Source organism: Pseudanabaena sp. lw0831, from assembly GCF_016584665.1.
Classification (GTDB): domain Bacteria; phylum Cyanobacteriota; class Cyanobacteriia; order Pseudanabaenales; family Pseudanabaenaceae; genus Pseudanabaena.
Genome location: NZ_BBJB01000012.1, coordinates 1 through 57,671, shown reverse-complemented (window position 1 = coordinate 57,671; position 57,671 = coordinate 1). Strand labels below are relative to the sequence as shown.

Here is a 57,671-nt window from a genome sequence, read left to right as displayed (position 1 = left end):
AAGCTGTTGTTTTTGCGAATCAGTTTTTTTATTACATCGAAAAAAAGCCCATGGCGAGAGTCGCGCCTGATGTGATGGTGGTCTTCGACATTCCAGTAAAGCTCTATGGCAACTACAAACTATGGGAAGGTCAACAAACTCCTGCCATCATTTTTGAGATGACCTCCGCAGGTACTAAAGAAACTGATTGGAACTTTAAAAAGATGTTGTATGAGCAGCTAGGAGTCAAGGAATATTGGATGTTTGACCCCTATGGCGATTGGATTGCTGAACAGTTGCGTGGCTATCGACTCAGTGACGAAGGCTTATATAGACCGATTACAGATAATTGTAGCGAAGTTCTACAGTTGCGATTTCAAGCAGAAGGCTATTTGATCGGCATTTATCGATTAGATAACAATCAAAAATTGCTCACTCCTGATGAGTTACTACTAGCTTCGCAGGAAGCAACTAAACAAGCTAAAGAAGCCAATAAACAAGCTCAAGAAGCCGAGCAAAGGGCGCAAGTGGAAAAAGCCAGAGCCGATCGCCTCGCCGAAAAGTTGCGTCAATTAGGAGTTGAGTCTACAGATAATGACGTTGAAACGATTTTGTAGGGGCGTGGTTAAACGAACCACAAGAGATTTTGGTCTGGGTTTGAGCGCAAAGCGCTGTAAGGGCTGGGAGGATCGTAGCAAATCGCTGTAAATGTTTCTTAAGGATTTAATGTTGAAAGGACATTTGCTCCTGTGACCGTGACAGTCTGCAATTCGAGATTTGCTACAGCGCGATCGCCTCTCACATTGAGATTTTTATCGGGCTGTTGATAGACGATATTGCCATTAGCCGTAATCATTTTCGTCGGAATCAACCATTCCACCTTATCGGCATTAACCACACCTTGAGTAGAACTAAAACTTGCAGATACTTCCCCGATGAGATTAATCTGCTCTTTTTCTACTTGGGCTTCTCCTTTCTGAGCCTTGACGACAATCCCACGACTCTTACTCGTTCCTGTAAAAGGAACTGGTAGAGTTACCAACTTTTTCTCAAGATTCCAAACTGCCTGAGCAGCCTCAAGGTCAACATCTAGTTTTGGATCTTTGGCTTTGATATCACCAGTGAAAGTAACTTCCTTTTTCTGAATATCCCAATCACCTTTTTTTGCAGTTAGTTGCAATTTATCTTTGACTTGGATCACAGAAATAGGAACATCAGTAAACACGCGATCGCGCTTCGCATCCCAAGTAACTTTCTCACTCTTCATTTCTAAAGGTGGCTCTACCGCAACCACAACTACTTGCTTCTCCATGCTATACAGATTGACACTGGGTTTAGCTGTTAATTCCTTGCCCGTCATGGTCAGCTTGTCTTCAGGTTTATCAATTTGGATATTGCCAGTAGCCTTGAGCAGATCTTCCTCTGATTGCCAGACCATGCGATCGGCTTTCATATTGATCTTTTCTTGAACTGCGATCGCCCTAATATTTCCCTCAAGCGAAATTGCTTTACTGGCTTGGTCAATAGTGCCTTTATTGCCAGTTGCTTCCATAAGTGGTTCACCATCACGATAAAATTTCCCTTTTACATCTTCGACATCAGCAATTTTGCGATCTTCTCGATAGGTAGCACGTTTAGCTTGAATTTCCCAGAGCAGCTTCCCATTAGCATCAAATTCAGTGAGGGTAATATTCTGAAGGCTAGAACCAGCCGTTTGAGCAGTTTTATTGAGGCTTGTGACGGAGGGTCGCAAAAATATAAACCATCCCAACGCAAACAACAGCACTGTTGCTACAAAGATGGTGATAAACAGGCGCAAATTACGACGGCTAAATATTTGTTGCATGATGCTTCTTGATAAAGTTAGGTGATTTGCGCCGTGCTTCGCACAGTGAAAGAATCCATTTTTTGTAAGGGCGGCAAAGCCGCCCTCACAAAAAATGATTCTTGATTTTTATTATTGCTGCATGGCGATCATTTCTGCCATATCTTCAGGTGAGATCGCCTGAAACTCACCTTGAAAATTAGCAATTTGCTCGATCGCAGCATCAAGACAATCAAAGCCATCCTGCACCGACTCAATCCGACAAAGGCGATCGCGCAAAGCCGCCGCACCGACAAAACCCTTCGCATACCAAGTCATATGCTTACGGGATTGACGAATACCGCGTATACCTTTGTAGTCCCAAAGCCCCTGTAAATGTTCTTTAGCCACTTGTAAACATTTGATCGCAGTTGGCTTCGGCAAATATTCACCCGTTTTCAAAAAATGATCGACCTCGCCGACCAAAAACGGATAGCCCAAAGTCCCCCGCGAACACATCACCCCATCCGCGCCCGTCTGCACTAAACAAGCGATCGCAGCCTCCACTGAAAAAATATCACCATTGGCAATTACAGGAATCGTCAGTACCTCTTTAACCTTACGAATCCATTCCCACTTGGCGTTACCTGTATAGCCCTGCGATCGCGTCCTCGCGTGGACAGTGATCATCTTTGCACCTGCATCCTCCATCCGCTTAGCAAAATCCAAAATCGTAATTTCGGCATCGTCCCAACCGATACGAGTTTTTACAGTGACAGGAATATCGACAGCCCCAACTACCGATCGCACAATTTGGGCGGCAAGTTCAGGCTGACGCAATAAAGACGAGCCACCGCCCTTTTTGGTAATTTTATTGACGGGGCAACCCATATTAATGTCTACGGTGTCTGCACCCTCGGCAACTGCCTTTTGCGCCGCCTCTGCTAAGAAATCAGGGCGACAATCAAAAAGCTGAATGCTAATTGGTGTTTCATGGCGATCGATTTCCATCAATTTTGGCAAAGCCGACCTGTGATGCAAATCCGTAGCGCTGATCATCTCGGTATATAGCATTGAATCGGGAGCATAGCGTCTTACTAACCGCCGAAATACCAAATCCGTCACCCCTGACAATGGCGATTGCAGCACCCGACTTTTGAGGATGACATTGCCAACAGTTAAAGGTTCAGCATATTTTTGCGGTAATTTTGATAGACCAGAAATCATGTCTGCAAATTTTGCCCTAAAAGTTGATCATTTTTTGCTTTCTTGGGCGCTATATACAAAGGTATAGTAGTTTTAAGATTTTTTGTGACTCTTCGTCTACGAGCGATCGCACTCACGCTAATAAAAAAGCACATAAATCAAATAAAATTAAGGAGAAAAAATTTGTCTAAAAAACATCCAGTTATTTCTGTAACAGGCTCGTCAGGGGCTGGTACTAGTACCGTTAAACGTGCTTTTGAACATATCTTCTTGCTGGAAAATATTAAGGCAGCGATCGTGGAAGGCGATAGCTATCACAAATATAACCGTCTAGAGATGCGTGAAGTCATGAAAAAAGCTGCGGCTGAAGGGCGCAACATGAGTCACTTCGGCTTAGAAGCAAATGTGTTAGATAAACTAGAAGCACTCTTCAAAGAATATGGCGAGACAGGTAATGGTCAAAGACGTTACTACCTCCACAGTACCGAGGAAGCCGAGCATCACAATGGTCGTTTAGGTACTGAGGCAAAACCTGGGGAATTCACGCCTTGGGAAAGCATCGAATCTGGCACAGACATGCTTTTCTATGAAGGTTTGCATGGTGGTATCGCTGCCAAAGATATTGACGTATCTAAGTATGTTGATTTATTGGTGGGTGTAGTTCCCATTGTGAATTTGGAATGGATTCAAAAAATTCATCGTGATAATGCTGAACGTGGCTATAGTGCAGAAGCGATCGTTGATACGATTTTGCGCCGGATGCCCGATTATGTAAACTACATCGCGCCTCAGTTCTCCAATACTCATATCAACTTCCAGCGTGTTCCGACCGTTGATACTTCCAATCCTTTCATCTGCCGCGATATTCCTACCCTTGATGAAAGCTTCGTGATCATCCATACCAATCGTTGCTTCCATGAGAAGTTCAAGATTGATTTCCCATACTTACTCGATATGATCCATGATTCATTTATGTCTCGTCATACGACTTTGGTTGTCCCTGGCGGCAAAATGGGCTTTGCGATGGAGTTGATTCTCCAGCCACTCATCGATTCAATGCTGATTGAATCGAAAAAGCTGAAATCATAGATAAAAAGGGGCGCAATGCGCCCTTTTTTATGAGCGATCGCACCAAGCCTGTTCTACAAATTCTAAAAACTCTGTTTGAAATTTCTCCGTTGAGAAGCGCATCGCATTTTCGTGACAAGTCGCAGGTAAAATGAGATCGCTATTTTCTTCAAACTCAAGCACGGCTTCACGGATACTTATCACCGTCTGTTCTGCAAAAAATACACCTGTAGGGCGATCGTAGTCTAAGCCACGTACTGATTCGCTCACGCCACCTCGACCATAGGCAATTACAGGCGTACCGCAAGCTTGAGCTTCTACGGGCGTAATCCCAAAATCCTCCTCGGACGCAAATACAAAGGCTTTAGCATTTTGCATGTATCCACGTAATAAATCTGGCTCTAAATGCCCAAGGAACTTGATATTACTGCTTGATTTGGCGCGAATTTTTGCCATCTGTTCGCCATCACCAATCACAATTAATTGGCGATCGCCCATTTGCGAAAATGCTTCCACAATTAGATCAATCCGTTTATAGGGAACTAACCGTGAAGCGGTGAGATAGAAATCCTGCTTTTGTTCGCAAAGTGTATAATTTTGCAAATCCACGGGTGGATAGATTACTTCTGAAGATCGTCGATAGACTTTCTGAATCCGACGAGCAATAAATTTGGAATTAGCAATAAATAGATCAACACCGTTGGCTGTGCGTGTATCCCACATCCTAATTTGATGCAAAATCCATCTCGCAATCCAGCTTTTAATACCTCGTTCTAAATTTGACTCTTTTAAATATTGATGTTGCAAATCCCAAGCATAGCGAATTGGTGAATGCACATAGGAAATATGTAATTGATGCGGTGCTGTCAGAACTCCTTTAGCTACAGCATGGGAACTAGAAATAATGAGGTCATATGCTGACAAATCTAGCTGCTCGATCGCTAAGGGCATAAGCGGCAAATATTGGCGAAACTTCGTTTTGGCGAAAGGAAGCTTTTGAATAAAAGTAGTTGTAACTTTTTTGTTTTGAATAAAGCCCCGTTGAGAATCATTGAGAAAATCCACGATCGCAAACAGATCGGCATGGGGAAATAAATTTAAAATTTGCTCAACTACGCGCTCCGATCCTGCATAGGTCACAAACCATTCATGGACGATCGCAATTCGTAAATGTTCGAGTTCTGACATGATTAAGTTAAGACCAAATTCACAGTTTTCACGAAGATTGTTTTGATATAAAGATAAAAAGCTCAAAAGAGAGTTGCGGCGCAAAGCGCCGCAACTCTCTTTTGAGCTTTTATCTTGTCCTAACATAAGTGGCTATAGCTATGTTGTTTAATAGTGAAACTTACAAGATATAATGGCGATCTCCTCGTCTGTTACCCTATACACTAGGCGATGTTCATCTGTAATGCGTCTCGACCACAAGCCTGACAGCTCATGCTTTAATGCTTCGGGCTTACCTAATCCAGTGAAAGGATCGCGATGGATATCTTTGATGAGAGTGACGATTTTGCTGTAAATTTTCTTGTCTTGCGTTGCCCATTGGTTAAATTCATCGAATCCACGAGCTAAAAATGCTACTTTTCTCATAATGCAGCAATGTCAACGTAGATATAGTTCTGTGGTTGTTTTAATTCTTCCAAGCCTTCAATTAGATTGCGGCGATTAGCTTCTGTGGAGAGTAAATATGCTGTTTCGTCAATATCTATTTGTGATTCTTGCTCAATTAACAAGATAGCTTCCACAATAGTTCCTTCAGGAAGATTGATGATCGGCATATCTAGTCTGCCATTTTTTACTATGGCTTTGTATTTGATGGCGTTCATCGCGTTTTAGTAAGATGACTATAATTTGTATTGTATGTCAGGGTAAAGAAAAAATACTGATTTTAGAGTATTTGGCGCAGAGAGAATTATGGTTAAAATAGCAACGTTGAACTCACCTGATTTATGAAGTTTCACCGAACTGCTTCTACATTAGCCTCTTTGGGGCTAGCGATCGCTAGTCTTGCCAGCCTCTCAGCATTAACAATTTTTCCGCACATGACTGAGACTGCGATCGCCCAAGACGCTGCACCAGATGTCACGACTACATCAAGCGCTAAAGAGATCACCTTAGCCAAGCATTTGCGTAAAATAGGAGCAAAGCTATACACCGCCTATTGGTGTCCCCATTGTCATAGCCAAAAACAGCGCTTTGGGAAGGAGGCTGTAAAACAGTTAGAAGTGGTTGAATGCGATCAGCGCGGTGTCAATCCTCAAACCCAACTTTGCCGCGACAAGAAAGTGCGAGCTTATCCCACATGGGAGATCAACGGCAAACTCTATCCAGGAAATCACTCCCTAGAGAGCATTGCTAACTTCTCAAAATATCGTGGCAACTTGTAAGTATGCTGGAAAAGAGTTTAAGGCGGCGCGAAGCGCCACCTTAAACTCTTTTGATCTTGCGTGATCTGGCTTTACATGCATTAATTGAGTCCAATGCACTAAATAGCTAAATTTGCAACTAGTAGTTTCGGGAAACTTGTTAGTGTAGTTACCGTCCTACTAAAAAATAGTAATTTTCTGCATAAACATTGTATATAGGTTAAGAAGGTATTTAATAAGCCCTTGATTTTGCGCTTATTAATCTTCCAGTTTCTTTTGATTACCGCGAACCTTGCAGGCTAATATGTCTACTCTTGTCATTGTCGAATCGCCCACTAAGGCACGCACCATTCGGAATTTTTTGCCTGCTGGATATCGAGTAGAGGCATCAATGGGGCATGTGCGCGATTTGCCACAATCAGCTAGTGATATTCCTGCCGAACTAAAGGGTACGGAATGGGCGAAGCTCGGCGTAAATGTTGATGCTGACTTTGAGCCACTGTACATCGTACCAGACGACAAGAAAAAGATCGTCCGGGAACTGAAGTCAGCGCTAAAAGGTGTTAAGGAACTGATACTAGCGACTGACGAAGACCGTGAAGGCGAGAGTATTTCTTGGCATTTGTTGCAAATCTTGCAGCCAAAAGTGCCGATCAAACGCATGGTATTCCATGAGATCACCTCTGAGGCGATCAAAGCGGCGCTAAAAGATTGCCGCCAAATCGACGATCGCCTAGTCCATGCCCAAGAAACCCGCCGCATACTTGATCGCCTTGTGGGTTACACGCTTTCGCCTCTGCTTTGGAAAAAAATTGCATGGGGCTTGTCAGCTGGACGAGTCCAGTCCGTAGCCGTGCGCGTAATCGTCAACCGTGAACGTGAACGCCGTGCTTTTAAATCTGGTAGTTATTGGGACTTGAAAGCAAATTTGTTTGCGCCAAAACAAGAATTTCCTGTGCAGCTAGTCTCAGTTGGCGGCGTGAATGTTGCCACTGGCAAAGATTTTGATGAGGCGACGGGCAAAATTGCCAAAGGACGCAAAGTTTTATTGTTGGATGAAACAGCAGCGATCGCACTGCAACAAAAACTAAATGGCAAAGTCTGGTCTGTGAGCAATCTTGATGAACGCCCCACCATCCGCAAACCATCCCCACCTTTCACCACCTCGACATTGCAACAAGAAGCTAACCGCAAACTGCGCTTGTCGGCACGGGATTCGATGCGTGTGGCGCAAGCTTTGTACGAGCAGGGCTTTATTACCTATATGCGGACTGACTCGGTGCATCTGTCGCAACAGGCGATCACGGCGGCGCGTCAATGCGTGACAAGTATGTATGGCAATAACTTCCTCAGCAAAGAGCCACGCCAATATGTGACCAAATCCAAGGGCGCACAGGAAGCCCACGAGGCAATCCGTCCCGCAGGTGAGACTTTCCGCACTCCTCAAGCCACAGGGCTGTCAGGACGTGAGTTAGCACTCTATGACCTGATTTGGAAGCGTACCGTTGCCTCACAGATGGAGGATGCTCGACTGACGATGCTTAGCGTGCAATTGACCGTTGAGGATGCTTTATTCCGTGCATCGGGCAAGCGTATTGATTTCGCAGGATTTTTCCGCGCCTATGTTGAAGGCTCCGATGATCCCGATGCAGCGCTTGAAGAAAAAGAGGTAATGTTGCCTCCGCTCAAAGTTGGGGATCATCCAGTCTGCCGTGAATTAAATACGGTCGGACATGAAACTCAACCGCCTGCGCGATTTACCGAAGCGGCTCTTGTGAAGATGCTCGAAAGTGAAGGCATTGGTCGCCCCAGTACCTATGCCAGCATTATCGGCACAATCTGCGATCGCGGCTATGTGCAGCTTGTAAATAATGCCCTAATTCCTAGCTTTACTGCTTTTGCGGTCACCAGTTTATTAGAAGAGCATTTCCCCAATCTCGTCGATCCTAGTTTCACTTCCAAAATGGAACAAACCCTTGATGACATTTCGATGGGTACGGTGGAATGGCTTCCCTACCTCAAGAAATTCTACTCAGGAGAGCAGGGATTGAGCGGACAGGTGAAGTCTCGCGATAGTCTGATCGATGGAGAATCAGCAAGAACTGTGCGGCTAGAAGGTTTAGATGATGATGTCAAGGTTAAAATCGGTAAGTTCGGCGCATATATCCAAGTTGGAGAAGGCGATCGCACGGTTAATTCTTCCATTCCTCAAAACCTGACTCCTTCCGATCTAGTTCCCGAAAAGATTGAACTTCTGCTCAAACAGAAGCTCGAAGGGCCAGATCAAGTTGGTATCCATCCAGAACTGAATGAGCCAATCTTCATGATGATGGGTCAATATGGCCCCTATGTGCAGTTAGGTCAAGCCACGGATGCTGTTCCCAAACCTAAACGCGCTTCATTGCCAAAGGGAATGCAGCCAGAAAATGTCACCGTCGATATTGCGGTCAAGTTACTAGCTTTGCCGCGCACTTTGGGCGCTCATCCCGATACTGGTAATCGCGTGTTTGTAAATACGGGTAGATTTGGCCCCTATGTTTGCCATACCAAAGGCAACGGAGACAAGGACGACAATAGATCGCTAAAGTCCACTGATGATCCCTACACGATCACCTTTGAACGTGGTTTAGAATTGCTCGCCCAACCCAAAACTCTACGTGGAGCCTCCGCTGCCAAGGTTTTGAAATCCCTCGGCAAACATCCCGATGATGATGATGCGATCGAGATTCTCGATGGTAAGTATGGCGCATACGTGAAGCATGGCAAGGTAAATGTGTCGCTAACTAAGGAGCAGACCGTCGAAGGGCTGACCTTAGAGGAGGCTCTGTCGATGTTGGCAAGTAAGTCTGGCAAAAGTACTAGTAAGCGCACTAAGTCAACTTCTAGTGACACCAAGAAAACCACCACGAAAAAATCCACAGCAACTAAAGCCGCAACAACCAAAACCGCCGCAAAAACAACTAAAAAGGCGACAACTACCAAAAAAGCTGCTGCAACTAAGTAATCAGCGATCGGTTTACAGTAATAACAAACAAAAGCTTTGCTGAGCAAAGCTTTTGTTTGTTTGGTTTCAGCAGAATACAATAACTAATTCTAGCGATTGCATTTTGTAACCGATAGTGATCAATCAGAATCACATTAGGCGTAATGGACATTAAGGCATTGATCGCAGTCAGGCATTTTGAGTATTGGTTTTATGATTTGTCACGATAACCAATCCACTTGTAAAGATAGGCGATCGCGGAATTCTGTTTATAGAATATAAATAAAATGTTAACTAGCAAAACCTAAAGCCTTCAATACCAATGGTAGTAGCTTACTACACGAATCTACTATCTTTGCAGTGTCAGGAAGGCTTTTTAGAGTTGCACTGAACATTTTCATTGCCTTTCGTGTTAATCCTTCTTTTTTTGTAGGTTCCTCAACATGTTTTGCCTCAGCTAGGGCTTGAACTTGCTCTAGCAAATCAGCTTTGTCTGGGTCAGGCAGTTCCTTATCGTTTTGAATAGCTTGTTGTAGTTGAGTCAAAAGTTCTTTAAGACTAGGTTCATCTGATTTAGTAGTATCTGGCAACTGATTAATCGCATTAGTTACATTTCCATTAATAGAGCCAAGGTTAACAACCCCACTCACATCCCCACCTACTAAGCCACTGATATCACCAATGTTACCACTTGCATTAATATTGATGCCCTTATTCTCTGTCATGATCGCTCCTGCTTGAATAACGTGAATGATGTCCGCTCTAACTGTTGTATTATGTATTCCAGTCTGGATAAATTTTTCTATCATACCCTGCATGGAGCGAATTTCAGCATCCTTCTCAGCTAGCTTCATCTGAAAGGACATTGGTAATTCTCTCCTAATTCGATCGTAATCGGTAAAGTATTCATTACTTAACTCAGATTTGTTTGCACTCTGTGCAGTTATGTACCTTAAATTCAACCCATTATCCCCACGCCGCTCAATTGCTACAAACTTCAGCTCCTCATCTGGATGGTTGGCTGATAGATTCTTGAGGGCAATTGAAATTGCACGAGGGTCAAAATCTTGTCTGTGGTATAAATCCAGTGTATCGATAAAAGGCTTGACAAAATCAGAGAATTCTCCATCAGCAAAAGTTTCTCTCAGATTATCTGGTTTCCTTAAAGGGTTGGGATTTTCTTTTGTCGGTAAGCGCATGAAAACATATTCACATTGAACGTTCTCAAACTCAGTTTTGGCGGTAATTCCCCAATCCTGAATAAATGCCCCTGTCAAGTTCGCTTGAGTCAAATTACAACCATCTAGTTGAGTTTGTATAAGCTTAGATCTTACTAAAATGGCATTTCGGAGATCAGCGTAACTGAGGTCAGCACCAATGAAGCTAGCATCTGACAGGTTAGCTTCTTGCAAGTTGATCCCCCGAAGATCTTGATGATCAAAGTTCAATCCCTGCCCCTGTCTTGTAGTAAGCAATTGTCTAACTTGTGCATTTTTTAGGTATGTCGTTTCCGATCTAACGCGATCTAGCATTAAGGAATCGTATAGGCGGATACGGGTCAAGTTAGCTTGCCTAAAGTCAATACTTTTGAGCATAGCCTTAGTGAAGTCTGCATCAGTCAAGTTAGCCCCACAAAACCTAGTTCCACCTATAGTCGCAAAGTCAACAGCTATTTCAAGAATAAAAGCATATTTCTCATTGCCATCTATGGCTTGCTGACCTATATAAGCACTCATTACTCCCGTAATTAAGGCTATACCAAAACCTCCCGTTCCGACTAAGAAATCAACTGAAAAAGAACCAATTACGGATGCTGTAACAGATATACTTACAGCTAAAGCTAAAATCACCCCCCCAGCAACAGCCCCAGCCCAAGCAACAAAAATTGCATTGCTCGTAATCACGACTAGAGTCAAAACCATTGTGGCAATCCCACCCAAGGTTCCGACGATAACTCCAGACAAGCCTGCCATTACAGATACAGACAGTGAGATGTTACCAGTAATTGCCCCAACTAAAGCAAGAATCCCAACAATTACTCCAGCAGTTCCCAAAGCTTTGGGAACTGCTAAAATCCCATGATCTAAAATAATTGCAATGAAAGTTAAAAAGCTTGTTATTATAATTAATACTGCGACTAGGTTGTTAGAAATGGAAGTAAGTAAGAACCCAGTCCAAGCGCCCGCAACTGCTGAACAGAATCCTGATAATGATGACAAAAATAACGCAACGACTGTTAAGACAACAATCCATTTCTGTTGTAAACCAGCCTTAGAACTTATGAATTTTGTATCAGTTAGATTTGCATTACTAAAATTCGTACCTCGAATATCGGCATTACTAAAATTCGCACCTCGAACATTGGCATTACTAAAATTCGCATGAAAGAGATTTTCGCCTTTGAAGGAACGCCCTTGAATATTTTGATTAGAAAAATCTTTATACTTGAACATATTTGATCACATAGGTTAGGACGATCATTTTGTTAACCTTTCTTCAAATTCATGACCTGCTTCAGCATGACAAGTATTGTCAATGAAATCGGATATCCATGAGACTGAGCCTATTTGCTTATTGGTGAATTTGATGTCATCATCCGCAAAACTATACCAAAAATCTAATGGAGTCGTTCCTTTTATATTCAGAGGATTTTTCACCCTTATCTCTATATATTTTTTGTTGGAGTACCATGAACAAACTAATTGTTGTCCATCTATCACCAGATTTTTCTTTCCATCTTTTCTGATCGTGTACCAAAAAGCAGGAGTATCCTTAACAGCAATCCAGTCATAATTTTTTTGCTTAAGATCATACCAGATTAATATTACATATTCATTTTTGCTAACAGGTAAAGACTTCCAATACCATTTCCTCTGTCCATAATGACTTCGTTTCTCTTCTCTTATATGAGTTTGTGCTATTTCGTCTAACTCTTTTGCATCGGCACAACATTCATATGGTAGACCAGTTGAGGTTGAAGCATAAACATAGATATATCGTATATGTTTGTATATGTTCTGCTCAGATCTGTTTTTTACTTCCTCCCATTTCGGTCCTTCAGTCATATCACTTTTATATGGAATGCTGTAGTATCGTTCAGTATTAATTGTTGAAATTAGTAATACAGCAATTAAGCTAAACAAAAAAATTACAGTTAGAAAATTATTTGATTGCTTCATTTCTCATCAAAGTGTTTGTAGTAGACTGATTGTAGTTATTTTTGTCATTGTCTCCAACAAATTTTAGATATGAATTTAAATGTAGCTAGAAGATTTTTTTATTTCCTCTGTATTAATACTTGCTTTTTTTTGTACCCTGTCTTAAATCAAGGAAATCAAGTAATTCATATACTCAAATTATCTATTGATAGCTGGATTCCTTTCATCCCATTTTTTAGTATCTTCTATATTCTTTATATTCCGTTTCTTTTTGTAACTTTATTGTATTTCATGTTTTTTAGTAGAAACTTTAGTCATGCAGGTTTTTCTTTTGTATTTTGTTTTCTGATATCTTTTTTATTCTATGCTTTTTACCAAACAACTATCATTAGACCCAGTATTACAGAAATAGATTTTTTTTCAAATGTTGTTTTGTTTATCTATGCAAATGATAAGCCCTATAATTGTTTTCCGAGTCTCCACGTTTCTCTGTCTATCCTTTCTTTTCTACTTTGGCAAAAAAGTTTTCCTAAAGTAAAAATCATAATGGGGACTTTCGTTTTCCTGATTATTCTATCCACTGTTCTTATCAAGCAACATCATACCCCTGATGTCATCGGTGGGATTATTCTATCAATTACAAGTTTTTATTTTGGGCAGTTATTCGAGATCAAGATCGCCGCTTCAAATCATTTGATAAAGCGCGATCCTCTAAGATAAAGCATTTTCCAGCTTATTGAGACAGTATTTGCAAAGTTTACGAATTCTTGCAAATTCACCCAAAGTCTCTACAAAATTAAGATGTAGTTTTTTCTTTGGAGGCGTAGGTTTAGAAGCTACTGTTTATGTGTCATAAACGTTTTACTTGTTAGTTTCATTATTTATTCGCCACCAAGAAACTCGATTTTTTAAAGCCTTACAGCAAGAGCCTTCCAAAATGGCATTTTGCAAGTGGCAAAAAATTAAAGACACTAACTTTTACTTGATATGTTTTGTCTATTCACTTTCAATGAAATGACTTGGTAGTAGAAGAATTAAGCTCCCTCTATAGAGTCCGCGCAGCAGATTCTTCCAATAATTTTCTATACTAAACAACGATCTCGATATTCATGTGTGCGATCGCACTTTGTAACACCACCAGATCCAAAAATCGCAGTATGTCCTAGCATACGAAATTAACTACACCGATGACTGTTAAAGAAATTACCGATCTCATCACTAAACTCTCCACAGGTTTGCTATTTCCAAGTGAGTCCGAATATCCTCTAGAGCCTTTCACTTGGAAATCGACAACCCTAAATCGTAAAACCATCCTGCCCCAAGCGGGTAAACCCGCGAAAACACCGATCGAAGAGATCGCCTTAGAAGAATTTTTTGCGCCCATTGTCACCGATGAAGAATGGTTTGAAGATGAAGATCGTGAAATTGCTCAACGCTTTCGTGATCTTCAAACTGCGATCGCTACCTTAGAAAATGCCCAAGTATTTCCCCTTGGCAAAGTCGAGATCGACGTTTTTATTGTTGGCGAGATCGGACAAGACCTTGTTGGATTAAAAATTAAAGTTATTGAAACCTAACAACCTTTCTTTGACTCTATCAGCTCTTGAATATCAGGCGGCACATTGGAAAAAAGTCATCGCCTGTTAATTTTTCAACATCATCAACCGACAAGCAAAAATCTTGCCACTTATTGTTGCGTCCTTACTTGTTCGGCATAAGCACAGCGATCGTGCGAGTGCTAGCGGTTACACCTGCTAAACCTTTTGTGGGGTCGTCAAGAAAGAAGATTACTTTCCACATGGTTTCAGGTACAGTGATTTTGCCCTCAACTGAGAAACAGCAATATTGCTGCCTTCGCCACCAGTGCCAAAGCCACCTGCAACTATAATAGAGTTCTTTGCCTTGGTTAGCCAACTTACGAGCTTTCAGCTTTCTAACTTTTCCCATCCTCCTTGGTTGTTATCGAGTGCTTGCGGCACGATGTTTGTCATTACGTCTTATGTGAGATGAAAATAACGCCATTTTGAGAATTGGTATAATTTTGATGGGGTTGAACAGAATTTTACAATTTTGGTATGATTGGTTTGAGTATTCAGTCAATATGGGAGAACCATGCAACACACTGGAAACGTTTGGGATAAAGACGCTCTAAAAAATCCAGAGACAGAATATCAGCACCTATTGGGTTTATTAAGAACCAAGAAAGATTTTGAAATGCTGTTTGTGCGTTGTTCGCCTTCGGAAGGCGAGCAGATTATTAAAAGGACAAAGGCTGATGCATCGAATCGAATAATTCGTGTATTAAGGCTAGACCGCCCGATTGTCGATTTTTATGAAATGTTAGTAAACGAGGCAGATTTACACGAAGCAAACCTACTGTTTATAACAGGCATAGAAGAATTTTTAGAAAATAAGATCATCGATCTCGCTGATCGTGATTTAGGCGAAAAGTTGACCCATATTCCACGTCCACTCGCCCACCTGATCCTGCTGCAATCTAAACTCAAAGAGAGTTTTCCGATCTGTTTTGTATTTTTACTGCCATTATTTGCACTCAAATTTTTTATTGACAGCTATCCCGAATTTTTTAACGACAACGTTGAGGTATTTGAGTTTCCCACTGACATGGAGTTGATGCGACAAGAGACTTTTCGCTGGGTCAGTGGCGATCGCTATGAAGCCTATGCTCAAATCAGTGAAGAAGAACGCGATCGCAAATATGAGGATCTGCAAAAACTCATCGCCGCTCAGCCCTTAATTTCTGAGCGCCGCGTTGAGCTATTGCTAGAGCAAGGGGGATTATTAGTAGCTGGCAATCGTTGCCAAGAGGCGATCGCCAATTGCGATCTTGCTTTGCAAATTCGTGCCGACAATCATTTGGCTTTGTATAACCGCGCCGTGGCTTTAGACCTATCCAGTCATCATGAAGAGGCTGTGCAAAATTATCGTCAAGCGATCGCCTATAAAGAAGATTTTTATGCGGCTTGGCACAATCTTGGCACTTCATTGAGCATGTTAGGACGCTACGAAGAAGCGATCAATAGCTACAATCTCGCCCTCAAACACAAACCTGATTATTATTATTCCTACGGTGGCAAAGGCTTAGTTTGTGGTGTGCTCGGCAAATATGAAGAAGCGATCGATCATTGTGAAAAAGCACTAGCCATTAGACCTGACTATGTACAGGGTTGGTTTAGTCGCGCCTATGCCCTCGAAAGCCTCGGAAAATATGCAGAAGCCGTAGCAAGTTACGATCGCGCCTTAGAGTACAAGCCTCTCGATCATCAAATTTGGTATAGCCGCGCCAAAGCTCTTGAGCAATGGGGAAATTATACCGAAGCGATCGCCAGTTACGATCAAGCTATAGAACTACGCCCCGATGACTATTACGCATGGAACAATCGTGGTCTTGCCCTGAGCAAACTAGAACTTTATGAAGATGCGATCGCTAGTCACGATCGAGCCTTAGAAATCAATCCTGACGATCATTTTGCTTGGTATAGTCGTGGCAATGCCCTCAGCGGACTAGGAATGCTCGAAGAAGCGATCGCCGCCTACGATCAAGCAATCCAGATATCACCACAAGAAACACAGGTTTGGCAAAATCGTAAAATTGCGTTGAGAAGACTTGGTTTTGATTAAAGCTTATGAATGCAACAGAACAAAAAGCCCATGACCACACCACCGATCAATCATCCTGCCACTAACGTAGACACTGTATCAACAGGATTCATTCCTACGCCAACAAATCGTTGTAAAAGCAAAGGCTTTAGAATACCTCTAAGCTTATTGATTACTGTACCGTTTTTGTTAAACACCTTTGGCATCGTTGGCTTGATCGGGTGGTTATCCTTTCGGAATGGACATCATGCAATTCTTTTGCTCGCTAATCAGTTCCATCGCAAAGTTACCGAACAAGTTCAAGATCGTCTACATTCCTATTTAGAGCTTCCCTATACTCTTAATCAACTTAATGCCAATAGCATTGAATTAGGGCAAATAGAGCCAAATGATGAAATAAGGGTTCAAGCTCACTTTTGGAAACAACTGCAAAACTTCCCCCGTATCAGTAATATTTATGTTGCTACTACTTCTGGCAAATACTGTGGAGTAAGACGAATCAAAGATCGATTTGCGATCGAAAATTCCAACTCGACTTTTATGACCGATAATTTTGGGCGACCTCAAACATTATTGATGGCAAAAAATAGCTTTAATTTAAGCGATCGCCCTTGGTATAAAACTGTAGTTGAGACCAGACAAAGTATTTGGACTGAAGTATATACAGATTCAATGACCGAAGAGCCAGCCATCACTGCGATTAGACCTATTTATAAAGAGAATGGTGATCTCCAAGGGGTTCTAGGCATATCAATGCTTTTGGGTGACATCAATCAGTTTTTGCAGAACACAAAAGTTAGCGAACATGGAAAAACATTCATTGTTGAACCTTCTGGTAAATTAGTAGCCACTTCTAACTCAGATGTAGAAATCTCTGCTCAGGGGAATAAATCAGAGCGAATTTTCGCAACCCAAAGTCAGGACAAATTAACTCGCACCGTGGCTGAATGGCTGAAATCTCAGCCTGTAGAGAATAACAATGAAATTCAGCAGTCAAGAATCAATTTTGAGGGGGAGCAATACTTTCTCCAAGTTGGAGAATTGAAAAATGACTCTGGGTTAAGTGGCTTAAATTGGCGCGTTGTTGTTGCTGTACCTGCATCTGACTTTATGTTGCAGATTAAAGAAAATACAATGTCAACGGGGATGCTATGTCTGATCGCCCTTGGATTGAATGCCATCTTGGGAATCATCGCCGCCCGCCGCATCAGTCGCCCCATCGCCCAACTGAGTCAAGCAAGTCAATCGATCGCAAATGGTAATCTCGATCAAAAAGTGGAATATTCTTGTGCGATTGAAGAATTAGCGATTTTGGCGAATTCGTTTAATCAGATGAGCCGACAGATGAAAAGATCCCATACGCGGCTAGAGGAATATTCACAGCTTTTGGTGGAGAAAGTAGATGAACGTACCTATGCATTACAACAGGAAATTCTTGAACATGAATTCACTGAAGCGGCTCTGCGAGAATCGGAAGAAAAATTCGCTAAAGCCTTTCGTTCAAGTCCTGACGGGATGGCTTTGCTGTCCAATGACACATATAAACATATTGATGTCAATAATAAATGGACAGAAATTACGGGCTATAGCCGTGAAGAAGCGATCGGGGCAGCTCCTTCAGATTTAAATCTGTGGGTTGATTTAGAAGAACGAGATCGCATGTTAGCGATTTTAGCGGTTGAAGGGCGAGTATTTAACTACGAAGCGAACTTTGTGACTAAGGAAGGGAAAAAATTCACGGGGTTAATCTCTTCCGAAACGATTGAGTTTGGCGGTAATGTTTTTGCGATCTACGCTGTCAAAGATATTAGCGATCGCAAAATCATCGAAGAAAATATTAAAAAGAGTGAAAAGAAATATCGAGATCTAGTGGAATCAGCCAACTGCATCATTCTCCGTTGGGATACACAAGGTCGAATTTGTTTCTTGAATGATTATGGATTGAGGTTTTTTGGCTATCAAGTAGAAGATATCATTGGCTCCTATGTATTAGATACAGTTGTCTCAACCAAAGATGTATCAGGAGAAGACCTCCGCAACATGATTGCCGAAATATGTTGTGCTCCCGAAAAATATCAACTCAATGAGAATGAGAATATCTGCAAAGATGGTCGGCGTGTATGGGTGACTTGGTCAAACAAGCCGATTTATGACGATCAAGGAAAGTTAATCGAAATTCTGTCGGTAGGGACAGATATCACCGATCGCAAACAAGCCGAAAAGGAACTACAATCAGCTAAAGAAGTTGCCGATACGGCTAACCGCGCTAAAAGTGAATTTCTTGCAAACATGAGTCATGAGTTACGCACTCCCTTAAATGGCATCCTTGGCTATGCTCAAATCCTCAAGCGCAGTTACGACCCCGACAAGCATAAAGCAGGCTTAGAAATCATTCAGCGTAGTGGCGAACATTTGCTGACCTTACTCAATGACATTCTCGATCTTTCTAAAATTGAAGCTAAAAAGCTAGAACTCAATCCTAGTGAATTTGATCTTCCCAAGCTGTTGCAGAGCATTACAGATATTTTCCAATTGCAAGTACGTGCTAAGGATGTTGAGTTAATCTATCAACCTCTGACCACATTACCTACGACTATGTATGGTGATGAAAAACGTCTGCGCCAAGTGCTGATTAATTTGTTTGGGAATGCTGTGAAGTTTACAGATCGCGGCAGTGTATCTCTGACCGTCAATGTTAAACCATGTGAACCTAACCACAACTACAAAGTTCGGTTTGCGATCACTGATACGGGCGTAGGCATCGATCCCGACAAATTAGAAGATATCTTTTTACCATTTCAGCAGGCTGGTGATCGCGCTCGTCGCTATTCTGGTACAGGTTTGGGCTTGCCGATCTGTCAAAAGATTGTGGAGATGATGGGAGGACAACTGCATGTGGAGAGTAGATTAACTGAAGGCAGTACTTTCTGGTTTGAAATTGAGTTAACTGAAGTTCCTAATCATATTCAACCGATATTGATCGATAGTCGTACGATTACAGGTTACTTAGGGGATCGACGCAAAATTTTGATTGTCGATGACAAGACCGAAAATCGCATGGTATTGAATGATTTACTCACACCGCTCGGCTTTATTGTTGCGGAAGCGATCGATGGATATGATTGTCTCACTCAAGCCCAAAGCTTTGAGCCAGATTTAATTTTACTGGATATGGTCATGCCACAACTAGATGGGCATGAAACCACAAAGCAGTTACGTCAGTTACCGATGTTTCAGAAAACGGCGATCGTCATGGTTTCCGCCAGTGCGTTCAATCAAGATCGCAGTCTGAGCATCGCTGTTGGATGTAATGATTTTATCGCTAAGCCAATTGCTCCTGACACCTTGTTTTATACAATGCGATCGCTACTCAATTTGGAATGGGAATACGATGATAGTAATATCTACGATGATACTGACATAAGTATTAGCAATGTCAAGATAGATGCGATCGCACAACCTATGATTGCGCCACCAAGCTTTACGGTCGAGAGATTGCTACAACTTGCAAAGATGGGGGATATTATCGCGATTCAAGATGAAGTCGTACTTCTACAAGAAACTGATTCCACGTTTAGCCCCTTTGCAAATCAAGTACTAGACTATGCCCGTGAGTTTCAAATCAAACGGATTCGCGAATTTCTAGAATCCCATAGACAGGGAATTTTAGCATAATTTTTAGTCTAATACTATAATTAACACTTAAATTATCGTAGAGGAAGAAACCTTACTTGCCCTTCCCACTCCCCCTCAAGACTACACTCAGCAATCAGTATAATTTCCTCGATCGCTAAACCTACTGCAACTCGACGACTCACTTCAAACAATCCAGTCATAGTCAACTCTGCTTCAATTCGTTTGTAAGCAAAGGTGATCATCGTTGCAACATCATGAGTTAATACCACTCGCCCATGCTGTGCAGCCCATTCTAAAACAGTCGGGTCATCTTTTCCTGACAAGCCAACATCTTGAACGCGCAAAATATCGACATCACGACTTTGCTGTAAAATACCACGCACAATGTGATTATTAAAATTCTCATCAGCAAGAAATCGGGTCATGCTTAATTACCCACGCCCATCTCGTCTAGCCAATAACCGCTCACGTATCCCCACTGGATTAAAACGTTGCTCCACTTGCTGACGAATCAATGCAGATTTTAGTTGGCGTTCCAAAAGATATGCATCAACCTCAACTTTATGTTTCAAGTAATAGCCAATAGCTGAATAAATATCAGAAAGTTCAAGCGATGTGTACTGCGCCCCTATTTCCTCTACTGTTGCACCTTCAAGAAAAGCTGTAACAACCGTATCTAGGGTTACGCGAGTTTTGCCAACTCGGACAATACCATCAAAATCAGTCTCTAAGGGTGCAGATTCAACTGCAATTGTTAGTGTCATAGATTTCAACTTCAACAACTATCATCAATTATAAGTAGGAAGGCTTAAGTTTTGTAGGATGCGTTAGTGCAACGTAACGCATCAATTAGTCGAAAATTATGGGTTACGAGATCGCTAACCTATCCTGCATTTAATTCCAATCAGACTATGATCGCGAGTTTCAAATCAAACGAATTCGGGAATTTTTAGAGCTACAAATCCAATAAATAGAAGGGGGCGCGATGCGCCCCCTTCTATTTCCTAAGACATTGCTTGAATGATGTAATCAAAGTAAGGCTCAGTGGTCGCCGCATCATCCTTGCTGAGTAATGCTAAAGATGCATTCTTGAGGCAGCGAACTGCATCAGCCATACCTACCAAAGGCACACCAAGGGAGCTGTACATTTCACGGACACCGATGATGCCGATTTTTTCGATTGGGTCTTTATCGCCTGCCAATACTCCGTAGGTCGTGAGGCGAACGTACCATGTGAAATCTCTTAGACATTGGCTGCGTTGCTTTTGACCATAGGCATTACCACCTGGGGAGATGTAATCAGGATGAATTCTAAATAGTTCTTCGGTGGCTTTCTTGACGATTTTATCTTCGCTTTCGGCCAATACTGTGGCAATGCGAACCCTTTGAGCACCAGTGGCGAGAAAGTTTTGCACACTTTGCAACTCAGAAATGCTGGGATAGCGGAGTTCTTCGTCGGCTCTTTCTAAAACTTGACTAACTACACTCATAATTAAAATAAAAAATTTAATATATTCGCCATCTAGTCTACCAAAAGCGGTGAATCCGCCAAGAATTTGTAATAAAATCACAAATCTTTACAATCACAACCGAAAAATAGAGTTGCGGCGCAACTCTATTTTTCGGTTAAGTATCTAAGCCCAATTAAATATAAAGCCCAAAAAACTGTACCGCCCGCTGCGCGGGTGGTACAGTTTTTTGGGCTTTATATTTTGGCTTTTAGCTGCTTGAGCAACATTTTTAACTCTGTGGCAAGGCTATAGCCGATCGCCCGATCGCCATAGCGCCAGTCTTGATAGATCTGCGTAATTTGAGCGATCGCAGATGCTTGTTTCTCGGAGACGCGATCACCCAGACTAGCTACATATTCTTGAGGGGTTTGGCAAGAAGGTTTAGGTTTTCCTTGTTCTGATAGCCATTGCAACATTTGCTGATAGGTGCGCTGCGGGATCGGCATTTTTTGCAAGCGTTGCAATTGCCACCACCAGATCGCAAATTGCCACAACGCCCAGCCACCGAGGCAAAAGCCAAAGGAGATCGCTAAGCCAAAAGCAATACCAATCCAGCCCATTTCAATCAGCCAATTCACCAAATCGCCCACAAACTTACCAATACTGTCAAATAGCGATGCAAAAAAGTTATTGACAGGACTCGGCAAAAATTGCGCGATCCAATTCCAAAAGGTCTGCATCACGCCAAATGTCCGATTTTCCTCAATCGATGGTGGAAACAGAGGACGATTTGGCACAGGATCAAAGGCAACCCAACCATAGGCAGGGAAGAAAACTTCGACCATTGACTGTGTATCAATGTTCTGAACCTCGTACAACCCTGTAAATGGGTTGAATTTGCCAGGGGCAAAACCAACCACGTAGCGAGTAGGAATGCCCAGCGATCGCAGCATCACCGCCATCGTTGAGACAAAATGGCTCTCTTCACCGCCGCCTTGCTCAATAAACTGTGATACGAGATCGCCCTTAGACTCATCAAACTTTAGCGGTTTAATAGCGTAGTTTTGCTTGATGCTCTGGGCGATTTGTATCACGACATCGTAGACATTATCGAGAGCGATCAACTTGCCGTTAATATCTTTGGCACTGGAAACCAGACTTATTGCTGTACTGCGAACTTCAGACGATAAATTAGTCGGAACTTGCAAATAATAATCCCGAACTGATTTCGGGTATTGGTTGGGCATTTGCCGCAGTTGTTGAGGATTGCGGGCAACCACGCTGGAAATCACTGTATAGGTAAGATCTTCGGGTAAAGGGCCAGGTCCACGAATCATCCCTTCTGGATCAATATCCAACTCTTCACTAGGAAAAAAGATCTGTTTCGGTAAAGATGCCGCAGGTACAAGGTTAGGAAAGTTAGGCGATGTAATCGTATAGGTCTGGACTACCTCTCGGCTCTCAATGGGCTGTATTTTTTTAGTGAAGCCAATCGATGCATAGGGCGGCATTGCAACAAAAAATTCATAATTGAGCGGGTTACGTTTAATTGTGCGGATTTGTTTGGGATCATTGCGAGAAATACGCCAGCCCTTTCCTGTAAATTCGTCATATGCCATTACACGCCAAAATAGCTCTGCTTGCGATCGCACCCGCATCACCAATTCAGGTTTGCGCTGATTATTCTGTTTAGTCCCAGAAACCGTGTCAATCTCAGGCGCAAACAATGGCGGCAAGGTTTCTTGCTCTTTATTACCACTATTTGCACCAGTACCATTTGCACCAGTGCCATTTGTGCCAGCCTGTTGCTGCTGACTTTGTTGCTGCCGCGTTAAAATATCGCCTTTGGACATCTCTCGCTTCACTGAGAGATTTACGCTGACAGGAAAGTTGCGTAGCTGAAAACCTGGTAAGCGGGGCAAAAAGGCAAAAATCGTCAGCCCTAATACCAACACGATCGCTAGTAGTCCTGACAGAGGTATCAGCGAGATACCCATTTTTTCTGGTTGAAACCCGCTAGTTTGCACACCCAGACGAGAGCGGTGGTCGAGTAATAAAATCGGAATCCCCACCAATAAAAAGGCGATCAGCCACAGTGCGAAAACCATGGTTTGGCTTAAAGTCGCTGCCAAAGCCATCAAGATCAATCCGATCACAATCGAATAGCCCAAATCTTTGCGGCGCGGTAAGTCAAAACTATGCAAAACCTGTAGCTGAATCAACAATCTCGCTAGTAATAGCCGCGTTTCCTCCGTATTCCCCACCAGATCTCTAAGGAATACGACCAACATGCCAATCATCGCGATCGCGATGAATAATTTCACGATCACATTGCGTTTGCGTCGCGCATACCATGCCCAGACTCCTGCGATCGCGCTTAGCGGAATTGCCCAAGCACTATTCCCCGAACTCGCCACTGAGTCCATCGCCCCAATACTTATAAATACAAAGATTTGCACCAATACTCGCAACGGAATCGAATCTTCAACTCCCGCGATCGTAAATTCTGAAGCTTTTCGCAATTTATCAAATGCACCGATCTTGGGTCGAGGCTGCTGAATCGTATCCATATAGCTCTGAAGTGAGAGAGTATTTGCATTCAACATCTAGTATAAACAGTGCAAAGCCAAGTTGAGAGGGGTAGCCTTTCAAGCGCTTTATATAGCTATAGCCAGATAAAAACAAAACCCAAAAGAGAGTTGCGGCGCAAAGCGCCACAACTCTCTTTTGGGTTTTGTTTTCCGACTTGATTGGCGATTTTATCCCAATTTTGAAAATGGCGTTGCCATTTTCAAAATTGGGATAAAATCGCTTAACTGATTGGAACGTAGGATAATGCTGCAATTCACTCAACAACATTATTTCGCTTTAAAGCTTTTCTCAGCACTGGGCTGCGGACTGATAGCTGGAGTCTTCTTCGCTTTCTCAACTTTTGTAATGAATGCTCTTGCCAGACTCCACCCAAAGCAGGGTATTACCGCTATGCAATCCATAAATATTACGGCTATCAATCCTTTATTTATGGGAATATTTTTAGGAACAGCTGCGGCTTGTGTCTTTCTAGCTGGATCTTCTCTGTTAGATTGGTATCAACCCCGTGCAGTTTACCTTCTCATCGGGAGTCTGTTCTATCTTGTTGGTACATTGGGCGTGACAATTATGTTCAATGTGCCTCTAAATGATGCGCTAGCGATCGCCGCTCCAGATAGTGCTAACGGTGAGAGTCTATGGGCTAGCTATCTTACCAACTGGACAATGTGGAACCATATTCGGACTATATCAGCACTTTTAGCATCAGCAGCAATTACAATCGCGCTCCATGAATGAGAACATTGCCAGCCAGATCCGCGATCTCGTTAACGATATTTACTGTAAAGAATCGCGTAGTATTTTCGCCACCCTGATTCGCTTAATCGGAGACTTTGATCTCGCAGAAGAGGCAATGCATGAAGCCTTTGCCGTGGCTATAAAGCAATGGCTTCGTGATGGCATACCCGCCAATCCTAAAGCGTGGCTTGTTTCAGTTGGACGCTTCAAAGCAATTGATACAATCCGCCGCCGTACTCGCTTCGATGCATCTTTAGCAGAACTGTCTCAACATCTCAACACAAGCGATACCAACATTACAGAAGAGGAAGATGTCGAAGACGATCGCCTCCGCCTGATTTTCACCTGCTGCCATCCATCTCTATCGCGAGAAGCACAAGTAGCATTGACACTAAGGGAGGTCTGCGGACTCACCACCGAAGAAATTGCCAGCGCTTTTCTGATCGCGCCTCCCACATTGGCACAGCGAATTGTCCGCGCCAAAGCCAAGATCCGCGATGCACGGATTCCCTATCAAGTGCCAGAGATCGCCGAACTACCCTATCGCTTAGACACCGTACTGCAAACGATCTACTTAGTGTTTAACGAAGGATACGCCGCTTCATCAGGGACAGTACTGACAAGAACCGAGCTTTCAGAAGAAGCAATTCGCTTAGGGCGACTAGTAGTGGAGCTATTACCCGATGCGGAAGCGATCGGATTGTTAGCAATGATGCTCATGCAAGAATCGCGACGTACTGCTCGTACATCTCTTACAGGCGATCTAATTCTTCTAGAAGATCAGGATCGATCGCTCTGGAACCAAGCATATATTGCGGAAGGCAGGGTACTTGTGCGGCAAGCGCTATCATCTCTACAGTTCGGCTCTTACACAATTCAGGCGGCGATCGCCGCAGTGCATTCTGAAGCCACAAGTGCTGAGGCAACGGACTGGCCACAGATTGTCGCCTTGTATGACCTACTCATGCGCGCAGAGCCATCACCAGTGGTTGATTTAAATAGAGCCGTGGCAGTAGCGATGCGCGATGGATTTCTGGCGGGATTGCAACGGATCGATACCATTTTATCGCAAGGTGATTTAGCTGATTACCACTTAGCCCATGCTGCAAAAGCCGATCTCTGTCGGCGCTTGGGCAGAGTAACCGAGGCAAGAGAATCCTACCAACGCGCCCTTGCACTCGTGAAGCAAGAACCAGAGCGTCGATTTCTCGAAAAGCGCCTCCAAGCACTAAATCAAAAAGATATCTAGAGGCGGCGCTTTGCGCCACCTCTAGATATCTAACTGGTGATACGTGGGTTTCTACAGCCCTCACCCCTAGCCCCACTCCCGCAGGCTACCGTGTACACACAAGTCTAACTGTCTACGTTTCGATTTTTCTAAGCCCCCTAAATCCCCCAATTCTGGGGGACTTTGAAAGAGTTTTATTTTCTTGTTCCCCCAGAATTGGGGGCTAGGGGGCGATTAATTGTTGACTTGACTGGGTTTTATGACTTGTGTGTACACGGTAGCTCCCGCAGGAGAGGGGGATAAGAAAAAATATTGGTTTTGCTCCCCTTCTCCTGCGGGAGAAGGGGTTGGGGGATGAGGGTTCCACGTAACATCAGATCAAACAAAAAAATATTTTACCGCGTTGTCGATTTACCGCTTCACCGAACGACTACTAGATAAAGGCAACTAATTTTATATTAAACTCTGGAGGCAACCATGAAATTTATATGCCTTGGATACATGGATGAGGCGCAATGGGATCAGATGACCGCAAGCGATCGCACAGCGCTGATGGAGGAATGTTTCGCCTATGACGACGAACTACGCCGAGGTGGACATTTTGTTGGTGGCGAAGCCCTTCAAAGCATCCGCAATGCAGCAACACTGCGCTATCAAAACGGTAAGGTCACGATTACAGATGGCCCCTACGCTGAAACGAAGGAACATCTGGGCGGCATCCTATTTCTCGAAGCTAGAGATCTGAACCACGCGATTCAGTTGATGTCCCAACATCCTGGAGTTCGCAACGGACCTTTTGAGATTCGAGGCGCTGATGAGCAGATCAACGCAATGGTTGCCGCGAGAGATCTGTAAGTGAAGACTTGAAAAACTTGATTAACCATTTAGGAGAAAAACATGGACGCTGAACCTCAAAAAGAACATCATTGGCTCGATAAATTTGTTGGCGAATGGATTTCTGAAGTCGAATGTATTATGGGCGCTGACCAACCACCATCGAAGACACAAGGAACTGAAATAGTACGATCGCTTGGCGGGCTTTGGGTGTTGGCAGAAGGTGAGTGTGAGATGCCAGATGGTAATCGTGGCAAGACCATCATGACGTTGGGCTATGACCCAAAAATCAATCGGTATGTGGGAACGTTTATCGGCTCAATGATGACGCATCTCTGGATTTACAATGGCGCTCTTGATGAGTCTGAAAAGATTCTCACATTAGACACTGAAGGACTAAACTTTAGCCAGAGTGCGATCGCCAAGTATCAGGACATCATAGAGTTTGTTAGTGATGACCATCGGATCATGCGATCGCAGATTCTTGGTGATGATGGCAACTGGCAGCAGTTTATGACAGCGCATTATCGTCGCAATCATTAGCTCGTAGCAAATATTTCGCGATCGATCCTGAAATAATATGTAGCTCATTTATAGATTGAGTTATGATTACCGTGCAATAATCATAACTCTAGAGGATCAATCATGAAATATATGTTGCTCATTTACAGCGATGAGAATGCATGGACTGAGGGCGAGATGGAAGATTGTTATGCAAAGTCGGTGCAGCTCACCCAAGATCTAAACTCAAAAGGTCAATACTTGGGCGCTTCACCACTACAATCTGTTGCCAAAGCAACTAGTGTGAGGATTCGTGACGGCAAACGACTAGTAACCGATGGTCCCTTTGCTGAAACAAGGGAACAACTTGGCGGCTACTTTTTAATCGACGCTATAAACCTCGATGAAGCGATCGCGATCGCCGAACGTATTCCCACAGTCCACAAAGGCACAGTTGAAATTCGCCCGATTCTAGAGCTATCAGGTCTGCCAGCTGACAAATAGTTGCGATCGATAGCGCCTATAGCATGAATGATGAGATCGACACTTACAAAAAATTCCAGAAAAAGTTTGTTAAACCTGTCGATCTCATGAACATCAGTTCGACTAAATATGTAGAGCGAGGATTTAAACTCGGTTAACTAAAACCGAAATCCTGCTTAGAACAGAACCCTTTGACAAAAAACTAAAGGAGTATATATGCAAAAAATTACCCCGTGTTTGTGGTTTGATGATCAAGCAGAACAGGCTGCTGAGTTTTATACAGCTATTTTTAAGAATTCAAAGATCTTAAACATTGCCCGCTATGGAGAGGCTGGATATGAAACTCACGGAAAAGCATCGGGAACGGTAATGACCGTAGCATTTGAGCTTGATGGGCAGAAGTTTACGGCACTCAACGGAGGTCCAATCTTCAAATTCAACGAGGCGATTTCATTCCAAGTCACTTGCGAGACACAGGCAGAAGTAGACTATTTCTGGGAGAAACTGTCTGAGAACGGAGATGAAAAGGCTCAGCAGTGCGGTTGGCTCAAGGATAAATTCGGTGCTTCATGGCAAATTATTCCCCGCGTTTTGATGGAGATGATGATCGATTCCGAGCATGAAAAATCTCAAAGGGTTTTCTCAACAATGCTGCAAATGAAGAAGATTGACATCGCTGAACTAGAACGGGCTTATGCTGGATAGTATTTCAGGAATTATTTATAAAAGGAGGTTGAAAGATGAAAGTGATTGTGATGGTCAAAGCGACCGTAGACTCAGAGGCTGGTGTGATGCCTAGCGAGCAACTGATGACTGATATGGGTAACTTCAACGAAGAACTGGTCAAAGCTGGTATTTTACTGGCTGGAGAGGGTCTACATCCTAGTTCAAAAGGAGTGCGGGTGAGATTCTCAGGAACTTCGCGCAGCGTAATTGATGGTCCTTTCACAGAAACAAAAGAACTGGTTGCGGGCTTCTGGATCTGGCAAGTACAGTCGATGGAAGAGGCGATCGCATGGGTCAAACGCTGTCCTAATCCAATGCCATCAGAGTCAGAGATTGAGATTCGTCCACTCTTTGAGGCATCAGACTTTGGCGACGAATTTACACCTGAACTTAGAGAGCAGGAAGAACGCATCCGTGCTGAGGCTGAGAAAATCAAGAATTCCTAAAGTGTGTATTTCAAGAAATCCATGTGCGATCAATACATACAAATTCATAGAAACAGTTTATTCTAGCTGTCGATCGCACAAACTCCAGTTCGACTAGATTGTTGAGCGATGATTAAAACTTGGTTAGCTAAACCGAAATCTTGCTTGGGATCTCAACTCCACAGAAAAATTAACAAATAAAACAAAGGAGTCCATCATGAAATTAAGTCCATATCTCTCTTTCAACGATGAATGCGAAGCTGCGTTTAAGTTCTACGAACAGTGCCTAGATGGCAAAATCGACGCGATGATGACCTACGGAGATTCGCCTATGGCGGAGCAAACGCCACCTGAAAAGCTTGATAAAATCATGCATGCCTCCCTGACCGTGGGTGATACGGTACTAATGGGTTCCGATGCTCCACCTAATTACTTTGAAAAACCACAGGGTTTCTCTGTATCGCTCGTATTAAACGATCCTGATGAAGCAGAGCGGATTTTTAATGCTTTGGCAGAAAATGGAACAGTGCAAATGCCAATCCAAGAAACCTTCTGGGCTGCTCGTTTTGGGATGCTTGTCGATCGCTTTGGTACTCCATGGATGATTAACTGCGATCTGGCTGCCTAGTTATACTAATTCCCGAAGGTCTGACTACAGATTAAACCCAGAAATGAGAAGCGGCGCGATGCGCCGCTTCTCATTTCTAGATTTTATTTGAACTTATCTGTATGATTGTGTCGGTAAAGTCTGCAATTCTAAAAGATATAGCGATCGCACGTAAGTTTTTTGCAGGTTTCTGTAAGTGAAGTTAGATTCCAGCAAAAACAAGTTACAAATCATGCTGAGCAAGATTTGTAACTTGTTTTTGCGTTCACACTACACCGACTTTGCCAGATTCCATAATTGGATAAAACCAATGAGGACGCATCAGCATGACGTTATCAATTACATGAATCACCCCATTATCAGCTTCAATATCGGCAGCAATCACCGTGGCATTATTTGCCTCAAAGCTATCCTCAGAGACATAAATATCAATTTGTGTACCTTCCAGAGAAATTAAAGATTTCACACCAATTAAATCTTCTTTTTTATATTTTCCTGAGACAACATGGAAGATCAAGATCCTTGCTAGTTGAGGAATATTTTGGACTAATGTGGTAATTGTCCCATCAGGTAATTTAGCAAAAGCATCATTAGTGGGTGCAAACACAGTAAAAGGACCTGAACTTTGTAAGGCTTCCACTAAGCTCGCAGCAGAGACAGCGGTGACTAGTGTGGAGAATGATTCGTTACTAACGGCAATATCAACAATTGTGGTCATGGTTGGTTCTTTTATTTGTTATAAGATTTTTCAAAGCGAGTATTTTAAAGAATAATTTTGTAGGGGCAATTCATGAATTGCCCCTACAAATTCACAGTAGGTGATCACCGATAATTCTGATCCTGAATCATGGCTAGTCTCGCAGCTTTATCCATGCCATATTTTGGATTACAGAAGCGATTCAATTGACCTTCAAAATAATGGCGATTTGCCAAAAGATGCTTAGGATTAGGATCATCTAATGGATAGAGTAACGCAGCCCTTCCTGCCTGAATTACTGCCGAGGTAACGTTGTACATCGATCGCTGAAAACTGACAGCTAACTGAATTAGCATGTCATCTTCACCGCGACAATGCTGCTTGTAATAGTCAACGAGATATTGCGGCAAGAAGTGGTACATGTCTTGATGCAGCAATGTGGGCGGAATACCTGCGGAACCAACAGGGAACTTATCCGCATATAAAATTCCATAGTGAAAATCATTCTGATCGTTAGGAATTTCGTGGGCTTGGGCATTGTAGGACTTTGTGCCACGGAAAGGCGAAGTGCGGTAAAACACAGCCTCCACATAGGGGAAAGCGGCTTCATAGAGCCAAGTAAATCCCTTGGATTTAGGAACAATATCAATCCATTCATCGCCAATCTTCACGCGGTGATAAATGGGACGACCTGCGATCGCAAAGATACCATTCACCAAAAAGTCCATCGCATCGGGAACGCCCTTAAAGCCACCCTCATCGTAAATATCGGACATCTCAAAGAATACGGGAGCCATGACTTCCCAAAATAGCCCAAGCACCGAAGTCATAGTTGACTGACGACATTGCTCTAAGAACAGATCGGGAAAAAGCTTATATAGTCCCAACATCACAGGATTATTTTTAAAGAAAGCGCGAATGGCGCGATCGGCATTCTGCTTGTATTCCTCAGAATCCATGTAAGGCTCTAACTCGCCGCCCATGCCACGATGCCAGAGCATCGCCCGCATACATTCTTCCGCGAACTCCATATTGATGCGATCGTGATAGAGATGATGGAAAATCTTAGGGATTTTCGCTTTGAGTTCCCCTTTATCCATGAAGTCTAATAATTCCTGATGCGCCGTTGCATAACCACGCCAGAGCCGCAAATCGGCATCATCTCCAGCATAGTGATTAGGCAAGTCTAAATACTCTTGAGGAAGAAAATATTTAAAGGCAGGAATTGGCTCTAAAAATACTTGTTCAGCTATGTATAGTAAATCCCTCCAATAGAAATCCATTGGTACAGCATATGCTTTATAAAGTCCAATGATCTGCATGAGATTTTCGGGCGTATCAGGCAGCATAGAGCCACCTGCTTCGAGTCGATGGATCACCTCCGCATAAGGATGCGTGGAAGGCGGTAATTTGGTAGATGGTGCGATTAAAGTGGCGGTCATTATTTATTCCTCTGTATCTAATTCTGAATTTGTTTCTGGCAAGGCAACATCTTCGTAATTGCTCAGACTTGCGACGATCGCAGTTTCAGGAACGCGGGCAATAATCTGAATCGCACTTACTTCACTCCAACGCACTAACCACGATGGCTGCACACCTAAAATCACAATTAATGCTGTCAAAATCAACGCTGGCAATTGCTCTAGCCCACTAACTTTAGGATAGTAAGCGGTTTTGTTATCCAACTTACCGAAACAAGTCCGATTGAGTAGAATCACGAAATAAACGGCGGTAAGTCCCGTACCGATAATCGAGAAGATTGTGGGGATTGGGAACTTACTAAAGCTACCTTGGAAAATCAAGAATTCAGAAATGAACCCAACCAACCCAGGAATACCCGCACTCGCCATACCGCCTAAGATTAGTAAGGCACTGGTAGAAGGCAAACCGCGTATGGGATTAAGTAAGCCATTCAGAACATCTAAATCTCTTGTGCCGACTTTCTCTTCGATCACGCCGACCAAATAGAACAGTAGCGCCAGCACTAAGCCATGACTCACCATTTGAATGATACCGCCAACCATGCTCAGAGGTGTAGCGGCAGCAGCGGCAAGGAGAATATAGCTCATATGACCGATGGAGCTATAGGCGACCATGCGTTTGATATCCTTTTGCGCGATCGCAACCATTGCGCCATAGAGAATTCCTAAGCCTGCCCAAACTGCAATCCAAGGTGAGAGTAAAGCCCAAGCATCGGTGAATAAACCTACACAAAAGCGAAATAAACCGTAGGTTCCTAATTTGGCAACAATGCCTCCGAGCATCATTACCGTTGGGGTTGTCGATTCTACATAGGCATCTGGGAGCCATGTGTGGAATGGTACGAAAGGAGCTTTAATCGTAAAGCCTAGGAGCAATACAACTAGAAGCGTGAATTGAACCTCAATCGGCAATGAAAGAGTTCGCAAGGTATCGTAGTCAAAAACTGGCGTAGGGTTTGCCGTGAGCCATCCTAAGGCAAGGAATCCGACTAAAACGAGAATTCCTGAAATGGCAGTGAAAATCAAGAACTTCGTCGCTGCATAACTGCGTTGTGCGCCACCCCAAACTGCTATGACTAGATAGAGGGGAATGAGTTCTATTTCATAAAAAAGTACAAATAGCAGCGTATTAGTGGAGAGAATTGCGCCACTTACACCAGCATGAATCAAGAGCATTAATATATGAAAAAGTGTATTGCGCTCTTTGATTTGCCGATCGCAAAAACAAACGATCAACCAAGTGAGTAAACCATTGAGAACTACGAGGGGCAGAGATAAACCATCCACACCGAGGCTATAGTTTAAGCCCAGATTTTCCAACCAAGGTAGATTCTCAGATAATTGGAAAGTGGAAATCTTGATATCGAATTGACGCAAGAGGATGAAATCAAGAATTAAGATCGCCGTCGCAATAATCGCCGATCCTTTTTTGACTTGAGTTTGCGGCAGAAATGCGATCGCTAAAGCCCCGATCACTGGCAACCAAATTAAAGCACTGAGCATAGTTTTTTTCTAAATTAAAGGTTATGCCCTCATCCCTAGCCCCTCTCCCTATGGGAGAGGGGAACAAGATTTTCTTACTCCCCCTCTCCCTATGGGAGAGGGGGCTGGGGGGTTAGGGTTTTTATAATGTCTGATTGAACAGTAATAAAAGTAGAACTCCAATGCCGACCATGATCGTCAGGGTATAGAGTTGTAACTGACCAAAGGTGCTGTAGCGGAGATTTTGACCGCTAAATAGAGTCGCTAATCCAAAGAAATTGCCAACGCCATCAACAAAAAAGCGATCAAACCAACACATCCCTCTCGATACACCATCCACTAGTCCCACAATCGTGACTTTGTAGAGTTTTGGTGTGTAGAAATCATTGGCGAAGAATTTTTGTAAGCCCTGCCAAGGAAGAGTTACAGGTTTAGGAACTTGCTGATTGAGGTATAGATATCCACCTGTAGCAAGCCCTGCAAAACTTGAACCGCCTAGAATCAGCGCATCAGGACTAAATATCAGCGCCCAATCAGAGATAACTCCCCAAGCGATCAGCATTTGAGGAACATGCAAGACTACACCTGCCATTACGGTCATTGGTAAGACAATCAGCCATAGAGGTTCTACGGATCTTTCCGTCATTTGCTTGGGTTTACCACCCCAAATCAATCCGAACACACGCATCAGACTGAACGCCATCAAGCCATTAATCAATAGCAGCAATTCGGCTAAAGCGGGATTGTCTTGCCAGAGATAGGAAATCAAATCGACCATAGCCCAGAATCCACCCAAGGGTGGAAATCCAATCAATCCAATTGCACCTACTAAAAAGCAGATTCCCGAAATCGGACGACGGCTCCATAAACCGCCCATTAGGGTCAAGTCTTGGCTGACGCTATTGGAAATTATGCTACCCACAGACATGAGCAATAAGGCGATCGCTAAAGCATGAGACAAAATCAAAATATAGGCACTATGAGTATCGCCAGTACCAACGGCGATAAAGATTAGCCCCATAAATGCGCTGGTTAGATAAGACAGCGATCGCTTCACGTCAATCTGCGCGATCGCAATTAGGGTTGCACCTAATGCTGTTGCCGCACCGACTGCAATGATTACCTGCTGTGTGAAGGGTGAAAGCGCAAAAAGAGGCTGTAACTTTATCAGCACCCAAGCACCTGTGGCGACAACTACCGAATTACGCAAGACAGTACTTGGCAGGGGGCCTTCCATCGCCTCATCTAACCAAAGATGTAAGGGGAATTGGGCGCATTTCCCCATCGGACCAACCATCAGAGCTAGGGTGACTAGGGTTATGGTCGTTGGGTTAACATCTGTAGTCTCAGCCCATTCGGCTAGCTCAGTAAAATTCCAAGACCCAGCTAAGGGCAGTAAACCAACTACGCCTACTAATAAGAATAAATCTCCAACTCGCTTAGTCAAAAAAGCATCTCGCGCCCCTGTCACTACTAACGATTGGTTGTACCAAATTCCTACAAGCAGGTAAGTTCCAAGAGTCAAAATTTCAAGAATGACATAGCTAAAAAATAGGGAATCACATAGAACCAAGGAACACATCCCTGCTTCAAACATTGCTAGTAGTGCATAAAAGCGCCCCCAGCCCCAATCCATTTCCATGTAACCGACAGCATAAATCTCGGCGAGCAGGTTAATCCCAGAGATCAAAACGATCGCACCAATAGTGATCGCTGAAACCTGTAGGTCGATTGTAAAGTCTAGACCTCCGACCGTTAGCCAAGGAAAAGATAATAAATGTGCTGGCTGTCCCCAAGCTACAGTCAAAGCGGCGATCGCATGAACTAATGAGCAGAGAGTCATGAAAATATTGATGTAGCCTGCTGGTCTGGGTCCCGTTTTGCGCGTGATGCTGGGAAACCAGATGATCGATAGCATTGCTCCTATCAGGGAATAGCAGGGAATCAGCCAGATCGTATCCAGCCAGTTATTTATCATATTAAGTCTATCTATTTACAAAAGATCATAATTAAATTTCTATGATTATTGCAAAGATATCTCTAAATGAAAATAGGCAAAGCTATCATTTTTTCTCTATGGTTATCATAAACAGAGCAAAAAGGGGGCGCTTCGCGCCCCCTTTTTGCTCTTTATCGAATATCTAATAATCGTCTCTAACAGCAAACGTAATCGTTTGCTTCGTCACTACATTAATTACAGTATTGGGTTCAATCACGGTCACCTGTGGAGCTGTCACGTTACCAACTAACACTGAGGCAGCCGCACCACCAAGAATATCGATAATCTGGACATTGCCACGCAGTACACCACCGAGGACAGCTCCTGCGGCTCCACCGATACCAGCATCAGTCAAAATTGCACCTACACCAGTTTCGCGAGGATCTTTGATGTCATTAATCAAATCAGATTCAGCTTGAAGCCTAACGGTCGCACCACGACTGGTAAACTTTTGGGCGACAAACCTAGAACCACCTTCCGCAGGTACAAATTGTCCCTCGATCACTGCCCCCGCAGGAATCAACACTGTGCCATTGTTTGCGGCGATATCTTGAGCAACTAAGAGACTTGCCGCGACAGTTTCGCCCTTGGCAATGTAAAGGGTATCTTGGCGATTAATTTTGGTAGCGATCGCTTGACCAGCAGGTAAACTCAAAGTCGAGCGAAACAATTGAGCAACTTGGTTTTGAGGAGCTTGAGTTTGTTCAGCTTGAGGATTAGAAAATCTGGTTTGGGTTATCTTTGCTTGAGACTTATCCTGCGATCGCCTTGAAGATGCGACACTTGGACTCGCAATTAGCAAAGAAGTGGCAGCTATGCTAATTGCCATACTTACCGACGAAATAGCTGCTAATTTTGAAATATGTTTAGCATTCATAAATGCCTCAGGGGATGCCCATAAGTTCTATCTAGATAGACTAACCAAGGTTTGTTTTTGTTCCGATTGCGATCGCGAAAAGTTTCAAGTTAATCAAAACTGCGATCGCCTTACTAATTTATATTGACGACTACGTTAGAATTAATTAAAAACAAGTAGTAGAGACGTAATGTTATGCAAATAAAAGAACTCACTACCGAACAGTTTCGCTTGCTGGTTCGTGAAGCTGTGATTGAAGTACTAGAAGAATATATTGATCTAGATGAAGGGAAGAAGTTAAAAAAAGCAGTTGTGGAACGTTTATTGCGACAACAACAGCAATCAATTGTTATCCCTGCTGGTCAAGCTATGCAAGCATTAGGGCTTAATTGGGATGAGCTATAGCATTGATTTTACTTCTGAGGCGATCGCCGATCTTGCGAAAATTGATCGCACCAATCAAATACGGATAGCCCGTAAAATCAAGTGGTTAGGTGAAAATTTTGAACAAATTACGCCTCTATCGCTTACTGGCAATTTATCAAGCTTTTTTAAGCTGCGTGTTGGAGATTATCGAGTTATTTACGCGATCGCACAATCACAAAAAAGCGTCACGATCCATCAGATTGGACATCGCAGGGAAATTTATGATTAGACAAATGATCGCAAAAATCCTCAAGTCACTCAAAACTGCGATCGCATTTCCCATCCAATAACCAATTGCGATCGCACACATTGATACACATTGATTATGCTAGGCTCAAATAAAGTGATAGACGCTGAAGCATATGAAAATCCCGAATAGCGATCGTGCAGTTATTGAGCCGTCAAAGATCACTGAATATCTACTCAATAGTGAGCATAAGCGAGGTGGTTCAAAAGCTAAATTGTTGATTCAGTATGGATATTCAATAGAAAATTGGCAACAGTTAGAATCAGATATTCGTAGATTTCATCTTGTTGTAGATGCTAATGTAGTTAAAGAAACTATATATGGTGTGAGATATGAAATCAGCGCAAATCTGCTGACTCCGATAAACAGGCAGTTATTTGTTAAGACAGTCTGGCAAATCGATAAAGGTACAGATTTTGCTCGCTTAATTACTTTGGTTCCCGATTAGCAATATTTGGAGGCTGCTATGAATTTTTCACTTTACTCGGATGTCATTCTATTAACTAATCTACCTGAAGAATGTATTTATGCTGGGGATATTGGAACGGTGGTAGAACGGCATGATGTAATTGGTTTGGAAACTGGTTATAGTGTTGAGTTTTTCGATATGCTTGGTAATACAGTTTCAGTTGTCACTTTGCCGATGAGTTATTTCCGTTTGCCAACTCGTGCGGATAGACCTGCAATAAGGCTAATGGCTAGCGCTGCATAAGATCGAATTTCCCCATCCAATAACCAATTGCGATCGCAAAATTCAAAACAGCGATTTACAGCAAGTCTCTAAGTTCATCTCTTGTGATCTGACAATCTCTTATAATTTGTGAAAGTAGTCCAGTTCCAATATCTTCACCAGAATGAACTGGAACTACTGTGCGTCTACCATCAGCATGAATAAGAATATGATGACTACCTTTTACTCACGCCACATCAAAGCCAATTTTCTGTAGAGCTTTGATTAGTTGGTTTCCTGTCAAACTTGGTAGCTTGCTCATACTTCTACTACAATTTTCTGTATGCCTACAAATTCTGTGGATGGACTGTCTTGATTCTCAAATTCTAGGCATATTTCTGCTGCCTCTTGAATGCGTACCATGAGAATATCAAGAGATTTTGCTTGGGTATGGCAGCCTTTTAAGTTAGGAATCGAGGCGACAAAATACCCGTCAGAGTCCTTTTCGATGACTACGTTAAATTCTCTAATCATTTTTGACTAACTCGCTTATCTTGATTTGCCTAAATTGCTTTCAGCTTATTGCCTTAGTCTACTATAGGTTAACGAAGTAAAAGCGATCGCCAAGATACTCAAGTCAATCAAAATGCCAATTGTGTTTGGAATTGAGGATTTAAAGCAATCCTCGTTTTTTCAGTTTAGCCAGTGCATCAGCAGCAGCTTCTTTTTCGGCATCTTTCTTGTTACGACCTTTGCCTTCACCACAAATTTTGCCATTAACGTAGACTTTTGCTAGAAATTCTGGAGTATGAGACATTCCGCCAACCTGTTCAGTGTCATACGTTGGAGGAGTCGTTGCTCCATTTGCTTGCACAAATTCCTGAAGTTTATTTTTGGAATCTATACTTGAGCGAACAACCATGACATCTTTTGGTACAGACTCAAACAGTTGCTCTATCAAAGGACGAAGTGTTTCGATATTACGATTATTATCTAAGTAATAAGCACCAACAACTGCTTCAAATGTACTGCTCAGAATATTTGGATTGGTAAAACCGCCTTCTCTTTTTGCCCCTTCTCCCAAGCGGATTCTAAAATCTAGTCCAACTTCAGTAGCAAAACGAGCGAGTTGCTTTTCATCCACAAGTGCAGAACGTCTTCGAGTCATTTCATCTTCAGCCATTTCAGGATTTTGTCCATAAAGGTACTCCCCACTAATGAAATTGAGAATGGCATCGCCAAGAAATTCTAGTCTTTCATTATGTCCAGATTCATCAAAGTTTTCATTAACAAAAGAGCGATGAGTAAGCGCACGACGAAGTAATTTTTCGTCATTAAAAATCAAAAGTTTATGCATTTTTATTGGGTTTATTTGTTAGAAATATAGTTGTTTAAATCAACTAAAACCTAAATATAAAATCTAGATTTTAGTTGAGCAAAAGCTATTTGCCAGAGTTATTTAAAGAGGAATTTCTATACTTTTGTGGGGCAGGGAATGAACTATTGCCTTGAGGGAAACTAGATGGCTTCTTTAGTGGTGGTGGTACGGGGTTATTACCACGATCGTGATTACATGGCTTACAAGCAATTTTCAAATTGTCGATATGGTCAGTTCCACCTAAACTTTTAGGCACAAAGTAATGCTCAATGGTTCCATGAGTAGGTAGAAACCAACCACAATAACAACAACAAGAACCGTCACGGTGGGCAATTTCACGACGCATTTTTTTCTTATTCATAATTTGTTTATTTTGTTAGCTAGTGTTTAATTAGCAGCAAAATATCAGTTTAGTTATGCAAAATATTCCTTCCAACAAATGTAGAAAGAGCAATTATGCATGTTGGTAAACGTCTTAAGAACACTACGCGAACCTCTGGATTTAACGCATATTCTATGCATTGAATCAATATCGCTTTAAGAATAGTAGACTACCGATTCCTCAGAAATGCTAGTTCAAAACATAAACCATGCGTTAAACCGAGAAATGCGCGTAGTGTACTTAAGACGTACACCCAAGCTACTGATATTCGCTTGCATAATTTGACTATAACATGAGCAAGCTTATTGTCAATAGTTTTCTAATGAAAAACTTACTGAGTTATTATTTTATTTACAATGAATAAATTTATTGGATTTTTAGTGTGTTGAGTGATCAGATTTAGAAACTGAGTGATCGGATCTAATAAATCTCAAGGCAATCTATATTTGAACTGTTTCTTAATTCCTGAATTACTTCTAATCCAGAACGTAGTATTTTCTCAATCTGGCTTGTGGGAACATTTCCACAGCGCAACCAAATCACTTTAGGAGGAGAACCATACAAACGACTTCTCTCCGCAAAATCTGCATCTTGAGTCACAATGCAGAAACCACTATTCTTTGCAAACTCCCATATCTCCGTATCAGTTTTATCTGCCAAATCATGAAACTGAACATGGCTACAGTTTGGGAAAAGATCGACCAATCTCCCCACGAGCTTACGACTCAAGTTTTGATCGAATAGTAATCTCACGCAGCACCCACAACAGCCATCAATCTATGTTCTCGATCAGCAGCAAACTCCAAACAAGCCCTGATATCTTGCTCTGTCAATTCTGGGAAATCATCTAAGATTTCAGCATGAGACATTCCAGATGCTAACCAACCCAAAACATCATATACAGTAATACGCATTCGACGAATACAAGGCTTACCACCTCGTTTATCCGCCTCAATTGTAATAATGTTTCGGTAGTTCATATTTGCCTCTTTTTAAGCAATAAGCTAGTCAAAGTCTAACACAGGGAAATGGATGATGTTTATCTATATACCAGTTTAAGATAGGTCAGTAATATCCCAAAATTGCTTGATTTATTTACGTTAAAGATGAAATTGCATCGTTGATCGTAATCATCACGGTCATCGGCGCAATAGGCGAAACCGTAAAACCACACTTCTCATAAAATTGCTTTGCCTCTTCAGAAATTGCTTCCACTAAAATCGCTCTAATTCTCGCAATTTCAGAAGCCTGTAAAGTGCGAAGTATCGCATCCCTTAGTAAGGCTTTGCCAATTCTCTTACCCTGCCAATTGAGATCGACTGCTAAACGTCCAATAATCATCACAGGAATGGGATCAGGCATATTTCGCTTGACTTTGCCTGTGGAAAGGGTCTGCGCGATCAGCACCATTTGCTAAGCAGTAAAGCGGTTACAAAGTCTTTAAGAAACCAAAAAGCCGCGCATTGCGCGGCTTTTTGGTGATGTAACGAGATTTTTATACGTTAACTTCAGCAGGCTTGACTTGAGATAGCAAACCAGTCAGGAAATCACCCTCGATAACTTCTGTTTCTAAAAGCTTCTCAGAGATCGACTCTAGTAGATCGCGATTAGCATTGAGAATCGCTAGCGCCTTTGCATGGGCATTCTCGACAATGCTTTTGATTTCCTTGTCGATCGCTTCCGAAGTGGCAGGGCTAACATTGCGAGCCATCTCCATACCGCCGAGGAATTGATTTTGTTGCTTTTGGTAGGCAAGTGGCCCCAAAACTTTACTCATGCCGTAGCTAGTCACCATCTTGTCAGCGAGATCAGTAGCGCGTTGGAGGTCATTGGATGCACCAGTGGTGATGCTACCAAAGATGATTTCTTCCGCCGATCGCCCACCGAGTAGAGTCGCAATTTGGGCTTCGATTTCTTCTTTGCTCAACAAGAAGCGATCTTCTGTTGGGAGTTGCAAGGTGTAACCGAGAGCTGCCATACCGCGAGGCACGATGGAGATTTTCTCAACTTTACCGCTACTAGAGTTAAGCGCTCCTACTAGAGCATGACCAACTTCGTGATAGGCAACAATCCGCTTCTCGTTCTCATTGAGAACGCGACTCTTCTTTTCTAGACCCGCGACAACCCGTTCTACAGCTTCGGCAAAGTCTTCAAGCAAGACAGTTTCACGTCCAGCACGAGCCGCAAGTAGCGCCGCTTCATTCACGAGGTTAGCAAGGTCAGCACCCGCAAAACCTGAAGTACGTGTTGCGATCGTCTCTAGGTCAACACTCTTGTCGAGAGTGACTTTCGCAGCGTGGATTTTAAGAATTTCTAAGCGTCCGCTCTTGTCAGGGCGATCGACTAGGACTTGGCGATCGAAACGACCTGGACGTAATAGTGCTTGGTCAAGGGTCTCTGGGCGGTTAGTTGCAGCGAGAACGATCACTGTCGTTCCATCAACACCAAAGCCATCCATTTCCGTGAGCAACTGATTGAGAGTTTGTTCGCGTTCATCGTTACCGCCATACATACCGCCGCTAGAGCGAGCCTTACCGATCGCATCAAGTTCATCGATAAAAATGATACAAGGCGATTGTTTTTTGGCTTGCTCAAACAAATCGCGTACTCGTGAAGAACCAACACCGACAAAGAGTTCCACAAATTCAGAACCAGAAATGCTGAAGAAGGGAACACCTGCTTCACCAGCAACTGCCTTAGCCAGCAAAGTTTTACCAGTACCTGGGGGGCCAACGAGCAATACGCCTTTAGGAATCCTTGCGCCGATTTTGGTGTACTTCTCTGGAGTCTTGAGGAACTGCACAATTTCTTGGAGTTCTAGTTTCGCTTCATCGACACCTGCAACATCGGTAAACATAGTTTTGGTCGCTTCGCCTTCGACATAGACCTTGGCTTTGCTCTTACCAATTTGCAAGCCACCAGGTGCACCGCCACCGCCACCGTTACGACTAAAGAGTTGGAAGATACCCACAAAGATTAATGGGGGAATTACCCAGCTAAGCAATGTACCGAACCAGCCCGATTTCTGTACAGGCGCGGCTGCAAATTCTACACCACTCTTTTCGAGGCGTTCGGGAAGATTTAAGTCAAAAATTGGGGTGGTGGAAATCACATCACCAAGGATATCAGGGGTGACACCTTTTAATTGATAGGTGATTTGGTCTTGCCCGATATATACACGCGCTACATGTCCTTCTTCGATTTCATGCACGAAGAGGCTATAGGGAACACGCGCCACTGGAGGTGCAAATAAGTTTGGTAAAAATATATTTATAATGAGCAATCCTGCACCGATCAGCAATAGGACATTGCCAATCAAACGAGCGCGCGATCGCTTGGGGTCTTCTTTTTTTACAGCCATTTTTTTATACTTTAAGATTTGTTGCTGAAGTCATTATAGAAATGATGGTTTACTCGCGCTAGACTGAAAACGTAGGGATAGCCGCCTGTATCGCTAGGAAGATAAACACCAAAAAGCAGCGCCTTGTGCGACTTTTTAGTTATCTACGATTTGATATGAAATAATTATGTATGACAAAAGATTTATATCACGATCTCGTTAAACACGCCCTTGAGAAAGATGGGTGGGAAATAACTCATGATCCCTATGAATTGCGTGTAGGTGGAGTTGAAATGTATAGAGTTGTGCAGCGCAGTCAACTTAAGCTTTTGGTTTATGACTTAGAGAAGGAGATTATTGAACAATGGATAAAGTAAATGTCTATAGGCAATATATTCAACAACTAATGCAAGCAAGAGCGCATCGATCTATGCAATCTTCAAAGGAAGTCGAGGCTCAGACTATTTTTGATGTGGAGCGCGATCATTATCAGTTAGTTTATGTAGGTTGGAAACATAATGATATAAGAGATTATGGATGTTTGTTACATCTAGATATCAAAGATGAAAAGATTTGGATTCAATACGATGGGACTGAGGGTGGTATTGCCTATGAACTATTGAAGCTAGGCGTACCAAGGGAAGATATTGTATTAGGATTTCAGCCTCTTAGAGTGCGTGCTGATACCGAGTTTGCAGTAGGTTAAGAAAAAAAGAGAGCTGCGGTGCGAAGCACCGCAGCTCTCTTTTTTTCTTAACTAGAGTGACTACAGCTATATTTCATGCGACTTGATAAACGAGCACGCGATCGCTTGGGGTCTTCTTTTTTTACAGCCATTTTTTTATACTTTAAGATTTGTTGCTAAGGTCGTTATAGAAATGATGGTTTACGAGCGCTAGACTGAAAACGTAGGGATAGCCGCCTGAATCACTAGGAATATTTATAGCAATTTAAGCTTTGCTTAGGACATAAAACCCAAAAGATGAGTGGCGGTGCTTCGCACCGTCACTCATCTTTTGGGTTTTGATTTTTCCTATATATCTCTTACATTGCTATATATTAGGAAAAATCAAAACCCAAATAAATGAAGGGCGGCGCTTCGCACCGCCCTTTATTTATTTGGGTTTTATGTGCTAGCTATTTCTTGCAAAAGTTGTTGAATAATCACAGTGAGCTTGCTTAGGCGCACTGGTTTGCTAGCATATTCATCAGCACCTGCTTCTATACATTTTTCCCGATCGCCCCTCATGGCGAGAGCCGTCAGTGCAATAATCGGAATGTTATGTATTTCTGGATTAGCACGAATTAGTTTTATTGCTGTCAGTCCATCCACTTCAGGCATTTGAATATCCATCAAAATAATATCGGGCTTTTGCGCGATCGCCATATCCACAGCTATTTTGCCATTTGAAGCTAGCAACAGTTTATATCCCCGACTTTCCAGATAGCTCTGCATGGCTTCGATATTTGCGGGATCGTCTTCAGCGATGAGAACTGTGTAAGGAGTATCTCTCGCTGCAATGTCTATAACTTTATTGGACATTGCAGGGGATAGATTCTCAAGATTATCATTGGCAGTTAGATCATGCTGATAGGGAAGCCTAATCCGAAACTTGCTACCTTTTCCCAATTCACTTTCAAAATCAACTGAGCCTCCATGCATTTCGGCAATCTTTTTCACCAAAGATAAGCCTAAACCCGTACCTGCATATTTACGATTGAGGGCGCTGTCAATTTGGACAAAGGTTTGGAACATCTTACCGACATCTTCTTGAGCAATACCAATACCTGTATCGGTCACCAAAAAATCAATATAAAACTTAGATTGTGTCTCTTCATGACTAATTTCGGATATTTGAGCCTCTAAGGTGACCATGCCGCCATCGTTAGTGAACTTTACGGCATTGGTGAGTAAATTGATTAGTGCTTGACGTATTCGTAATTCATCAACTTGGATATAGGCAAATTGAGGTTGCTTTAACTGATCGGAAATATTGAAGATGAGTTGAATATTTTTTTTGAGTGCTAGTTGCCTAACAAAAATGAGACTATCGTTACAGAGTTTCTTGATCTCTATGTTTTCGATGTGTAACTCTAGTTTGCCAGATTCAATTTTGGCAAGATCGAGAATATCGGTAATTAGGGCAAGTAAATGCTGCCCACCATTTTCGATCATCGTAATTGCTTTCTTTTGCCGATCGCTCAATTTCCCTAAAATCTCTTCTTGCAATGTCTCTGACATGCCTAAAATTGCATTGAGAGGGGTGCGTAATTCATGGCTCATATTTGCCAAAAACTCGTCCTTGAGGCGAGTGGCTCTTGCTAATTCGATATTTGTGAGTGCTAACTGTTCGTTGTTTTTTTGCAGTTGTAATTCGATTTGTTTGCGCTCTATTAGTTCTATTTGTACCTGTAACTCGCTTTGTTTGAGGTCGGCTGTGCGCTGTGCCACCCGATCTTCTAATTCTTGATTTAGAACTTGTAGGGCTTTTTCTACTTGTATTTTTTCTGCTAGTTCTACTTGTAACTGTTGATAGAGATTAGCTTGAAAAATCGCGATCGCCATCTGATTACTAACCTGATGAAACAGATCAGATTCCCATGGCTGCCAAGAATGTGGATTATGGTTATGAGCAACTAGTAAACCCCAGAGGCGTTCATTTTCAATAATTGGCGCAACCAGTTTAGATCTGACTCCAAGGCTGTGCAGAAAATCTCTGAGGCAAGGTGTTATTTCATCGAGATCACAATCATCGACAAGATAGACTTTGCCTTGAATGTAGCTTTGATAAATCTCACGGGGAAATATTTCTAAAGGGAATTGAATCTCTAATATTTTATTTAATTGATCATCCACCGATTCCGCCACTGCCTTACCGCTGCCATCGGCAAATATTTGATAAGCCAAGATGCGATCTACATTTAAAGTCTTTCTTAGTTCTGTAACTGCTGTATTTAAGATTGCTGACAGATCAAGGGACTGGCGAATATTTAGGGTCAGACTAGCTACGATTTTTTCGCGCTCTAACTGCTGATGTAATTCCAATTCATTTTGCTTACGGAGCGTAATATCTTCTTTGACAGCAACAAAATGGGTGATTTCGTTTTTAGCATTTCTGATTGGTGAAATGGAAGCTAGTTCCCAATAGAGTGAGCCATCTCGCTTTTTATTGTGAAACTCGCCATACCATTCTTGACCTTTAGTGAGATTTTCCCAGAGATGTGTATATTCCTGTTCGGGTGTATTGCCAGATTGGAGAATACGGGGATTTTGACCAATTACATCTTCTAGGCTATAGCCTGTCAATTCTTCAAATTTAGGGTTTACATATTCAATATTGCCTTGCATATTTGTAATCATAATAGATGCAGGGCTTTGCTCTGACACCTTAGAAAGGATTTGGAGTTGTTCCTCCGCTTTTTCACGTTGGGCGATTTCGATTTGAAGTTGTTGATTTTGTGAGGCTAAATCTTGGCTGAGACGACGCAGTCTTAAATGCAACTCTAATCTGGCGATCAATTCCTCTTCTTGGAATGGTTTGGTAATATAGTCTACGGCTCCTAAGCTCAGTCCTTTAACTTTGTCTGCGGTACTAGCGAGAGCTGTCATAAAGATAATCGGAATATCGCGAGTAATTTCCGATTGCTTGAGCTGTTGGCAAGTCTCAAACCCGTCTAGATCGGGCATGAGAATGTCTAGCAAGATTAGATCTGGCAGGGATTTGGTGATTTTCTGAATTCCACTCAGTCCATCCATTGCCACCAAAGTTTTATAACCAAACGATGCTAGGGTATGGGTTAAAACCTTAACATTTGCAGGATTATCATCAACGATAAAGATAATTGGTGGCTTTGAGATTGACATATCTAAATCTTGAGAGTGGTCTTGATGAGCCTATACATAATCGCAATTATAGAGCTATAAAGATGGTTATTTGCTGATTTCTATAACAATTAGTACTTACGAAAAAAAAACGAAATGTAGGGTCAATTCATGAATTGCCCCCACGGTAAAATAGGGTTTTCAGGTCAGTTTTGCGTAAGTCCTAACAATTTCAAAATACTCTGTTCGTCAAAGGCTTGTGCTAGGTCTAGTAATCTATACGCAAAACCTTGGTATTGAGGATCGAGTTGGCTAATTCTCTGAGCTTCTTGCTCGATCGCATTGAAATCACCAACATCCAAAGCCTTAAAAATTTCTCCTAGCTCTGCGTTTGGTGGTATCACTAGGTGATCATCACTATTAACGACTGGATTCAACATTGTTAGTGAATGCTCACAAATCCAAGATAGTTGCAGATGTTCTTTCAGCTTATCTAAGAGAATAATTGAATCAATAGGTTTTGCTAAAAATTCATTGCAACCAGCTTCATTACTTTTTAGCCTCTCTGTCTCTAAAACGCTAGCAGAGATAGCAATGATGGGGATGTGTTGAAATTCAGTCATTATCCTTAATCTCCGCGTCATTTCAAACCCGTCAAGTTCAGGCATTACTAAGTCGGTAATGATCGCATCTACAGAGTTTGTTTGCGCCATCTCTATACCACTATAACCATTATCTGCTTCTAGGACGATAAAGCCTAATGGCTCTAGTAAATGCTTGATTACGACACGATTGATCCAGCGATCATCGACTGTTAAAATTGTTAACTTTCGACCTTGATAACCTGTAATTCGTTCGTAACTATCGCTAGGTGTATTGCCATTATTCATTGGAGAATTTATGGCCTCGACTTCAGGTAGCTCTAGATCAAACCAAAAGTAACTCCCTTGATTTAGCTCACTTTTGACTTGGAGAGTAGAACCCATCATTGCTACTAATTTTTGAGAAATCGCTAAGCCCAAACCAGTGCCTTCAGGACGGTTTTTGCGATCGCCTACCTGCTCAAAGGGAAGAAATATCTTTTTTAGATGTTGGGGGGCAATACCTTTGCCAGTATCGGTAATCGCAAAACGAATTTTTGGCGATCTAGGTAATGTGTCATCATCGACACTATCTGACTCTAATGGAGCGCTTGCTGGGACTAAATCCACTTTTAATTTCACATGACCGCTATCGGTAAATTTGATCGCATTTCCTAAAAGATTTAGCAAGATTTGACGCAACCTTTGCTCGTCGGCAAGAACATGGGTCGGAATGAGATCGGCAAATTCATACAAAAACATCAAATCCTTTTCTTCAGCTTTGATGCGGCAGATTTGGGCAACTCCTAGTAACAGATTTGGCAAGAAGATCGCTTTGGGGAAAAGATCGAGTTTTTTCGCCTCAATTTTTGATAAATCCAGAATCTCGGCAATTAAATCTAGTAAATGCGAACCACATTGTTGAATGACATTAAAGCCGTCAATTTGTTTGGCGGTTGCATCAGGATCTCGTTGCAGAATCTGAGCATAGCCCAAGATGCCGTTTAGGGGTGTCCGCAATTCATGGCTCATGCTAGCTAAAAATTCACTTTTCGCTTGGTTGGCAGCTTCTGCTTGTTTCTTAGCTTTGGCAAGGGCAATCTCGTTAGCTTTGCGATCGGTGATATCCATTGCCATTGAGATGACAGTACGTCTGCCATCAGCAATCCGTCCTAGAGGAGCCGAAGCAAAATCCCAAATCCTCTTAGATCCGTCCTTTGCTTTGATTTTATATTCACCTTCCTTATGCTTTTTATTCATAGCGTAGAGAGTATTGATGTAATCTTGGACATCTGATTGCTGGCTTTCATAGGCTTTAAAAGTCCAGTTTTCAATCGTGGGGATATCTTCAATACTATAGCCACTCAACTCAGTCCAAGCCTCGTTGATTTGTAATACCTGTCCACCTTCAGCATGAACCATGATCGGAAAAGGAGCAGAAATAATGGTTCTACGCATTCTCTCTTCACTTTCTTGGAGGTCTAGTTCCATCTTTTTTTGTTCAGTGACATCCATAGCCATACCAATGAACATCTGTTTCGTATCGCTAATATGTGAGAGTAGTGCCGAGTCAAACTTCCAAATGTGCGACGATCCATCTGCGACGGTAATCTCAATGTCCTTTGCTTCTATGCTAATTCTATTACTATCATCAAATGGCTTAAGTGCTGGTAATTTTTCCTTGCAGAATCGATCTGTCCATGCAGTTATTTCTCTAATGTCGCGATCGGCGAATCCCGCGCGATCGACCCAAGCGCGATTAATTTGCAAAGGCTTAAGACTGCCTGAATAGAGAACGATCGGAAATGGTGCATTCACGATCGCTAAGCGAAATCTCTCCTCACTTTGCAATAGAGTCGCTTCTGCTTGTTTGCGACGTTTCTCGGACTCAGCAAGGCGGAGTGCTAAACAGATATCATCGGTTAATTCGACTAGTAGTTTTACGACATCATCATCAAAGAATCCTACTCCAGCAGAATAAAACATAATTGCACCAATGGGTTTACCTTCAGGTGATAAAGGTAATGTTGCATTAGCTTTAATATTATATTTTTGGACGATCGCTTGCCAAGGCAAAGTGCATTCACTATTTGCATAGTCATTAGTGATGACAACTCTATTCTCTCTAATGGCAAGCCCTGTTGGGCCGTGAGCAATGGGCAAGGTTGGATCGATAGAGATTTGAATTTCCTTGGTATAGGCGATCGCTTCACCTGCGGCTGCTACCACTTCCACGATCTGAGTTTCAGGATTAGGAATACCCACCCAAGCTAATTGAAATCCACCATAGTCGATCGCAATTTGGCAAATTTCAGACAATAGCTGTTGTATATCTTGAATGCGAACGATCGCTTCATTAGCCTTACTTAAAATGGTATAGAGTTTGGTGGAGCGTTCGAGTTGATATTGGATCTTGAACAGAGTCGTTAAGTTTTGAACGAATATGAAAAAACATCCATTATTTTTTTTGGCAAAATACGAAACACCGAGTTGCACGTCAATAATATCGCCATTCTTACGCTCCCATTTTTGCTGTAAGCGCTGTTTTTTCATGCCGAGGATATTGGCGACAAATTCTTCAGGCTTAAAGTCATCACCAATGACCAAATCAAAAACAGTCAAAGACAATAACTCATCGGTACTGTAACCTGAGATCGCCCCAAAGGAATCATTTACTTCCAGAAATTTACCATCGCTATCAATCATGGCATAGCCATCAAGGGAAGTGTCGATCGCCGTGGCATAAAGTGAGGTATTTTCGGCAATTATTGCTAATCTTTCCACTTCTGAACTTTGTTCTAAGGATTTAAGGGCTAATTTCCCTGATTTTTTAACTTGGTAAGTAACATACAGCAAAAATCCTATTAATATAACCGTAAGACTGCTAATCGTAATTGCTAATTGTTGTAGATGTGCATCTGCTTCGCTAACGTCAATTTTGGAAATCATTAACCAAGGCGTACCATTGACTCGGAGGGCTGCGGCAATTACAGGCTCATTTCGGTAGTCTAGGGATTTTGCGATGAAGGGCGAGTCCTGAGATTTGATAGCCTGTACGGCAAAAACATCAGATTTATCTAGGGATATCGTAGCTTCCAACACAATTCTATTGTCGTGACGTAGAGCAGTGAGATAGCGTAGTAAATTATCTTCTTGCCTAACTAGGAAAGTTTCGGCAGTGCGACTAGATGTTGGCCAAGAATCTAGCAACGGAATCAAATAATTATTCGGGTCAGCCTCAAAGTAAACTGCTCCTATTAGAGCTTTTTTTTGATCGTAGACGGGAGCTAATATGCCATAGACAACTTTTTTGCCCTTGCTAGTCTCGATCATATTGATATCAATCAATTCAGGCTCGATGAAATCAGGAACAGATTTGATTTTTTGGGCAAAGGTATTGGCTACGGTTTCAGGTAAATTTTCATCCGATTCTGCCTTCCAAACTGTCCTGCCTTGGCGATCGAGCAAGATGATTTTTTGATAACCATAGGCTGTTTTTGTAGACATAATTGCAGGCTGTAGGTTGGCAGCAAAGACTCTTGATGCTTCATCTTGAATAGGATTTACATTCGCCTCTATGGTGATTCGCACCGTTGGTCTGCCAGCAAAAATCTTCACATCGGCTTTGCGCTCCTTTAGCCATTGTTCAATTTGCTGTGATTTTAATTTGGCGATCGCCAATAAATTTTCTTCAGTATTTCGTTGTATTTGCGCCCCAAACCATTGGAAAGCCCAAAAGCCACCGCTAGATATGCCCACTAAAGCGATCGCCAAACCCCAAAACAAATTTCTGGTAGCTAATAGATACTTGGATGGATTGCTTGCTCGATCCGTAGGCAATTTGTTTGGCATTGCGTTCACCAACTGAATTAAAAATTATGCAACTTGATAGTTAAAGTTAAAGGTTGCCCATTGTTGGACATCTAACATCCATGTGTCATTTATATTAGCGGCATTACCAAACTCTGAAGGCTTGCCTGCGCGATCGAGATCATCTAGTAGAGATTGCGCGACTTGTAATGGATTGGGAATAGAAATTAATCCATTCAGAGATGAGGCTTGGCGTTGAGAAGCTTCTAAAATTTTGGCAACCTGTAAAAGTGGCGATCGGCTAATCACAATATATACATCGACCATGCCTTTTGGAGCAGAGACAGCCCAATTCATTGGTGCTTTGGGATAGGGAATAGTTAGAATTTCCGATGGTGGAATGATGCCATCGTTGGCGTAGGGAGTGGCAATAAAGTTAGGTGTGAGAATCTTACTGCGCGGATCGAGGCAAAAAATTCGCATATAGAGAGGCCGATCGCTAAAGTTTTCGATCTCACATTCGAGGCGATCTCCGATATTAATGGGTTTAGTGTGCACTGTATTGCTGGCGGCATTGACTGGAATTAGCGCCGCCCGCGCCGCAAATTTACTAGCCACAGTGACAGCTCGTTCATCGACACCGATCATCGCTTTGAGCGTGACACGCACATCGAGATGGGTTGCGGCTTGATTTTCAGTAGTACGGATTAGCTTTGCCGCGAGTAGGCTTTCAAGGAAGGGTTGTAAGCGCTTAATCGCCACACCTACCGACTCACCCACGGAACCAAAGGAGCCAAGAATCGGTGTATGTCCGACTGTAAATAAACCATAGCTTGCCGACTGCACTCCAAATAGACAATCAGCGCATTGTTCATTGGCATTTACGCCAAACATATTCGGCAAAGTCGAGAAGGCACTGGTGGCATCAACGCGCTCAATTTTGCTCAAGCCGACATCAAGGGCGATCGCTAATTTGACATTGTGCGAAATTGCTCGCATTACTTCCTGAAGTAATTGCCCTGTTTCTAATTTGGGATTGATGCTGTGCTCGGTTAAAACTTCAATTTTGCCGTTAAATCCATTGCGCGATTTGAGTTGAACTGTTGCTTGTGGGTTAGCTGGAATCGATTTGAGAACAGACTCTGTTTCTGGTTTATTAGAAGTCGTCGAAGTGCTTGCGACTGCCACCACATTCAAAATTGCACCAGCCGCGTAATTACTCAAAACGGCGATTGGTAAACCCGCCAGATAGACATCCGCCGTATGGCGATCGCTACTGCTATTAATAATCACACCATCGGAACCAAAGTCAGGAATTGGTAACATCTCGGCAAATGTACTAGTAGCGATCGCCTTTTGTTTCGCCGCTTCAACTTCCCACATATTCGTAACTTGTTTCTCGATCGTGAGATTGTCATTGTGCAAAGCACGGCGATCGAGGGTAGTTGCCAAGTCACTCATCACCACATTGATCTTCGTCGCAGGAACGCTCTGCCAGAGTTGCTGCACTAGGGCGTAGGTAAATGCGCCACTACTAAAGCCCGACCACTGCGCATCGGCACAGAGCATATCGCCCGATGCTGCGCGTAGGGTTGTGCCAATTAGTTTCTGATCAATGGGTTGTTCGCTCGGTTCACTGACAGTCGGTGGTTGCCAGTTTTTCAGTCCAACTCGCGATCGCAAACGGAAATTGCCAATTGCCGATACATTCGGATAGTAAAAGCCTGCATCGATGATATTCAAAATCCGATCCGTGGCGATCTCTTGCAGCCACCCCTGCCATTCCTGTTCCGTAATGTCCAGTAGGTTTTCCAAATTTTGAGGCAAGCCACTATCTACAGGCACAAGCGTATTGTAATTGCCGAGACGCGAACCATGTCCGCTAAAGTGCACGATCACCAAATCATCTGGTAAAGTCTGGGCAACTAAATGGGTCGCGATCGCATCGGCAATATTACTGCGAGTAGCGTCGAGATCGGTCAGCGTCACGATATCTTGGGTCGCAAAGCCAAAGCGATGAATTAGTAATTCCTTTTGTAACTCCACGTCATTGACGCAACCATGTAAAGGCAACCATCCATTCGCAGTTGCTGACAATAAATTTTGCGTTTCCTCTTTAGCGTCATATTGATTAATCCCTATCAATAGCGCTCGTTTACGTTGTGTTGATGCAGTCGTTTGACGCACATATTGCTCGGCGGCAAATGCCACGCGATCGCGGGTAAAAAATTGCCATCCGATCAGACTAGTCAGTCCTGCTTGTAAGAATTGTCGCCGCGCAATCCCCATATTTCCGCCGTGAATTCCTTTGTTTTTTTGCGATCGCTCCTTTAATTAAAGCCGATGCAAGCCAACTCTTTTCAGTTGTTTTGCAAAATTTTCAACTAGATTTTTCAATGAGTAGAATTACTCAAATGAAAAAATGAGATGAGACGCAAAGCGTCTGATCTCATTTTTTGTTAAAGATTTTCTGGATCAACACCCATTTCTCTGAGCTTAGCTGCAAATTTTGCGATCGTATCTAGAGCTTGTTCTTTGGCGATTTTTTCGGTAGCAGCTTGTTCAGCTTGTTCGAGATAAGTTAAAAACCTAGTGCCATCAGGCTGAAAAATCTTGAGAGTTTCATCGGTGAGTTCAAAACGAATTCCTAAGCGAGGACTTGTCCAATTTTGAATATCGGCAATTGGTTCGAGATGATGATCGTCATGATTTCTTAACCAACCTACCAAATCATTGGCGAGATGATCGTAAACATAGTATTCCTCAACACCATAGGTTTGATAGAACTCAAACTTTCGCGCCATCTCCGAAATTCGATTCCCCCTAGATAACACCTCAAATACTACTTGAGGGGCAATTCCTTCTTCGAGGTGTTGAATGTAAGAACCTCTTGCGCCCTTTGGTCTACCAAAAACGACCATCACATCAGGAGCGCGACGAATTTCTGACTTTCCTTCTACAGGATACCAAAGCAAATCTCCCGCGATGAATACATCATTGTCGTCTTTAAAAAGAGCCTCTAATCCACCCTCAATCGTGACAATCCATTGATAATGCTCGGTACTTTCGGCACTTGGTTGCCCATCGCTACTAGGATAGATGATTTCTAATTTGGAGATTGTGTTGGTCATAGTTTTTGATCGGTATTTGGGGTTGATAAATTCGCGATCGCCAAGCAGCTAAATCTAATTATATAATCTCTTTATCCAATAATCAAAGGTTGGCGCGAAGCGCCAACCTTTGATTAATTACCGCATCGATACCTTGAGCCAAACCTTTCCTAAATCGCTATATATACATATTCCCTTTTGCAAGCGACGCTGTTTTTATTGTGACTTCGCGATTACTACTGGCGGTGAGAATCTTAAGCAGCAATATGTGGATGTGTTATGTCAAGAAATTGCGCTCACTGTCGCTGAGATTCCACCATTGGAAGCTTTGCAAACGATCTTTTTTGGTGGTGGTACGCCATCTTTGCTATCGGTAAAGCAGCTTGAGCAAATTCTAGAAGCGATCGCAAAAAATTTCGCGATCGCTCCTAATGTTGATATCTCTCTCGAAGCGAATGCAGGAACAGTGAGTCTGGAGAGTTTGCAAGGTTATCGCAGTTTGGGTGTAAATCGGATTAGTCTGGGTGCACAGGCTTTTCAGCAAGAGTTATTAGATGTCTGTGGGCGCGGTCATAGCGTTGCTGATATCTATGAAGCTGTGGATGCAATTAAGAATGCTGGCTTTGAGAACTTCAGTTTAGATTTGATTGCAGGGCTACCCCATCAATCGATGGCAGATTGGCAAGATTCGCTTCAGAAGGCGATCGCATTAGCACCTAAACATCTATCGATTTATGACCTCACGATTGAAGAGGGAACTGCGTTTAATAAGCGCTATCAAGCAGGTGACAATCCATTACCAACAGAATCCCATACAGTCGAGATGTATACATCCGCCCATGAGTTACTTCCATCTGCGGGTTATGAACATTATGAAATCTCGAATTATGCTCAATTTGGTTATCAGTCAAGACATAATTTGACCTATTGGCACAATCAGCCTTTTTATGGAATGGGTATGGGCGCAACTAGTTACATCGATCGCCAAAGAATCGATCGCCCTCAAAAGATGCGCCAATATCTCGATGCGATCGCGCTCTGGCAAAGTGCAGGAATTGGCTTTTCGGCTCCGATCATTGAACCTGCGGAGGAGTTAATGGATTCACTCATGCAGGGTTTACGATTAGCGGAAGGTTTGAGCTTGAAGGCTTTGCAAGTAGCCTATGGGAAAGAACTATGCGATCGCGCCTTGCAGATTCTCGATCGCTATCGTGAGAAGGATTGGGTCAGGTTTGTGGAACAGTCTGAGGATGTTCGTATTATGTTAGTTTCTCCCGATGGTTGGTTATTTTCTGATATCGTCATTGCTGATTTGTACGAGAATTTGTAGGTTGAAGGTTTGATAGGCGATCGTTTTTTCGTGCGTGGCGATGATGATGAAGGTTTAGAGTAAAATTAAACCTAGATGGCACTCATGCCCCTTACCTTTTTCCCGTTGAGTAAAATTATGGCAATGTTAACTGTTGATTTAGAAACTTCAGCAGATGTATTGGGAACTACGCCCGATCGCTTTTTGGCATGGTTAAAGCGCGAAGATTTGCATAGTTTGCTCTATTTCAACGATACGCCGCAGATTTCTATTTTCACGCTGGCAAAGATTCTGGATACTACGCCTAGAGAATTGGTGGATTTTTAGAAGAAACTGATTTAGAAGATCGTTTAGATTTGCAAGATGCTCTAGAGGCGATCGCTGAGTCAGAAAGGTTAGGAGAGCAGCCAATTTCTTGAGAATCAGTGGTGGGAGAGTTAGCTTATGGGAAATAACGATAAATTTCTTTGCGATGCAGTACTCTGCAAAATGTAACAGTTTCGTTTTCAAAGATCACGCCAATTCGATAATCTCCTACTTTGATTCGATACGCATTTTCATACCCCTGTAGCTTTTTGACATTTTTGATATCTGCCAACCCAGCAAGTTTGGGAATTTCCTCAAATACAAGGTTGTTGATGGGTTTGAAGTAAGGGGTACTTCTGAGAGCTTTAAGTTCTTTCAGAAAACTTGGAAGATAATTAACGTTCATTCTCTTTCCAGTTCGGCAAGTGCTTCTTGGAGACTAAGAGGCTCTTCATCCTTGACTTCTCGCATGGCATGGACAAGCCCTAAATCTTCAATCGCTTCGACAATTGCAGGATCTTGAGAATGGATTTCTGACACTGGCGTAACGCTTTCTCGAAACAAACGGATAATCTGCAAAAGGTTTGACCAATATTGCTCAGGGATTTTGTCTAGCTCATTGGCTAATTCTTCTACAAATATGCTTGGGTTATTAGTGGACATCTTTATCATTCCTGAATGCAAAGTATTTTTAGGTTAGCATAATGAAAGTTTAGCGATGATGTCTGTTAGCAAGGTCAAGAATCTACTAGTTGAATTTGTTTGTTGGCTTTTGATATTTCTTGCTTCTCAATATCGCGCAATGCTTTGCCAGAAGAGTCTTTCCATTCCAATAGACCGTTTGCACTACGTCCCATTATTACCATTGCTGCTGCTGATGGACTACTAAACAAATAATCGGATTTAAAAACAAGTTTATCTTCGACTTTAACAATAATTTCATTCTCAATAAGTTCATCCCTCAACTTGTTAAGCCCTTTCTCACGATATGACTTAACCGTATCGGTCGCAATCTCAGAATTGCGAAAAACAACAAATCCATCCGATGCTCTTTTGCCTTTTGCGTTAGCACCTCTAGTTGCATTTATGTATAGTTTTTCATCATTATTGCTATTGGCTAGCTCTTGCTTTATAAGAGGCTCGAAAACCTTAAAGCCCATCGTATTTATGAGAATTTTGATATACTCAATAAACTCCTCCATTTCTGCTTTATCAGACTCTGAAATGGAGCTTTTTGTTGGAATGTTGCTGTTTTGCACCTCATACCTAGATGCCATATTCGCAATTTCAAATAACCTGGACTCTAGATATTTTATATGTGCTTTATTAAGGTTCTCGTCTTTACTAATAAATACGACCGCTTCATTCCAAAATTCTTTTTCTGAAACATGGTAAACAAGTCTAGAATAAGCATTCTCAGCCTCACCAATGTAAACTTTCGCCTTATCTGTTGACGTTTCAGGTCTTCCAAACAACAAGTAAACTGTTGTGCTTCTAAGATCCTCTCTGTCAGAGCAATCTTTTACTTTGCCTCTAGGAATTCTGTAAGCTTTTCCTGTCCAATTAGATAATTCACATATTATCCTTCCATCTGGGTCTGAATCCATTAAAAAAAGTTTTATTGTTTTTCCGTATTTATTTGCGTACATAAGATTTACTTGAAGAAAGTCTACGAGCCATAATGCAACTAAGGTTTAATTTTGAGGTTAAGAACAAATTATCGTAGATCATACTCTAAGTCAAACGTGATCGCCTTAACGATCTATCTCCTAAAGGTTTTGCTGTAGGCGATCTCTGCTTGATGTTAGAGAATAGGGGATCGGGTGTATTGGTAATAAGGGGCGATCGCTGGTTGATTTGAGGGAATAGGAGATCGGGTTTGTGGGTGATGAGTGGCGATCTCGTAAAAACCTTAAGCCGCCACAAGCTCGTACTGCAAAGTAAGAAATTCATTAGATTTCAAATAGGCGATCGCAAACTCACACCCATCAGAATCTGCAAACTCCACCAGATAGTCAATTCCCTGATTATCCTGATGAATATCCACAATCGTACCCACCAAACCCACTGGCAAAGCTGAATTAAAATCATATTCTGCTTCCATCAGTGAAAGCCTATCTATAGAAATTGGTTTTAGAATAGCGATCGTATCAAGTAACTGTGGAGTTTTCATTATTTTTCTCTCTTCAAAAAAGCACTAATCAAACGCGGATAACCAGCCTCAATACTAACTTCCCAAATAGTTCTCAGTTCAGTACCTCCTGTATTAGGGATTTCCCAATCTACTTTATATTCCTTACCAAATTTCGTATTACTCTCCTGTACAACTTCACCTTCAACTGCCGCAATTTGAATTAATTCAACCAAG

The 57,671-nt window shown here is 42.5% G+C and carries 58 protein-coding genes and 2 pseudogenes (1 of these 60 running past the window's edge); 25 read left to right on the top strand and 35 right to left on the bottom strand.

Translation table 11 applies throughout. The features are described from left to right. Positions 1–596, top strand: partial view of a Uma2 family endonuclease gene (locus APA_RS02775; RefSeq protein WP_201320797.1) — the 3' portion only. Its footprint begins 157 nt before the window's first position; the window shows 596 of its 753 coding nt (coding positions 158–753); its start codon lies beyond the left edge, outside the window; its stop codon occupies positions 594–596. 98 nt (positions 597–694) lie between these two features. Here the strand turns inward: APA_RS02775 and lptC are convergent, their stop codons facing one another. Both lptC and dusB read right to left on the bottom strand, forming a co-directional pair. Next, positions 695–1,825, bottom strand: a complete 1,131-nt coding sequence (gene lptC, locus APA_RS02770; RefSeq protein WP_201320796.1) for an LPS export ABC transporter periplasmic protein LptC — start codon at positions 1,823–1,825, stop codon at positions 695–697. 111 nt (positions 1,826–1,936) lie between these two features. Beyond that, a complete protein-coding gene (gene dusB, locus APA_RS02765) occupies positions 1,937–3,010 on the bottom strand; it encodes a tRNA dihydrouridine synthase DusB (protein WP_201320795.1) in 1,074 nt (357 codons plus the stop codon). A 162-nt stretch (positions 3,011–3,172) separates the two neighbouring features. Here dusB and APA_RS02760 point away from each other — a divergent pair, with 162 nt between their 5' ends. Further along, positions 3,173–4,078 (top strand): phosphoribulokinase, encoded by a 906-nt coding sequence (locus APA_RS02760; protein WP_201320794.1) that lies wholly within the window; start codon positions 3,173–3,175, stop codon positions 4,076–4,078. A gap of 27 nt (positions 4,079–4,105) precedes the next feature. On the opposite strand, the gene APA_RS02755 is transcribed toward APA_RS02760, so the two are convergent. From APA_RS02755 to APA_RS02745, 3 genes are all read right to left on the bottom strand, one after another. Beyond that, positions 4,106–5,245 (bottom strand): glycosyltransferase family 4 protein, encoded by a 1,140-nt coding sequence (locus APA_RS02755; protein ID WP_201320793.1) that lies wholly within the window; start codon positions 5,243–5,245, stop codon positions 4,106–4,108. Between the two features lie 147 nt (positions 5,246–5,392). Next, positions 5,393–5,650, bottom strand: coding sequence for a Txe/YoeB family addiction module toxin (locus APA_RS02750; RefSeq protein WP_201320792.1), 258 nt, complete (start codon positions 5,648–5,650; stop codon positions 5,393–5,395). Then, positions 5,647–5,886 (bottom strand): hypothetical protein, encoded by a 240-nt coding sequence (locus APA_RS02745; protein WP_103667143.1) that lies wholly within the window; start codon positions 5,884–5,886, stop codon positions 5,647–5,649. The genes APA_RS02750 and APA_RS02745 overlap by 4 nt, the downstream gene beginning before the upstream one ends. 123 nt (positions 5,887–6,009) lie before the next feature. Between APA_RS02745 and APA_RS02740 the strand changes: the two genes are divergently transcribed. Continuing rightward, a complete protein-coding gene (locus tag APA_RS02740) occupies positions 6,010–6,447 on the top strand; it encodes a protein disulfide isomerase family protein (protein WP_201320791.1) in 438 nt (145 codons plus the stop codon). 283 nt (positions 6,448–6,730) lie between these two features. Continuing rightward, positions 6,731–9,430, top strand: a complete 2,700-nt coding sequence (gene topA / locus APA_RS02735; RefSeq protein WP_201320790.1) for a type I DNA topoisomerase — start codon at positions 6,731–6,733, stop codon at positions 9,428–9,430. 269 nt (positions 9,431–9,699) lie between these two features. Here topA and APA_RS02730 read toward each other — a convergent pair whose 3' ends face one another. Next, positions 9,700–11,862 carry a pentapeptide repeat-containing protein gene (locus APA_RS02730; protein ID WP_201320789.1) on the bottom strand — a complete coding sequence of 721 codons (2,163 nt, stop codon included), beginning with the start codon at positions 11,860–11,862 and terminating at the stop codon, positions 9,700–9,702. A gap of 24 nt (positions 11,863–11,886) precedes the next feature. Beyond that, the gene (locus APA_RS02725) at positions 11,887–12,588 is read right to left on the bottom strand and encodes a hypothetical protein (RefSeq protein ID WP_201320788.1); all 702 of its coding nucleotides are present in this window, start codon (positions 12,586–12,588) and stop codon (positions 11,887–11,889) included. Positions 12,589–12,657: 69 nt separating this feature from the next. Between APA_RS02725 and APA_RS25670 the strand changes: the two genes are divergently transcribed. Both APA_RS25670 and APA_RS02715 read left to right on the top strand, forming a co-directional pair. After that, positions 12,658–13,287, top strand: a complete 630-nt coding sequence (locus tag APA_RS25670; RefSeq protein ID WP_201320787.1) for a phosphatase PAP2 family protein — start codon at positions 12,658–12,660, stop codon at positions 13,285–13,287. 467 nt (positions 13,288–13,754) lie between these two features. Beyond that, a complete protein-coding gene (locus tag APA_RS02715) occupies positions 13,755–14,144 on the top strand; it encodes a nuclease A inhibitor family protein (protein WP_201320786.1) in 390 nt (129 codons plus the stop codon). A 124-nt stretch (positions 14,145–14,268) separates the two neighbouring features. Here APA_RS02715 and APA_RS02710 read toward each other — a convergent pair whose 3' ends face one another. Both APA_RS02710 and APA_RS25665 read right to left on the bottom strand, forming a co-directional pair. Then, positions 14,269–14,514, bottom strand: coding sequence for a hypothetical protein (locus APA_RS02710; RefSeq protein ID WP_201320785.1), 246 nt, complete (start codon positions 14,512–14,514; stop codon positions 14,269–14,271). Then, on the bottom strand, positions 14,493–14,558 hold the full coding sequence (locus APA_RS25665; RefSeq protein WP_201320805.1) for a DNA/RNA non-specific endonuclease: 66 nt from the start codon (positions 14,556–14,558) through the stop codon (positions 14,493–14,495). Before APA_RS25665 ends, APA_RS02710 begins: the two co-directional genes overlap by 22 nt. A 121-nt stretch (positions 14,559–14,679) precedes the next feature. Between APA_RS25665 and APA_RS02700 the strand changes: the two genes are divergently transcribed. Next, a complete protein-coding gene (locus APA_RS02700; protein WP_201320784.1) occupies positions 14,680–16,209 on the top strand; it encodes a tetratricopeptide repeat protein in 1,530 nt (509 codons plus the stop codon). A gap of 30 nt (positions 16,210–16,239) precedes the next feature. Continuing rightward, positions 16,240–19,863: a PAS domain S-box protein gene (locus APA_RS02695; protein WP_236579382.1), complete on the top strand. Its 3,624-nt coding sequence runs from the start codon at positions 16,240–16,242 to the stop codon at positions 19,861–19,863. A 32-nt stretch (positions 19,864–19,895) separates the two neighbouring features. Here the strand turns inward: APA_RS02695 and APA_RS02690 are convergent, their stop codons facing one another. The 4 genes from APA_RS02690 to APA_RS02675 all read right to left on the bottom strand — a co-directional run bounded on the left by APA_RS02690 (position 19,896) and on the right by APA_RS02675 (position 23,881). Further along, the gene (locus APA_RS02690) at positions 19,896–20,249 is read right to left on the bottom strand and encodes a DUF5615 family PIN-like protein (RefSeq protein ID WP_201320782.1); all 354 of its coding nucleotides are present in this window, start codon (positions 20,247–20,249) and stop codon (positions 19,896–19,898) included. Between the two features lie 6 nt (positions 20,250–20,255). Then, positions 20,256–20,588: a DUF433 domain-containing protein gene (locus APA_RS02685; protein ID WP_201320781.1), complete on the bottom strand. Its 333-nt coding sequence runs from the start codon at positions 20,586–20,588 to the stop codon at positions 20,256–20,258. Between the two features lie 240 nt (positions 20,589–20,828). Then, entirely contained in the window at positions 20,829–21,314 is a 486-nt protein-coding gene (gene apcD, locus APA_RS02680) for an allophycocyanin subunit alpha-B (protein ID WP_201320804.1), read from the bottom strand. A 215-nt stretch (positions 21,315–21,529) separates the two neighbouring features. Next, positions 21,530–23,881 carry a DUF3488 and transglutaminase-like domain-containing protein gene (locus APA_RS02675; protein ID WP_236579381.1) on the bottom strand — a complete coding sequence of 784 codons (2,352 nt, stop codon included), beginning with the start codon at positions 23,879–23,881 and terminating at the stop codon, positions 21,530–21,532. 229 nt (positions 23,882–24,110) lie between these two features. On the opposite strand from APA_RS02675, the gene APA_RS02670 reads away from it, so the two are divergent. The 8 genes from APA_RS02670 (at position 24,111) to APA_RS02635 (ending at position 29,427) form a co-directional block, all read left to right on the top strand. Then, entirely contained in the window at positions 24,111–24,602 is a 492-nt protein-coding gene (locus APA_RS02670; RefSeq protein ID WP_201320779.1) for a DUF1772 domain-containing protein, read from the top strand. After that, positions 24,595–25,851 (top strand): RNA polymerase sigma factor, encoded by a 1,257-nt coding sequence (locus APA_RS02665; RefSeq protein ID WP_201320778.1) that lies wholly within the window; start codon positions 24,595–24,597, stop codon positions 25,849–25,851. Before APA_RS02670 ends, APA_RS02665 begins: the two co-directional genes overlap by 8 nt. A gap of 456 nt (positions 25,852–26,307) precedes the next feature. Next, positions 26,308–26,685, top strand: coding sequence for a YciI family protein (locus APA_RS02660; RefSeq protein WP_201320777.1), 378 nt, complete (start codon positions 26,308–26,310; stop codon positions 26,683–26,685). A gap of 42 nt (positions 26,686–26,727) precedes the next feature. Beyond that, positions 26,728–27,207, top strand: a complete 480-nt coding sequence (locus tag APA_RS02655; RefSeq protein WP_201320776.1) for a DUF1579 domain-containing protein — start codon at positions 26,728–26,730, stop codon at positions 27,205–27,207. Between the two features lie 102 nt (positions 27,208–27,309). Further along, positions 27,310–27,669: a YciI family protein gene (locus tag APA_RS02650; RefSeq protein WP_201320775.1), complete on the top strand. Its 360-nt coding sequence runs from the start codon at positions 27,310–27,312 to the stop codon at positions 27,667–27,669. Positions 27,670–27,864: 195 nt separating this feature from the next. Further along, positions 27,865–28,353, top strand: a complete 489-nt coding sequence (locus APA_RS02645; protein ID WP_201320774.1) for a VOC family protein — start codon at positions 27,865–27,867, stop codon at positions 28,351–28,353. Positions 28,354–28,388: 35 nt separating this feature from the next. Beyond that, positions 28,389–28,820: a YciI family protein gene (locus tag APA_RS02640; protein WP_201320773.1), complete on the top strand. Its 432-nt coding sequence runs from the start codon at positions 28,389–28,391 to the stop codon at positions 28,818–28,820. Between the two features lie 196 nt (positions 28,821–29,016). Further along, positions 29,017–29,427: a VOC family protein gene (locus APA_RS02635; RefSeq protein ID WP_201320772.1), complete on the top strand. Its 411-nt coding sequence runs from the start codon at positions 29,017–29,019 to the stop codon at positions 29,425–29,427. Between the two features lie 244 nt (positions 29,428–29,671). Here APA_RS02635 and APA_RS02630 read toward each other — a convergent pair whose 3' ends face one another. The 5 genes from APA_RS02630 to APA_RS02610 all read right to left on the bottom strand — a co-directional run bounded on the left by APA_RS02630 (position 29,672) and on the right by APA_RS02610 (position 35,894). Continuing rightward, entirely contained in the window at positions 29,672–30,124 is a 453-nt protein-coding gene (locus APA_RS02630) for a fasciclin domain-containing protein (RefSeq protein ID WP_201320771.1), read from the bottom strand. A 104-nt stretch (positions 30,125–30,228) separates the two neighbouring features. Beyond that, the gene (locus APA_RS02625; protein WP_201320770.1) at positions 30,229–31,545 is read right to left on the bottom strand and encodes a CO2 hydration protein; all 1,317 of its coding nucleotides are present in this window, start codon (positions 31,543–31,545) and stop codon (positions 30,229–30,231) included. Positions 31,546–31,548: 3 nt separating this feature from the next. Next, the gene (locus tag APA_RS02620) at positions 31,549–33,087 is read right to left on the bottom strand and encodes an NADH-quinone oxidoreductase subunit M (RefSeq protein ID WP_201320769.1); all 1,539 of its coding nucleotides are present in this window, start codon (positions 33,085–33,087) and stop codon (positions 31,549–31,551) included. 121 nt (positions 33,088–33,208) lie between these two features. Next, positions 33,209–35,044: an NAD(P)H-quinone oxidoreductase subunit F gene (locus APA_RS02615; protein WP_201320768.1), complete on the bottom strand. Its 1,836-nt coding sequence runs from the start codon at positions 35,042–35,044 to the stop codon at positions 33,209–33,211. Between the two features lie 163 nt (positions 35,045–35,207). Then, on the bottom strand, positions 35,208–35,894 hold the full coding sequence (locus APA_RS02610; protein WP_236579380.1) for a hypothetical protein: 687 nt from the start codon (positions 35,892–35,894) through the stop codon (positions 35,208–35,210). Here APA_RS02610 and APA_RS25045 point away from each other — a divergent pair. The 5 genes from APA_RS25045 (at position 35,881) to APA_RS02590 (ending at position 37,306) form a co-directional block, all read left to right on the top strand. Further along, entirely contained in the window at positions 35,881–36,069 is a 189-nt protein-coding gene (locus tag APA_RS25045) for a hypothetical protein (RefSeq protein WP_236579379.1), read from the top strand. The genes APA_RS02610 and APA_RS25045 overlap by 14 nt on opposite strands. Before the next feature lie 47 nt (positions 36,070–36,116). Further along, complete coding sequence (locus APA_RS02605; RefSeq protein WP_201320766.1) at positions 36,117–36,326, top strand: hypothetical protein; 210 nt, start codon at positions 36,117–36,119, stop codon at positions 36,324–36,326. After that, entirely contained in the window at positions 36,316–36,576 is a 261-nt protein-coding gene (locus tag APA_RS02600; RefSeq protein ID WP_201320765.1) for a type II toxin-antitoxin system RelE/ParE family toxin, read from the top strand. Before APA_RS02605 ends, APA_RS02600 begins: the two co-directional genes overlap by 11 nt. Positions 36,577–36,709: 133 nt before the next feature. Next, positions 36,710–37,042: a DUF6883 domain-containing protein gene (locus APA_RS02595; protein ID WP_201320764.1), complete on the top strand. Its 333-nt coding sequence runs from the start codon at positions 36,710–36,712 to the stop codon at positions 37,040–37,042. An 18-nt stretch (positions 37,043–37,060) separates the two neighbouring features. Continuing rightward, the gene (locus tag APA_RS02590) at positions 37,061–37,306 is read left to right on the top strand and encodes a DUF4926 domain-containing protein (protein WP_201320763.1); all 246 of its coding nucleotides are present in this window, start codon (positions 37,061–37,063) and stop codon (positions 37,304–37,306) included. Between the two features lie 55 nt (positions 37,307–37,361). On the opposite strand, the pseudogene APA_RS25660 reads toward APA_RS02590, so the two are convergent. From APA_RS25660 to ftsH, 8 genes and pseudogenes are all read right to left on the bottom strand, one after another. Further along, positions 37,362–37,496, bottom strand: a pseudogene (locus APA_RS25660) (type II toxin-antitoxin system HicA family toxin); the annotation flags it as partial. An 86-nt stretch (positions 37,497–37,582) separates the two neighbouring features. After that, positions 37,583–37,798: a type II toxin-antitoxin system HicB family antitoxin gene (locus tag APA_RS02580; protein ID WP_201320762.1), complete on the bottom strand. Its 216-nt coding sequence runs from the start codon at positions 37,796–37,798 to the stop codon at positions 37,583–37,585. 139 nt (positions 37,799–37,937) lie between these two features. Continuing rightward, positions 37,938–38,621, bottom strand: coding sequence for a ribonuclease III (gene rnc, locus APA_RS02575; RefSeq protein WP_201320761.1), 684 nt, complete (start codon positions 38,619–38,621; stop codon positions 37,938–37,940). A gap of 85 nt (positions 38,622–38,706) precedes the next feature. Further along, positions 38,707–39,003, bottom strand: a complete 297-nt coding sequence (locus tag APA_RS02570; RefSeq protein ID WP_201320760.1) for an HNH endonuclease — start codon at positions 39,001–39,003, stop codon at positions 38,707–38,709. A 441-nt stretch (positions 39,004–39,444) separates the two neighbouring features. Continuing rightward, positions 39,445–39,777 carry a DUF5615 family PIN-like protein gene (locus tag APA_RS02565; protein WP_201320759.1) on the bottom strand — a complete coding sequence of 111 codons (333 nt, stop codon included), beginning with the start codon at positions 39,775–39,777 and terminating at the stop codon, positions 39,445–39,447. Next, a complete protein-coding gene (locus APA_RS02560) occupies positions 39,774–40,004 on the bottom strand; it encodes a DUF433 domain-containing protein (protein ID WP_201320758.1) in 231 nt (76 codons plus the stop codon). Before APA_RS02560 ends, APA_RS02565 begins: the two co-directional genes overlap by 4 nt. 115 nt (positions 40,005–40,119) lie before the next feature. Continuing rightward, positions 40,120–40,447 (bottom strand): annotated as a pseudogene (locus APA_RS02555) (GNAT family N-acetyltransferase); the annotation flags it as partial. A 72-nt stretch (positions 40,448–40,519) separates the two neighbouring features. Next, positions 40,520–42,385, bottom strand: coding sequence for an ATP-dependent zinc metalloprotease FtsH (ftsH, locus tag APA_RS02550; protein WP_201320757.1), 1,866 nt, complete (start codon positions 42,383–42,385; stop codon positions 40,520–40,522). A gap of 170 nt (positions 42,386–42,555) precedes the next feature. On the opposite strand from ftsH, the gene APA_RS02545 reads away from it, so the two are divergent. Both APA_RS02545 and APA_RS02540 read left to right on the top strand, forming a co-directional pair. Further along, the gene (locus APA_RS02545; RefSeq protein WP_201320756.1) at positions 42,556–42,741 is read left to right on the top strand and encodes an element excision factor XisH family protein; all 186 of its coding nucleotides are present in this window, start codon (positions 42,556–42,558) and stop codon (positions 42,739–42,741) included. Then, complete coding sequence (locus APA_RS02540) at positions 42,729–43,070, top strand: XisI protein (protein WP_201320755.1); 342 nt, start codon at positions 42,729–42,731, stop codon at positions 43,068–43,070. Before APA_RS02545 ends, APA_RS02540 begins: the two co-directional genes overlap by 13 nt. Positions 43,071–43,490: 420 nt before the next feature. Here APA_RS02540 and APA_RS02535 read toward each other — a convergent pair whose 3' ends face one another. The 4 genes from APA_RS02535 to APA_RS02520 form a co-directional block, all read right to left on the bottom strand. Next, positions 43,491–46,229, bottom strand: coding sequence for a response regulator (locus APA_RS02535; RefSeq protein WP_201320754.1), 2,739 nt, complete (start codon positions 46,227–46,229; stop codon positions 43,491–43,493). A gap of 164 nt (positions 46,230–46,393) precedes the next feature. Beyond that, positions 46,394–50,620, bottom strand: a complete 4,227-nt coding sequence (locus tag APA_RS02530) for a PAS domain S-box protein (protein ID WP_201320753.1) — start codon at positions 50,618–50,620, stop codon at positions 46,394–46,396. Between the two features lie 24 nt (positions 50,621–50,644). After that, a complete protein-coding gene (locus APA_RS02525) occupies positions 50,645–52,867 on the bottom strand; it encodes a caspase family protein (RefSeq protein WP_201320752.1) in 2,223 nt (740 codons plus the stop codon). 170 nt (positions 52,868–53,037) lie between these two features. Next, positions 53,038–53,709, bottom strand: coding sequence for a Uma2 family endonuclease (locus tag APA_RS02520; protein WP_201320751.1), 672 nt, complete (start codon positions 53,707–53,709; stop codon positions 53,038–53,040). Between the two features lie 133 nt (positions 53,710–53,842). Here APA_RS02520 and hemW point away from each other — a divergent pair, with 133 nt between their 5' ends. Both hemW and APA_RS02510 read left to right on the top strand, forming a co-directional pair. After that, complete coding sequence (gene hemW / locus APA_RS02515; RefSeq protein WP_201320750.1) at positions 53,843–55,018, top strand: radical SAM family heme chaperone HemW; 1,176 nt, start codon at positions 53,843–53,845, stop codon at positions 55,016–55,018. 117 nt (positions 55,019–55,135) lie between these two features. Continuing rightward, positions 55,136–55,324, top strand: a complete 189-nt coding sequence (locus tag APA_RS02510; RefSeq protein WP_236579376.1) for a hypothetical protein — start codon at positions 55,136–55,138, stop codon at positions 55,322–55,324. A 115-nt stretch (positions 55,325–55,439) separates the two neighbouring features. Here the strand turns inward: APA_RS02510 and APA_RS02505 are convergent, their stop codons facing one another. From APA_RS02505 to APA_RS02485, 5 genes are all read right to left on the bottom strand, one after another. Then, positions 55,440–55,709, bottom strand: coding sequence for a type II toxin-antitoxin system RelE/ParE family toxin (locus APA_RS02505; protein WP_201320748.1), 270 nt, complete (start codon positions 55,707–55,709; stop codon positions 55,440–55,442). After that, positions 55,706–55,966, bottom strand: coding sequence for a hypothetical protein (locus tag APA_RS02500; protein WP_201320747.1), 261 nt, complete (start codon positions 55,964–55,966; stop codon positions 55,706–55,708). The genes APA_RS02505 and APA_RS02500 overlap by 4 nt, the downstream gene beginning before the upstream one ends. Before the next feature lie 74 nt (positions 55,967–56,040). Then, positions 56,041–56,952, bottom strand: coding sequence for a GIY-YIG nuclease family protein (locus APA_RS02495; RefSeq protein ID WP_201320746.1), 912 nt, complete (start codon positions 56,950–56,952; stop codon positions 56,041–56,043). A 263-nt stretch (positions 56,953–57,215) separates the two neighbouring features. Continuing rightward, positions 57,216–57,476, bottom strand: coding sequence for a DUF4926 domain-containing protein (locus APA_RS02490; protein WP_201320745.1), 261 nt, complete (start codon positions 57,474–57,476; stop codon positions 57,216–57,218). After that, on the bottom strand, positions 57,476–57,671 hold a 196-nt coding region (locus APA_RS02485; protein ID WP_374101337.1), incomplete at its 5' end, for a DUF6883 domain-containing protein. The genes APA_RS02490 and APA_RS02485, both read right to left, overlap by 1 nt.

Coding starts and splice junctions, on each gene's coding strand:
- APA_RS02640 (WP_201320773.1), top strand. CDS start 28,389: ATGAAAGTGATTGTGATGGTCAAAGCGACCGTAGACTCAGAGGCTGGT.
- APA_RS02665 (WP_201320778.1), top strand. CDS start 24,595: ATGAATGAGAACATTGCCAGCCAGATCCGCGATCTCGTTAACGATATT.
- APA_RS02740 (WP_201320791.1), top strand. CDS start 6,010: ATGAAGTTTCACCGAACTGCTTCTACATTAGCCTCTTTGGGGCTAGCG.
- APA_RS25670 (WP_201320787.1), top strand. CDS start 12,658: ATGAATTTAAATGTAGCTAGAAGATTTTTTTATTTCCTCTGTATTAAT.
- lptC (WP_201320796.1), bottom strand. CDS start 1,825: ATGCAACAAATATTTAGCCGTCGTAATTTGCGCCTGTTTATCACCATC.
- APA_RS02605 (WP_201320766.1), top strand. CDS start 36,117: ATGCAAATAAAAGAACTCACTACCGAACAGTTTCGCTTGCTGGTTCGT.
- APA_RS02630 (WP_201320771.1), bottom strand. CDS start 30,124: ATGACCACAATTGTTGATATTGCCGTTAGTAACGAATCATTCTCCACA.
- APA_RS02635 (WP_201320772.1), top strand. CDS start 29,017: ATGAAATTAAGTCCATATCTCTCTTTCAACGATGAATGCGAAGCTGCG.
- APA_RS02610 (WP_236579380.1), bottom strand. CDS start 35,894: ATGGCAATTAGCATAGCTGCCACTTCTTTGCTAATTGCGAGTCCAAGT.
- APA_RS02580 (WP_201320762.1), bottom strand. CDS start 37,798: ATGATTAGAGAATTTAACGTAGTCATCGAAAAGGACTCTGACGGGTAT.
- APA_RS02655 (WP_201320776.1), top strand. CDS start 26,728: ATGGACGCTGAACCTCAAAAAGAACATCATTGGCTCGATAAATTTGTT.
- APA_RS02730 (WP_201320789.1), bottom strand. CDS start 11,862: ATGTTCAAGTATAAAGATTTTTCTAATCAAAATATTCAAGGGCGTTCC.
- APA_RS02510 (WP_236579376.1), top strand. CDS start 55,136: ATGGCAATGTTAACTGTTGATTTAGAAACTTCAGCAGATGTATTGGGA.
- APA_RS02525 (WP_201320752.1), bottom strand. CDS start 52,867: ATGGGGATTGCGCGGCGACAATTCTTACAAGCAGGACTGACTAGTCTG.
- APA_RS02620 (WP_201320769.1), bottom strand. CDS start 33,087: ATGCTCAGTGCTTTAATTTGGTTGCCAGTGATCGGGGCTTTAGCGATC.
- APA_RS02715 (WP_201320786.1), top strand. CDS start 13,755: ATGACTGTTAAAGAAATTACCGATCTCATCACTAAACTCTCCACAGGT.
- APA_RS02675 (WP_236579381.1), bottom strand. CDS start 23,881: ATGTTGAATGCAAATACTCTCTCACTTCAGAGCTATATGGATACGATT.
- APA_RS02595 (WP_201320764.1), top strand. CDS start 36,710: ATGAAAATCCCGAATAGCGATCGTGCAGTTATTGAGCCGTCAAAGATC.
- APA_RS02490 (WP_201320745.1), bottom strand. CDS start 57,476: ATGAAAACTCCACAGTTACTTGATACGATCGCTATTCTAAAACCAATT.
- APA_RS02495 (WP_201320746.1), bottom strand. CDS start 56,952: ATGTACGCAAATAAATACGGAAAAACAATAAAACTTTTTTTAATGGAT.
- APA_RS02650 (WP_201320775.1), top strand. CDS start 27,310: ATGAAATATATGTTGCTCATTTACAGCGATGAGAATGCATGGACTGAG.
- APA_RS02505 (WP_201320748.1), bottom strand. CDS start 55,709: ATGAACGTTAATTATCTTCCAAGTTTTCTGAAAGAACTTAAAGCTCTC.
- APA_RS02535 (WP_201320754.1), bottom strand. CDS start 46,229: ATGTCAATCTCAAAGCCACCAATTATCTTTATCGTTGATGATAATCCT.
- APA_RS02540 (WP_201320755.1), top strand. CDS start 42,729: ATGGATAAAGTAAATGTCTATAGGCAATATATTCAACAACTAATGCAA.
- APA_RS02500 (WP_201320747.1), bottom strand. CDS start 55,966: ATGTCCACTAATAACCCAAGCATATTTGTAGAAGAATTAGCCAATGAG.
- APA_RS02670 (WP_201320779.1), top strand. CDS start 24,111: ATGCTGCAATTCACTCAACAACATTATTTCGCTTTAAAGCTTTTCTCA.
- APA_RS02745 (WP_103667143.1), bottom strand. CDS start 5,886: ATGAACGCCATCAAATACAAAGCCATAGTAAAAAATGGCAGACTAGAT.
- APA_RS02695 (WP_236579382.1), top strand. CDS start 16,240: ATGACCACACCACCGATCAATCATCCTGCCACTAACGTAGACACTGTA.
- APA_RS02615 (WP_201320768.1), bottom strand. CDS start 35,044: ATGATAAATAACTGGCTGGATACGATCTGGCTGATTCCCTGCTATTCC.
- APA_RS02560 (WP_201320758.1), bottom strand. CDS start 40,004: ATGAACTACCGAAACATTATTACAATTGAGGCGGATAAACGAGGTGGT.
- APA_RS02545 (WP_201320756.1), top strand. CDS start 42,556: ATGACAAAAGATTTATATCACGATCTCGTTAAACACGCCCTTGAGAAA.
- APA_RS02520 (WP_201320751.1), bottom strand. CDS start 53,709: ATGACCAACACAATCTCCAAATTAGAAATCATCTATCCTAGTAGCGAT.
- APA_RS25045 (WP_236579379.1), top strand. CDS start 35,881: ATGCTAATTGCCATACTTACCGACGAAATAGCTGCTAATTTTGAAATA.
- APA_RS02710 (WP_201320785.1), bottom strand. CDS start 14,514: ATGGGAAAAGTTAGAAAGCTGAAAGCTCGTAAGTTGGCTAACCAAGGC.
- APA_RS02725 (WP_201320788.1), bottom strand. CDS start 12,588: ATGAAGCAATCAAATAATTTTCTAACTGTAATTTTTTTGTTTAGCTTA.
- rnc (WP_201320761.1), bottom strand. CDS start 38,621: ATGCATAAACTTTTGATTTTTAATGACGAAAAATTACTTCGTCGTGCG.
- APA_RS02700 (WP_201320784.1), top strand. CDS start 14,680: ATGCAACACACTGGAAACGTTTGGGATAAAGACGCTCTAAAAAATCCA.
- APA_RS02530 (WP_201320753.1), bottom strand. CDS start 50,620: ATGCCAAACAAATTGCCTACGGATCGAGCAAGCAATCCATCCAAGTAT.
- APA_RS02755 (WP_201320793.1), bottom strand. CDS start 5,245: ATGTCAGAACTCGAACATTTACGAATTGCGATCGTCCATGAATGGTTT.
- APA_RS02750 (WP_201320792.1), bottom strand. CDS start 5,650: ATGAGAAAAGTAGCATTTTTAGCTCGTGGATTCGATGAATTTAACCAA.
- APA_RS02645 (WP_201320774.1), top strand. CDS start 27,865: ATGCAAAAAATTACCCCGTGTTTGTGGTTTGATGATCAAGCAGAACAG.
- APA_RS02685 (WP_201320781.1), bottom strand. CDS start 20,588: ATGACACTAACAATTGCAGTTGAATCTGCACCCTTAGAGACTGATTTT.
- APA_RS02690 (WP_201320782.1), bottom strand. CDS start 20,249: ATGACCCGATTTCTTGCTGATGAGAATTTTAATAATCACATTGTGCGT.
- APA_RS02590 (WP_201320763.1), top strand. CDS start 37,061: ATGAATTTTTCACTTTACTCGGATGTCATTCTATTAACTAATCTACCT.
- APA_RS02600 (WP_201320765.1), top strand. CDS start 36,316: ATGAGCTATAGCATTGATTTTACTTCTGAGGCGATCGCCGATCTTGCG.
- apcD (WP_201320804.1), bottom strand. CDS start 21,314: ATGAGTGTAGTTAGTCAAGTTTTAGAAAGAGCCGACGAAGAACTCCGC.
- topA (WP_201320790.1), top strand. CDS start 6,731: ATGTCTACTCTTGTCATTGTCGAATCGCCCACTAAGGCACGCACCATT.
- APA_RS02625 (WP_201320770.1), bottom strand. CDS start 31,545: ATGACCGCCACTTTAATCGCACCATCTACCAAATTACCGCCTTCCACG.
- ftsH (WP_201320757.1), bottom strand. CDS start 42,385: ATGGCTGTAAAAAAAGAAGACCCCAAGCGATCGCGCGCTCGTTTGATT.
- dusB (WP_201320795.1), bottom strand. CDS start 3,010: ATGATTTCTGGTCTATCAAAATTACCGCAAAAATATGCTGAACCTTTA.
- APA_RS02570 (WP_201320760.1), bottom strand. CDS start 39,003: ATGAATAAGAAAAAAATGCGTCGTGAAATTGCCCACCGTGACGGTTCT.
- APA_RS02660 (WP_201320777.1), top strand. CDS start 26,308: ATGAAATTTATATGCCTTGGATACATGGATGAGGCGCAATGGGATCAG.